Consider the following 54030-nt stretch of genomic DNA (forward strand, 5'->3'; position numbering starts at 1 on the left):
GACGGCGTCTGGCTTCCGGCGACGGCCTGGCCGGTGCCGCAGGCGGCCGTCAGCAGCATTGCGGAGCCGGCCGCGAAGGCGGCGGTGGCTAGGAGCGTCCGGCGAGCGATGCTCCGAGAGGATAGCGCGTTCATGAAAGCCCCGTTCTGAGGAAGAGGAGGAAGGGGTCGCCGGCCGGGCGTCGTGCATGTCCTGTGCGCCCTCCAAGACGCGGCCCCGGCACCAGCCGGACGACAGGCCGTTCGGCTCTTCTTCGCTCATCCGAACGGTGGAAGCCGAGGCTGCGACGGTTGGCCAGGACGCGTGACGCGACGGCTGCGGCTGTGACCACACACCCCGCCGCGCCATGAGCAGCCGCAGGGCTGGCCGGCCCGGCCCCGGCCCGGGGTGTACGACCGGCGGGTCGAACGGGTCACCGGCGAGCGCGACGAGTTGCGAGACCACTTCGGGTTGAGGCCGAGTTCGTCGGCGACGCGGGTGGCGGCGGCGACGCTGCCAGCGTCGTTTGAGGCAGCCGTGGAGGATGCCGACGAGGCGGTTGCCGAGTTGGCGTAGGGCGATGTGTTGATCGGTGCCGGGGCGAGCACGCAGCCGGCAGCAGAGAGGGGGCTTGAGATCCGTTGCTGACATCAACGCTGGCGGCCGTGGCCGGACAAGTTCGTACGGATCTCGCCTCCGGTCCGGACCCAGTGGACGTCAACGAACGGTCAGCGGACATCTCGATCAAGTACGTGATGGTGTGTCTGTTTCGGGGTGATCGTCGCGCCAGGATGGAGTCGTTTCGTGGGTGAGGCGCCGGCTCATGTTGTCGATCATGGCCCGTGTCAGGGGCCGGCCCGTTGCCGGCGTTGTGGGGCAAACAGGGGGCACAAGAAGTCGTCAAACGCCGTCAACCAGCGACCAACCATGACAACCCAAGACGCCGTGCGAGCAGGGATCGAGCGGCGTTCTTGCTGGTGGCGGGGTCGCAGCCCTTAGTTCCGCTTCAACGTCTGACCGCTGTGCCGCCGGGATGTTGCCCGCGTCGAGCGAGTACGAAGTCCATACCCACAGCGGCACCGACGGCAGTGACTAGTCAGCGACGTGGATGATGATCTTACCGCGGCGTTTGGCCGTCTCGAGCGCCTCGTAACCTGAGCGCGTCTCAGTGAGGGGCAGCACTCGGTCCAGCACTGGCCTCAACCGGCCGTTATCGACGAGCTCGGCGATGGAACGCAACGCGTTCTGGTTGGGCTCGACGATGAAGTACACCCCACGGACGCCGTGCCGGGCTGCTTCCTGCTGGTCGGGTGGGGTGACGAGGGTGACGAGGACACCGCCCGGTTTCAGGACCGACCAGGACCGCGACTGCGTGGCTCCTCCGACAAGATCAACGACCACGTCCACGTCGCGAACATGATCCTCGAAGCGGTCGTGCGCATAGTCGATGACCTGCTCGGCACCCAGACCCTTGACGAATTCCAGGTCGGCCGCCGCCGCCGTGGCGCTCACACGGGCACCGAGACCGGCCGCGAGCTGCACCACGAAGATCCCCACGCCGCCGGCGCCGCCCTGCACCAGCACGTGCTGGCCGGCCTGCAGGTCGGCGTGGTCCACCAGTGCCTGCCAGGCACTCAACGCAGCCAGTGGGAGCGCTGCGGCGTGGTCGTGGTCAACGGTGACAGGTTTGGCCGCCAGGACGGCCGCGGGCAGGGCGACGTACTCGGCGGCCGCGCCATCGCGGGTGAAAGGGATCAAGCCGTAGACGGCCTCCCCCTCGGCGGGGCTCTCCACCCCCGTCCCGGACGCCGCGACGACTCCGGAGAACTCATGCGACGGGATGATCGGAGTGCGCTCAGGTCCTGACCCGTCTGAGCTGTACGTCCAAGTCTGCGGCCAGGTGAGCTCAGTGGGTGTCATGGAAGCGGCCTTCACGGCCACCAACACCTCACCAGGCCCCGGCTCAGGCCGCGGCGCCTCCTCGTACACAAGTTGCTCCGGCCCGCCCCTGGTGTGAGCTCTCACGGCGTGCATCGTGCTCATCCGAGGCTGCTCCTTCCGACCGCATTCGATCAGCCCACCGGCCCGCCCCGGGGATAAACCAAAGGCCAACTCCCGCATTATCTGACGGTTCGGCAGCCGCCTGCCGGACTTCCGTAACCCTTGCCCCTTCGGCGCAGAAGCGCGCTGGACCAGGGGCGCTCCCGGGCAGCAGCACGCGGCGGACGTTTGGCGGCGACCGGCGAAGCCAAGGCGTGAGGGTTGGCGCATCAGAACAACAGCAGGATCCCGTCGAGCAGCCAAACCAGCGAGCATGGGCGGACGACGGCGGACCGGGACGCCATGTCCGGCATGAGGACCAGGCCGTGGACCAGCGCTCGGGGGCTGACTCGTAATGCGCAGGTCGAATCAGCTGGCCTCCGGAGCCAGGCGGTAGCTGGTACAGACGTCGAGCAACAGAGCGGCCCTGATCTCGAGCGACTCGTCGGTGCCGTCAGCTTCAGCTGCCGTTCTTCGTCAGCGCTCCGAGGAGGATGCCGCCCACCCATCACCACCGCCGCGTACACGGCGAACCAGTCCATCATCCGTGCGCACCCGCAGGGGCCGGGTCGTCACCTTGGTCGAGGCCGCCGCCCACCTGATCGAGCATCCTCGAAACCGAGTCCACGCTGTGCACAACACGATAATTTCGCGATATGGGCATCACCGGGGGGATAGCGTGCTTCTTTCTGATCGTCGTCATTGGGGCGCTTATCGTGTTCTGGCTGGTGCGTTACGCGTTCGGCCCGAAGCAGCCGGCGCGGGCGGACGAGGTGTTAAAAGAGTTACCAACGCCACCACCGGACGATCCAACGCCGCCGCGGCACCCGCGCGGCCGTCGCTGATACGGCGGACGGGTATCGGCCACTTCCGGGCAGCCGGGGTGGCGCGCCAGCGGGATGTTCCTCTTGTAAGCGAGGCGTCAGGCAGCGAGCTAGCAAGAAGGCAGCGCCACCCTCGATGCGGGTCGGCCTCAAACTCAACCGACCACGCCGGACCCCCTGCTCGTCGATGCAGGGGGCCATCAGCTGGCACCGGCGACTGCTTGAGACCGCATCCCCCCTGCGGGGTTCGTTCCGGATCCGAGCCGGGTCGTCGGGACGCGGTGCGGCAGCGGCTCGGGGTCGCTGGTCGGATACTGGCCGGGTGACGGAGGAACAGGTTAGCGGGTCGACACGGTGGACGATTCATGGTGAGCGGGTTGTAGACGGCAGCCGGCGGTCGCGGTTGAGCATCGCGGATGTGGAGTTGCCGGATGGGGTCCGTTTCGAGCAATACGTGATCCGGGCGCCCCGGTCGGCCATGGTCGCCGTGCTGGACGGCCAGGAGCGCCTGTTGCTGATGCGGAGGCACCGGTTCGTGTTCGACCGATGGGTGTGGGAGCTGCCGGGCGGCTACGTCGATGAGGGCGAGGATCCGGCGAAGTGTGCGGTCCGAGAGGTCGAGGAGGAGACCGGGTGGCGTCCGGGCGCGGTCGAGCCGTTGCTGTCGTTTCAGCCGTGGGTGGCGACCGCGGACGCGGAGAACCTGCTGTTCCTTGCGCGGAACGCGGAGCACACCGGCGTTCCGGTGGACGTCAACGAGACCGAGCGGGTGGCCTGGATTCCGCTGGAGGAGGCGCGGCATCTCGTCTCCCAGGGTGAGATCGTGGGTGCCGGAACGGTGATCGCGGTGTTGGAGCTGGTGGCGCGCAGGGCACTGGGTGAGCTGTAGTCAGCGACGTTGGCTGAGCGCGGCGTCAACCCGGGTGATGAAGTGCCGTACTGCTGGCCGACGGCGGTGGGGCGTCAGATGGGCTTGCAGATCGCGCAGGTAACGGACGGCACGAGCCGACCGTAGTTGCGTGGTCAGGGTGAGGGCTTGCCCGCCGATGGCGCTGGCGCGTTCCAGCTCGCCATGGCGGGCGTGGACGGTGGCCAGGAGGGCGAGGTTGAAGGCTTTGCCGCGTACGTAGCGTTCGTCCATCTGTAGGGAGCGAGCGGCGAAGCGTTCGGCTCGGCAGTGTTGACCGACTGCGTTGAAACAGTGGCCAAACTTGGCTGACAGGTACGCCTCGTCGAAGTAGCCGAGCCACTGGGGGTCACTGCTGCGGTCGGCTCGATCGAGGGCTTGCTCTGCTTGGTGCAGCGCGGTGGCGCAGTCGCGTTCGTGGAGGGCGACAGCGTGGGCGTGAGCTTCCATCACCAGTGCTTCGGCAGTCAGCACGGTGAGGCCGGCGCGGTGTGCCGTCTGCCGGGCGGCGCGGGCGAGGTCGACGCCAGTGGCGGTGTGCCCGAGGTAGGTGGCTTGGTGGCTCATCGCGGCGAGGATCTCGGCACCCAGGCCCGCGTCGTCGGCCGTTCGAGCGAGGTCGAGGGCGTGGGTGAGGTAGTGCTGGGCGAGGCCGTGTTCGGCCATGTCGTACGCCTGCCACCCGGCGAGCTGGGTCAGCTCGGCAACGGCGGCGAGCAGTTTGCGGCCAGTCGCCGGGTCGTAGCGGCCCTCGGTCACCAAGGGCGCGACCTCGTGGTGAAGAAAGCGGGTGACGTTGTTGCGGGCATGCCCGCCGCCGTATTGGTTGTCCAGTCGCCGATAGGTGGCGGTCATTTGGCGAATGGTGTCGATATCGGGTTGACCGACTGTTCGGCGGCCCTCCTGCTCGACGGGTTGCGACATGGTGGCGGTGAACCAGCGCAGGGCGGGCAGGGTGTATGCGGTGGAGCTGAACACAGTCTGTCGAAGCATGTCTCGACGGTTCACATCGCCTTCCCATAGCTGCGCGGCGGCCCGGACGTCATCGCGCCAGGACTGGTTGGCCGGCACATCACTGTGCCGACTGCGGGGGTGATCCGCCTTGTCCGGGCGATATGCCCGCTGGCGAGGCGCTAGGCCCAGCGTCATCCGGGCTTCGTCGGGCATGCCGCAGCCGTTGGCGATCCGCTCCAGCACGTCGATTGAGGTCACCCATCGGCCGGCGATGATCCGGCTGACGTAGCCCTGCTCCAGGCCGACAGCCGCTCCGATGCGAGTTTGGCTCGCGCCGGTATGCCGAGCGAGCAGCCGGAACAGTGCACCGATATCGCGGGTGGCCAAAACCTCGTGCATGTCCTCGCGCGACCAGAGGTCGTCGGGTACCCGAAGAGGATTGAGCAGCACAACGACTCCCAGCGTTGTCAGGCGACTACCCATGGCGCTCAGCCTGGAGCCTACGGTCGGTGTACTGGCAGGTCGAGCTCCCTCATGTCACCGTGACATGACCAGTCGACATGGCCGCCGCATCCCAGTCCGCGGACCGTCTCGGGCATGGACTTCGATTCCGATGACCCGCAGGGCGTGATGGGGCTGGACGCCGTCTACGGCTCTGACGCCCCGGTCGGGCTCGCCTTCCCGACTCTCCATCAGGGGGCCGGCTCGTGACGATCCGATGCCACCTGTAGCTGTTGGTGCGGTGGCTGCTCCGGCAACACGAGCCACCACCACCGCCGGGGACAGGGCAGCGGCATCAGGACGCCGAGCACGCGGCGGCGCAACAGCGGTTACTCGACCACGCAGCACAGCTACGGCGATCCCAAGGCAACCGCGAGCCGGCGCAGGACGTGCCGGCAGAGCAGCGGTGAGCCGAATGGCGGCCGGCGAGTTCGGCCGGACGACTCCGAGCAGACGGCATGTCTCGTACGAGGAGTACCTGCTCGCGACCGCCCTCACCCTTGCCCGCCGGCACCGGCCGGTCTGGTGCTGGCAAAAGCGGCGGCGGATATGCCGCTGCGGAGCCGAGCTGCCGTGTCGCGCCCGGCACCGTATTCCGATCAATCGTGGCCACTGGCCAGGAGAGGAGGCGCAGTGAAAGACGACCAGGAGCACGCGATCCTGGCCGTACACGTTCGCGGGCTCGATGGCATGTGCGTCGGCTGCCGCGCCTGGTGGTCGCGGCTGACTCCGTACCCGTGCTGGCAGGTGGATTGGGCGACCAGCCGGCAGGCCCGGACGATCACCACCTGGTTCCTGGAGGGTGTGCGGTGACCACCCACGGCCCGGTCATGCCGATCTGGAACTGCGGAGGCTGCGACCTGCCCTGGCCCTGCCCGACCCGTAAGCGGGAGCTACGGGCGGAGTACGCGGATGCTCCGGTGTCGCTGGCCCTCTACCTCGGCTCCTACCTCGTCCAAGCCACCGAGGACATGCCGTGGACGCCGGCCGGCGTGCTGCACCGCCGCTTTCTCGGTTGGACCAGGGAGACCGCTCGGCTGACACCAGCAGTGTGAGGTCGACCCAAGGCGCGGTACTGGTGTTTCGACCGGCCCGTTTCCTTGGGTCGCCTCCCGAACCCGGCGTGCCGGTCGTCCCGGCACCGGGCTCTCCACAAGTCCCGTTATGGGTTGTCGTGGTGGTTCATCCCGTGGCCGCCCACGGCGTGGGGATGGCTGTTCCCCGGTAGCGGTAGCGCGTGGTGCGCATCTGTTCCGGGTTGAACAGGCCGATCTCCGGTGTGGCCGGCCACCATCCGCCGTTGCAGTAGCGACGGCGGATGGTTTTCACTGTGATCCGGCGGTGTTTGCGCCGTGCCCATCGCAGGAACCGGTCCAGGGTGTAGCTGGCCAGGTCGGCGAAGGTGGCGGCGGACACGCCGGGTTTGAAGTAGGCGCACCAGCCTCGTAGTGCCGGGTTGAGTTGGCGGATGAGGGTCTGGAGCGGCTGGTTGACGTTGCGCCGGCAGATGGTCTTCACCTTGACCGTTACCGCTTTGATCGATTTGCGGGACGGGTAGGTGTAGACGTAGTACCGGTTGGTGCCTCGCTTGCGGTGGCGTTGGATGCGCCAGCCGAGGAAGCTGAGGCCCTCGTCGATGTGGGTGATCTTCGTCTTATCCGCCGACAGGCGTAGGCCCATCGGGGCCAGTACCGCCGCCGCGTCCTCGCGCATCTGTTCGGCGTGGTCGCGGGTGCCGGAGACCATGAGCAGCCAGTCGTCCGCGTAGCGCACGAGACGGTAGTTGCCCAGGCCTTTGCGCCGGCGGGTGGCCCGCTGGCTTGGAGTGCTGCCCGGTCCGCCGGGGATCTGGGCGATGTGCTCGTCCAGCACCGACAGGGCCAGGTTGGCCAGCACGGGGGAGAGAATCCCACCTTGCGGCACCCCGGTGTTGCTGTCGCGCAGCGTCCCGTCCTGGCCGAGGACGCCGGCCTTGAGGAACGCCTTGACCAGGGCCAGGACGCGTTTGTCTCCGACGCGTTTGCGTAGCCGGTCCATCAGAGCCGGATGCGCTATCTCGTCGAAGCACGCCGTGATGTCACCCTCGACGACCCACTCATACGAGCGGGCCGCCAAATACCGGGCCTCGGCGATCGCGTCATGAGCCCGCCGCCCGGGGCGGAAGCCGTAGCTGCACGGCAGGAAATCCGCCTCCAGGATCGGCTCCAACACCAGGGTCAGGGACGCCTGGACCACCCGGTCCGTCACGGTCGCGATCCCGAGACGGCGCTGCTTACCGCCCGCCTTCGGGATCATCCGCTCCCGCACCGGCACCGGCCGGAAACTACGTTCCTTCAGTGCGGTTCGCAGCCGGGCGAGGAACTCCTCGACCCCCACCACGGCCTGCACGTAGTAGGCGCTCAGCCCATCCACGCCGGCCGTCTTGGCGCCCTTGTTATGCCGCACCCGATCCCACGCCACGAGCAGAAACGCGGGATCGACGACAAGATTGAACACATCGTCAAACCGGCGATGAGGATCATCACGGGCCCAACGGTGCAGCTTCGTCTGGATCTCCAGTACCCGACGGCGCGCCTCATACGTGGCGGCCTCCAGCTCGTCGGTATTCACCAACGCTCTCCCGGCATTCCAGCACCTCCACTACGGACTTGCTGGCCCCCTTCGCCATGCGCACCGGCTTTCCCGGGCTCGGACTACTACGAGGCCTCCGCCCCACCCCACGGCCGACAGTCGGCGACGGACCTGCCCTCCCAACCAGACCGGCTGCCCGGCGGGTAGGGCGACCGCGGATGGTTCCCACGTTCACCAGATCATCGATCGGCCAGATCGGCGCTCAGCTATACCCCGACAGCATCGCCACGCCTACGCCGTAGACCTTCAACGTGGCCTCCCCACCGTCTGCTGCACACGGCTTCGGAGTTGACCCACCACGTTTCGGTAGGTCACGCACTGCACCCCGGCCCCTATCCACCAGATTTGAGCCGGCACACTTTACGAGGCTTCAACCACTGATTCACTCGCGTTACGCACCCTGGCCTCGCTAGCCGAACCCGCACCGTCTGGCAGTACCGCCACGTCCCGGCATCGTCGGGGCTGCTTCCCACCCTCACCGGCGTCCCCCGGATCAGGCTGCCCCCAGCTTCGATCAGACCGCTACGACGGCCCAACGGAGAGGACTCCCACCCCTCTCGACAATCCAGCGCCTCGTGGCGCACACAGCAGCGATGTACAGCAACCGTGCCAGCCGAACCGAGCCGAGAGGTGGGGCACCAGGCCGGTTGACCTCGCACCGCACCCCGTCCACCCGACTCGCCGGCAATCCACGCCGAATGATCAGCGGCAGCAAGCCCACCCCTGCGAGGATGGCGATCATGTCTGAGCTCTTCGGTGAGGTGGCCAGCGACTACGACGAGGCCCGCCCAGGCTACCCACCCGACATCGCCGAGGCGATCCGCGCGTACCACGGCGGGACACCCGGCGCCGTGGTCGAGATCGGCGCCGGGACCGGCCTTGCCACCCGGACGCTGCTCACCCTGGGCGCGCCGATGACCTGCGTGGAGCCGGATCGCCGGATGGCCCAGGTGCTGGCGGCCCACTTCCCCGACGTCGAGGTGGTGACCGCTTCTTTCGAGGGGTGGACCGCGCCGCCCGGCGGGGTGCCGGCGCTGGCCTGCGCGCTGGCCTGGCACTGGCTGGACCCGGCCACCCGTAACCGGCGGGCCCACGACGCACTCACCCCCGGCGGCACTCTGGCCGTCTTCGCGCACCGCTACGACTACGTCGACCCCGACCACGCCGCCGGTCTGCGGGCAGCGTTCGAGTCGGCGGACCCGGAGCCGCACCACGACCGTCCGGAGGACTGGTTCCGCGCCGACATCGCGGACAGCGGGCTCTTCACCGACATCCGGTCGGTGCGCTTCCAACGCGCGGTGCCGCTCGACACGGCGGCGTACCAGCGATTGGTCAGCACCTTCTCGCCCCAACTGCGGCGGCCTCCGGAGCTGCGCGAGCGGGTGCTCGCCGCGGTCGGCGCGGCCGTCGACGGGTTCGGCGGCACGGTGGTGCTGGACCTGCGTACCACCCTGGTCCTCGCCCGCCGCCCGGCCTGACCGCGCCCCGCCCCCGGCCGCTTCGTCCCGCCCGGCTCGCGTCAGCCCAAATCGCCTTACCGGGCCCTGCGCGGTTCGTCCAGCCTTGCGTGGCTCGCGTCACGCCGCGTCGGCGGCGCCGGTCACGTCGGCGTGCCGCAGCCGCACCGCGGTGCCCCGGCGCAGCGAGTTGGGGATCTCGGCGATCGCGTCGACCCGGGCCACCAGCTCGCGCAGCTGCGCCTCGCTTGCGTCGCCGTCGACCCGTACGTCGTAGCTGACGTCGGTGGAGACGGCCGGGTCGCCGGCGAAGTCGCCGTGCACGGTGACCTCGACCCGGTGCAGGGCGATCCCGGCCGCGCGGGCCTCCCGGAACAGGTCGTTGGAGACGCAGCCGGCGACGGCCAGATAGAGCAGTTGCCCGCCGTTGAAGCCGAGCCCGTCCCCACCGCCGTCCGCCGGGCGGTCCACCACCAGCGTGAATGGCCCCGCCGAGCCGATCGCCGCCGGCCGGCCCGGCAGGCTGCGGGTGCGTACCTCGAAGGTCATGCCGACCACCTCCGCTTCTGATCAGGCCGAGTCAACCATCCCGGCGCACCCCACGCCTCGGCGCTTCAGTCCGGACCGGCGTAGCTCTCTCGGATTTGGTGGGCGGGAACGGTCACCGGCAGATGCTCGCCGAGTCCCCGCCCGCGCGGCCACCGGGTTTCTGCCGCCGGGGCTGGGTGGCCGGTGCGCCCGGGGGATAAGCTGCCCGCCGTGGCAGGTCTGTTGAGGAGTGTGGCGTCCCGGTTCGGCCGGATCACCGGTGGCCGGTCCGTGCCGGCCCCGACCGCCGGGCCGATCCCGGCCCAGGTCGCCCGGCGCCGCCAGGTCGCCGCGCTGCAGCGGCGCGAACTGTCGTACGCCCCGGAGCTGGACGGGCAGGCCGACCCGGGGGAGATCGTCTGGACCTGGGTCCCGTACGAGGACGACCCGCGGCAGGGCAAGGACCGTCCGGTGCTGGTGGTCGGCCGGCAGAGCCGCACGCTGTTCGGGCTGATGCTGTCCAGCCAGAGCGACCGGGACGGCCAGCGGCACTGGCTGGCCCTGGGCCCGGGGGAGTGGGACCGGGACCAGCGCCCGAGCTGGGTCCGCCTCGACCGGGTGCTCACCATGCGCGAGGACAGCATCCGCCGCGAGGGCGCGGTGCTGGACCAGCGGCGGTTCGACCGGGTGGGCCAGGCCCTGCGTGCCGGTTACGGCTGGCGATAACGGCTCGTCCACTGGTCCGCGGAATGGCATCTTGGCCCGGTGACGAGCGACGTGACGACGAGTGTGGATGAGCGGCTCGCCCGGTGGGTGGCGGAGGACTTCGGCCTGGCCCTGGTCTCCGCCGTGCCCGTCGGGTACGGCGCGGACCCCACGGCCGAGCTGTGGCGGGCTACCACCGCCGACGGTGGCGACTACGCGGTCAAGCTGAGCGGCGGCGGCACTCCGGCCGGGCTGTTGGTGACAGCGCAGTTGGCCCGCCAGGGCGTACCGGGCATCGTCGCACCGCTCACCACCGCGTCCGGCGAGGTGTGCACCGTCCACGAGGGGCGGCGGTTGTCGGTCGTGCCGTGGGCGTCGGACGAACGGGCCCTCGGCGGCGGCGTGCACCCCGCCCACTGGCGTGCGTACGGTGAGGTGCTGGCCGCGACGCACGCGGCCACCGCGACCGACGAGTTGGCCGGGTTGCCCCGGGAGGACCACACGCACGCGGCGATCGGCGCGGCGGTTCGGGAGATGGACCGCCGGCTGCGGGGAGTGGACGACCGGTCGGCCGATGCGTGGACCCGTGCCGTGGCGGCCCACTGGCGGGAGTGGGCCGATGACCTGGCGATCCTGCTCGACCGGGTGGACCGGCTCGGCGTGGAGCTGCGGTCCCGTCCGGCGGACCTGGTGGTCTGCCACGGCGACCCGCACCTGGGGAATCTCCTGCTCGGCCCCGACGGGCGGGTTTGGCTGATCGACTGGGACGACGCGGTGCTCGCTCCGCGCGAACGGGACCTGATGTTCGTCGTCGGCGGTGTGCTCGCGTTCGCGCCGGTGACTCCCGCGCAGCAGGCGGCCTTCTTCGACGGGTACGGCCCGGTGGAGCTGGATCCGGTCCGGCTGGCCTACCACCTCGGGGTCCGCGCGTTGGACGACATCTGGAGCTGGGCCGGCGACGTGGCGGACGCCGGGCGGTCCGAGGCCGACCGGGTCCGCGCGCTGAAGATCGTGGCGGGCCTGCTGTCGCCGGTGGGCCTGGTCGGCCTGGCCCGTCAGGCGCTGCGGGACCTGGGCCGCTGGGACGGCTGACCCGGCCCCGGCTGGCGGCCGGGCCGCCGGTCAGCACTCGGCGAGGTGAGGTGCCTCAACGAGTTGGCGGGTCGCGCGGCCGCCGCTGATGCTCTTCGCCTGGTACATCGCCGCGTCGGCCCGGCAGAGCGCGTCGGTGAGCTGGGCGGGACCGTGCACCGGGGCGAGCCCAACCGAGGCGGTCACCCGCACGGTGCGGGTGCCCAGCGGGATCGGCGCGGCGAGCGCCTCGCAGAGCCTGCGGGTGGCGTGCTCGATCCACCGCCGGTCCACCGTCGGGCTGGCGAGCAGGCCGGCGAACTCGTCCCCGCCGAGGCGGGCGACCAGGTTGTCCCCGGCGAACGCGGACAGCCGCTGCGCCGTGCTGATCAGCACCTGGTCGCCGGCGGCGTGCCCGTAGCGGTCGTTGACCTGCTTGAAGTCGTCGAGGTCCAGCACGATCGCCACCAGCGGCTGGCCGGCGGTGTCGGTCAGCAGGGCCGCTGCCAGCCGGAAGAAGGCGCGGCGGTTGGGCAGCCCGGTGAGCGGGTCGTGGCTGGCCGCGTGCCGCTCGGCTTCCAGTTCGGCCTGGAGCAGCTCGAGTTGCGTCTCCGCCCGCAGTGCCCGGCGGCGCAGTTGCCAGGCGGAGACGATGGCGCCGGCGGCGGAGAGACCGGAGGCGATGGTCATCGGATCCGGCACACGCCCTCCTTTACCGCAGCCCTCGGCCTCGCCGGGCGGCACTGGGGCCGACCGCGCCAGGCCCGTGTCTTTCCCGGTCGCAACCGGGGTCTGGGTAACCCGGAGTGAACCTGTGGGTACACCGCACGTGTGGTTATCATGCTTGCTGTCCAATGCAGATGCAATAGCAGATGCACGTGCATCTCACTCCTCAGTCGACAGAACCCGCGTCGCCACCCACCGCTCCTCCCCGCGGCATCGGCTGGCTCTTGCACAGAAGGACGCCCCATGCAGCAGCCTGAGAATGGCGTACCGTCCAGTCAGCTGCCGCCGTTGCGCTGGCAGAAGAGTCGCCGGAGCAACCCGAGTGGCAACTGCGTCGAGCTGGCCGAGTTGCCCGGCGGCGCCGGGATCGCCGTCCGCAACTCCCGGCACCCCGATGGACCCGCGCTGATCTACACAGTGGACGAGATCGCGGCCTTCGTGCTCGGCGCCCGCGACGGCGACTTCGACGACCTGATCACCCGCCGCGCCGCCGGCTGACCGGTCGGGTCGGCCGTTCGGAGGGGTTCACCTCACTGATGGGTCATGGCATGCTTACACGTCGGCCGGGCCGGGGCGTCCGGTCGGCGACAGTCGGCATGCGAAGGACGGGCAGGTGACGACGGTACCCGCGGGTGATCCGGCCAGCGGGCCGACGGTGCTGCGCATGCTGCTGGGGGCGCAGCTGCGGCGCCTGCGCGAGGGCGTCGGAGTGAGCCGGGAGAGCGCCGGCTGGGAGATCCGCTCCTCCGAGTCGAAGATCAGCCGGATGGAGCTGGGTCGGGTCGGCTTCAAGGAGCGCGACGTCGCCGATCTGCTCACCCTCTACGGCGTCACCGCCGCCGAGGAGCGGGAGGCGTTGCTCAGGCTGGCCCGGGACGCGAACAGCCCCGGCTGGTGGCACCGCTACGGCGACGTGCTGCCGAGCTGGTTCCAGTCCTACCTGGGGCTGGAGGCGGCCGCCGCGCTGATCCGCACGTACGAGGTGCAGTTCGTGCCGGGTCTGCTCCAGACCCCCGAGTACGCCCGGGCGGTGATCCTGCTGGGTCACCGCGGCGCTCCCGAGGAGGAGATCGACCGGCGGGTGAGCCTGCGGACGAAGCGCCAGGAGGTGCTGCGCCGGGACAAGCCGCCCCAGCTCTGGGCGGTGCTCGACGAGGCTGCCCTGCGCCGGCCGATCGGTGGCCCCGAGGTGATGCGCGCGCAGCTCGACGCGCTGATCGCGGCGACCGCCCAACCGCATGTCCAGCTCCAGATCGTGCCCTTTGCCGCAGGTGGGCACGCCGCCGCCAGCGGCGCGTTCAGCATCCTGCGCTTCGGCGACCAGGACCTGCCGGACGTCGTCTACATCGAACAGTTGACCAGCGCGATCTACCTCGACAAGCGCGACGATCTCGACTACTACGCGCTGGCCATGGAGCGGCTCTGCGTGGAGGCCGCGCCGCCGGAGCGTACCCGGGAACTGCTCGCCGAGATCCGGGACGAGTTCTCGGCCTGATCCGGCTGCCGGCCGGGGCCGGGGTCCGGTACTTCGCCGATGTGCGTTGACGCGCGCCGACCCGCGCGGGTAATCTCTGGATCGATACAGTTCTGAATCGATCCAGAAGGGGTGGCGGTCCGGTGAAACCGACCCTGCAGGACGTCGCGGACGCCGTCGGGGTGTCCCGCAGCACCGTGTCCAACGCCTACAGCCGCCCCGACCAGCTCTCCACCGCACTGCGGGCGAAGATCCTCGACGCCGCGCAGCGCCTCGGGTACCCCGGCCCCAACCCGACCGCCCGATCGCTGCGCCGCGGGTTCGTCGGCGCGATCGGCGTCCTCTTCACCTCCCAGCTGTCATACGCCTTCACCGACCCGTTCGCCGTGCGCTTCCTCGCCGGAGTCAGCGAGGCGGTCGAACAGCATGGCATCAGCCTGCTGCTCGTCCCGCTGCCGGCCGAGCACACCCGGGTCCGGGCCGCCGTCGAGAACGCCGCCGTCGACGGCTTCTGCGTCTACTGCGTCGGGGACGAGGACTGGGTGCTGGGCGCCATCCGCGACCGGGCACTGCCCTACGTCACCACCGCATCCCGCGCCGACGCCAGCCCGACCGACCGCTACGTCGGCATCGACGAGCGCGCGGCGGCCCGGTCCGTCGCCGAGCACGTCGCCGCCCTCGGCCACCGCCGGGTGGCCCTCCTCGGCGACGCCGTGCTGCCCGACGCCCCGCCCGGGCCGCTCCGCCTGGCCGACCCGTCCGACGCGCCGCACCCGACGACCCGTGGCCGCCTCACCGGCTTCGCCGACGCGTTCGCCGCCACCGGCGTGCCCTGGCCCGCGATCACCGTGCTCAACGCCAGCAGCAACAGCCGCGCCGCCGGGGCCGCCGCCGTCGCTACCGCCCTGGCCGGCGACGACCCACCCACCGCCGTCCTGGCCTGCTCCGACGTGCTCGCCCTCGGGGTACTCGACGCGCTCGCCGAGATCGGCCCGCGGCTGGCCCACCCCGTCTCGGTCACCGGCTTCGACGACATCGCCGAGGCCGCCACCGCCGGGCTCACCACCGTGCGCCAACCGGCCGAGGAGAAGGGGCGACTCGCCGCCGCGCTGCTGCTGGCCCCGCCGGCCGACCCGGCCGCGGGACACGTACTGCTCCCCACCGAACCCGTCATCCGAACCTCCACCCGTCCCGTCACCAGGAGCTGACCATGGAACAGTCCACCGGTTTCGTCCTCGCCGTCGACGCGGTGACCCGGCACGTCAACTCGGCCCGGCCCGACGCGCCGGTCCGCCCCGACCGGCCGCACGCGCCCCGCCTGGCCCCCACCCGGCTGGCCGTCGCCGGCGCCCTGCGCCGGCTCGCCGACCGGATGGAACCCCACCCGGCCTCCATGCCGTCCTGCACGCCCTGACCTCGACGGCTCGTCCGGGTGCCGACGCCACCCGGGCGACCCCCGTTTCCGCCCACCCGTGCCTGCTCAGGGCGGAACCGGGCACCGGGTTGGTGGGGCGCGCGGATCGCCAGGCAGACTGGACCATCATGTCGCCGTTCACACCCACGCTGCGGCTCCACGATCGGTACGTCCTGCGCGAGCGCATCGGGCTCGGCGGGATGTCCGAGGTGTGGCACGCCGACGACGAGGTGCTGCACCGCCCCGTCGCGGTCAAAGCCCTCGCCACGGAACTCGCCGCCGACCCGCAGCTGCGGGCCACCATCCAGCGCGAGGCGCGCGCCGCGGCCCGCCTCACCCACCCGCACGTCACCCAGGTCTACGACTACGGCGAGGCGACCCTGCCGGACGGTTCGGTGGTGCCGTACCTGGTCATGGAGCTGGTGGAGGGACGGACCCTCGCCGACCGGCTGGCCGGCGGGCCGCTCGCCTGGCCGGAGGCGGTCCGGCTGGCCGGTCAGGTGGCCGCCGCCCTGGCCGCCGCGCACCGGATCGGCGTGGTGCACCGCGACATCAAGCCCGGCAACGTGATGCTCACCGAGACCGGCGCGAAGGTGCTCGACTTCGGCATCGCCACGCTCGCCGGTCCGCGCCACCCCCTCGCCGGCCAGACCGGCGAGCTGATGATGGGCACCCCCGCGTACTTCGCCCCGGAGCGGATGACGCCCGGCCCGGCGAACCCCGCCAGCGACGTGTACGCCCTCGGCGCGCTGCTCTACCGCACCCTCACCGGGCGGGCCCCGCTGCCCGTGCAGACCTGGGACGACGTGCTCGACGTGCAGGCCCGGCGACCCCCGGTGCCGCCGCCGCACGTACCGGGGCTGCCGGCCGACGTCGCCGACCTCACCCTGGCCTGCCTCTCCGTCGACCCGGCCCACCGGCCCACCGCCGCCCAGCTCGCCACCCGCTTCGGCGCCGGCCAGCCGGCCGACCCGCCGACCGCGATCCTGCCCACCGTCGTCCGGGCCGAGCACCCGCCGACCCTCATCGACCGCGCGGCCGCGCCGGCCCGCCCGGCCCCGCCGCCGCCGTCGCGCCCGCCCGGCCGGTCGAACCGGCCCATCGGGATGCTGCTCGCGGCCGGGCTGGTGCTCCTGCTCGGCCTGGTCGGCGCGTTGCTGCTCGACCGCAACTCCGGCAACCAGCCCGCCGCCGGGCCGAGCATCACCACGCCCACCGAGGAACCGACGCCGGAGTCGTCCAGCCCGCCGGAACCGGCCGCCACCGAGCCGGCCACCACCCAGCCGGCGCCGGCCACCCTCCGTGAGCTCGCCGCGCGGTTCGGCGAGCTGGTCGCCCAGGCGGTGGCCAGCCGCGACATCGATCGGAAGACGGCCGAAGACCTGCTCAAGAAGGCCCGGGAGCTGGACCGGGGCAAGCCGAAGGACCGCGCCGACCGCCTCGATGACCTGCGCGAACGCATCGACAAGGCGGTCGAAGACGACAAGCTCGATAAGCGGACCGCCGCCGACCTCCAGGACCTGCTCGACACGTACGCGCAGGTGCGCGGCGGCAGCCAGGACGACGGCTGAGCCGGCCGACCGCGCCGGGTCACCCCGTCGCCGGCCTCGGGCTGGCGGCCGGCGATGCTGTTCCTCCTGGGCCAGGCCGTCTGCGTTACCGCCCCGCGTCGGCTGTCACCTGTCCGCTCTGCGTGCGCCGCGCCGACCCGGCCAGGTCGGCGCGGCCGGCGAAGAAGTCCGCCAACACGGGTGCCAGGTCGGCGTCGGGCACCTGGTGCCAGTCCCCGCGCATGCTGCGCCGGTGGCCGTGCGGCAGCGCCGCCACGACGCCGGCGGCCCACTCGCGCAGCCGCGCGTCGCTCTGCTCGCTGTCGACCACCAGGGTCGGCACGGTGACCCGGGCCAGCTCGTCCGCCGGTAGCGCGTCGACGATCGCCAGGTCGTAGACCAGGGTGTGGGCCAGCCGCTCCAGCGCCGGCCACCAAGGGCTCTCCCGCATGCCCTCGGTCATCTCGGCCGGCACGCCGATGCTCGCGTGGAAGTGCGCCACGGCGTCGCCCCGGCGGCCCGCCGCCACCAGCTCGGCGATCTCCGCGGCCAGCCCCGGCTCGCCGGTCGGGGCGCTGGTGAGATCCAGCGGGGGCTCGAGCAGCGCCAGCCGGTCCACCGGCAGCCCTCGCGCGGCCGCGACCAGCGCCAGCACCGCCCCGGACGAGAAGCCGAACAGGCACGCCGGAGCGCCGATCTCCTCGACCAGCGCCCGCAGGTCGTCGACCTCGCGGTTCACGTGGTAGGGCGTGGTGTCGGAGCTGCCGCCCCGGCCCCGCGGGTCATAGCAGACCACGGTGAACCGTCGGCCAGCCGGGCCGCCAGGGGACGCATCGGCCCCATCTCACGGAATCCGCCGGCGGCGTCCACCATGACCACGGTCGGCCCGGAGCCGCTGCGTTCGTACGCGATGGTGGTGCCGTCGGCGGACCGGATGGTGCCCTCGACGGGTGCGCGCGTCATCGGCCCTCTCCTCTCCGAGGCCGGCGGCCCCACCGGCTCACCGTAGGTCACCGGTCCGACACGATCGCCCGTGCTCAGTGGAGTGTCGCCTGGTCCGCGCCTGCGGGTGGCCGGCCTCGCGGGTGACGCTCTGGCCCTCCGCAGCCGGCCGGCGACGGTTTCGTGGTCGCCGGCCGCGGCGGACCGTAACGTAGTCGGATGATCGGAAACGCACAGCTCCTGCTCGGCCCCCGTGTCAACGCCCCGAGGGCCGCGGAGCCGGCCGGTGACGGGCCCGTCGGCTGGGTCACCGGCCTGGTCGAACGGCTCGGCGGCCCCGGCGCCGGTCTCGCCGTGGCACTGGAGAACCTCTTCCCGCCCATCCCCAGCGAGGTGATCCTCCCGCTCGCCGGGTTCACCGCCAGCCAGGGCCGGATGAGCCTGCCCGGGGCGATCCTCTGGACCACCCTCGGCTCGGTGCTGGGTGCGCTCGCCCTCTACCGGATCGGCGCCGCCCTCGGCCGGGACCGGATGCGCGCCATCGTGGCCCGGCTGCCGCTGGTCAAGCTGGAGGACGTCGACCGTACCGAGGCGTGGTTCCTCCGGCACGGCGTCAAGGCGGTCTTCTTCGGCCGGATGATTCCGATCTTCCGCAGCCTCATCTCCATCCCGGCCGGCGTCGAACGGATGCCCGTGCCGATCTTCCTGCTCTACACCACGCTGGGCAGCCTGATCTGGAACAGCGTCTTCGTACTGGCCGGCTACCTGCTCGGCGAGAACTGGCACGTGGTCGAGACGTACGTCGGGACGCTGCAGAACGTCGTCATCGTGGTCTGCGTGGGCGCGGTCGGCTGGTTCGTGTTCAGCCGGGTACGCCGGGCGCGACGGTCCCGGTCGGTCCCGGTCGAGCCGCCTCGCGGGACCCTGTACCGGGGCGGCTGGTACGTGCCCGAGGAGAGCGACGACCGGTAGCTCGCGGGTCCCGTCTCGCCTGTCGCCGCTGCTGGGCATGGCCCGCCGCTTGTTCGGTCGCGGATGGGGGTGCGGCCCGGCGCCGTCTCCGGTCGCTGCTGGGTGTGGCCCGCCGTGCCCGGCTCCGGGCGGTCAGGCTTGATCCCTGCGCCTGTCACGGCGGGCCACACCCGCGTCGTGCTTGCGCGCCGCCCGGCTGTGCGGGCCTGCGTGGTCCGCGCATCGGGTACGGGGTGTGCGCTGGCCCCGGAGGCACGCCTCGCTGCGGGTGCCTCTGCTCGGGGCTGTACTTTCGAGGAAAGTGTGGTCTTTCGGCGGTCGGAGGGCCACTTTCCCGGAAAGTGGTGGCTCGACGGCCGGCTAGACGTTGATCGACTCGGTGTGCGGTATGCGGCGGCATTGGTGGTTGCCGGATGGCGGCGCCGTTTACGCGACATGGAGTGGATCACCCGAGGTTTGCTGCCGCCGATCGGGGTGGTGGCAGGACATACCGCTGACCGAGGCTGCGCAGACGGTGCAGGTGTCGGCGTACCCGGACGCGTACGCCCAGTGGGAGCAGCAGGCCGCTGACCTAGTCGCCCAGCACTGGAACAGCTGACAACCACGCGGCAATCCGAATGGGCCCTCCCTCTTGAGAGGGATCCTTTCGTGTTCGTCCCTCCTAGCGGACCGGAGCTGAGAAGACTTCCGGAGTTGACATCTCCCGGCCTTGAAGGGGCCGGGGTTCTCACGGTTGCCCGTGAGGTTTCCTGTTTCATTGCCGACTGCCTTTCCGGGAGGTTTCCCTTGAGGTCTTACATCAGCTCCGCAGGCGTTTTACCTCTCCGCCAGCCCGGCGGCGAGGATGTTGCGTGCAGCGTTGATGTCCCGGTCGTGCTCAGCTGTGCAGCCTGGGCATGTCCAAGTGCGGATATTGAGTGCGAGGGTGGTGTTGACCTGTCCGCACTCCGAGCAGGTCTTGGACGACGGGTACCACCGGTCGACGGGGATGACCTTACGCCCGTACCACTGGGCTTTGTACTCCAGCATGCTGCGGAACTGGCCCCAGGCCGCGTCGGAGATGACGCGGGCCAGGCGGCGGTTGCGGAGCATGTTACGCACGCTGAGGTCTTCGATCGCGACCGTTTGGGTCTCACGGACGAGTCGAGTGGTCAGCTTGTGCAGGTGGTCGCGCCGCCGGTCGGCGATACGGGCATGAATCCGGGCCACTCTGAGCCGGGCCTTCGCCCGGTTCGCGGAGCCTTTCTCCTTGCGGGACAGGTCGCGCTGCGCCTTGGTCAGCTTGCGCCGGTCGGCCTGCCCGTAACGCGGGTTGGCCACCTTGCCCTGCTCGTCGCTCACCCCGGGCATCGGGTGGGACAGGGTGAGCAGGCTGGTGATGCCCGCGTCCACACCCACCTCGACCGCGACGGGCGGCAGCGGCTTCACCGTCGGGTCCTCCACCAGCAGGGACACGAACCAGCGGCCAGCGGCGTCCCGGGACACCGTGACCGTGGAGGGCTCCGCCCCCTCGGGCAGCGGCCGCGACCACACGATATTCAGCGGGGTGTTCATCTTCGCCAGAGTGAGCTGACCGTCGCGCCACCGGAATGCCGAGCGCGTGTATTCGGCCGACGCCCGCGACTTGCGCTTGGACTTGAACCGCGGGTACCGGGCCCGCTTGTCCCAGAACGCCACGAACCCCGCCTGAAGATGCCGCAACGTCTGCTGCAACGGCACCGAACTGACCTCGTTCAGAAACGCCAGGTCATCGGTGCGCTTCCACCCGGTCAGCCACCTCGACGACTGCACATACGTGGTGCGCTGGCGGTCCACCGCCCACGCCCGAGTGCGGGCTTCCAACGCCCGGTTGTACACCAGACGTACGCACCCGAACGTCCGGTTTATCTGTTCGGCCTGCTCAGGAGACGGATAAAAGCGGTACTTGTAAGCCCGCTTCACCACCTCACCCACGCCCCCACCCTACCAACCGTCCATGTAAGACGGTCACCGAAGGGGAGGGGGCGGCGTTTCCTCCCGGCCGTAAACGGCCGGGTTTCCACGCCGCAATTCCGATGAGGGTGAAGCTGGGCCTTGCGGCCATGCTGGCGTTGCTGGTGGGGGCCTGTACCGAATCGGCGCGAGTGAGTCCGGGACCGTCCACCGCCCCACGCGCCGTGGCACCGGCCCCGGCGCCGAAGAACCAGCTCACCGTGGTGGCCGCCGGTGATCTGCTGGTGCACCCGCCGCTCACCGAGCAGGCCGCCACCGACGCGCAGGCGGCGGGCCGTACCGGGCACGACTTCACCCGGGTGCTCGGCGCGATTCGTCCCCGGGTGAGCGCTGCCGACCTCGCCATCTGTCACATGGAGACGCCGCTGGCGGATCCGCAGGGCCCGTTCACCGGATGGCCGGCCTTCAGCGTCCCGCCGGAGTTGGCCGACGCGGCGGCCTGGGCCGGATTCGACACCTGCTCCACGGCATCCAACCACTCGCTGGACACGGGCATGGAAGGCATCACCCGGACCCTGAACAACCTTGACCGGGTCGGGCTGCGGCACGCCGGCACAGCCCGCAGCGCCGAGGAAGCGGCCCGGACAAACATCCTCGACGTGGCGGGCGTGAAGGTCGCCCAGCTGTCGTACGCGCTGAGCTTCAACGACATCCCACTGCCGGCGGGCAGGCCGTGGGCGGCGAACCTCATCGACCGGGACGCCATCCTCGCGGCGGCGCACCGGGCGCGGGCGGCGGGCGCGGAGATCGTCATCCTCTCCATGCACTGGGGGACCGAGTACCAGAACGCGCCGAACGACGACCAGCTGGACCTCGCCCAGGAGTTGCTCGCCTCGCCCGACGTCGATTTGATCATCGGACACCACGCCCACGTGGTACAGCCGTTCGAGAAGATCGGCCGGAAGTGGGTCGCCTACGGGATGGGCAACCTGACCGCCCGGTTCGATGACGGCTCCCCGGAGAACACCCAGGACGCCGTGGTGCCCGAGTTCACCTTCACCCGCACCAATTCCGGCGGCTGGGAGGTCACCAATGTGAGCGTGCTGCCGACCTGGATGGAGTACCACCCGGCGGCTCGGGTAGTCGACCTGGTCGGCGCGGCCAAGGACCCGGCGGTGTCCGCCGGGCAGCGGGCGCACTATGCCGAGACCGAGAAGCGGATCAACGGGTACGTGGGCATGCGCGGCGCCTTCGAGGCGGGGCTGCGCCCCCTCTCCTGACTCGCCGGTGGGTGCCGGGCGACCGTGACGGATGCGCCTCCACCACGGTCGCCCGGCCGCCCGCAGTGGTCGCTCACACCAGGCCGTGCGCGAGCATCGCCTCCGCCACCCGCCGGAAACCGTTGATGTTCGCGCCGGCCACGTAGTCACCCGGCAGGCCGTACTCCTGCGCGGTGGCCCAGCAGCGGGCGTGGATGTCCCGCATGGTCTCCCGCAGCCGCTGCTCCGACTGGACGAACGTCCACGAGTCGCGGCTGGCGTTCTGTTGCATCTCCAGTGCGCTCACCGCCACGCCGCCCGCGTTGGCCGCCTTGCCCGGGGCGAACTTCACCCCCGCCCGGCCCAGGATCCGCACGGCCTCCGGTGTGGTGGGCATGTTCGCCCCCTCCACCACCGCGATGCAGCCGCCGGCCACCAGCGCGGCGGCCTCCGCGCCGCCGATCTCGTTCTGCGTCGCGCACGGCAGCGCCAGGTCGCAGGGCACCTCCCAGACGGTACGACCGGTGACCGCCACCGCGTCCGGCACGTGCTTGACGTAGTTGTCGAGTCGGACCCGGCGCTCCTCCTTCAGCTCCCGCAGCAACTCCAGGTCGATGCCCTGCTCGTCCAGCACGTACCCGTGCGAGTCGGAGCAGGCCACCACCCGGCCGCCGAGCTGGTGCACCTTCTCGATGGCGTAGATCGCCACGTTGCCCGAGCCGGAGACCACCACCCGCTTGCCTTCCAGGCTGTCCCCGGCCTGCTTCAGCATCTCCTCGGCGAAGAAGACCGCCCCGTACCCGGTCGCCTCCCGGCGCACCTGCGCGCCCCCGTACGACAGGCCCTTGCCGGTGAGGACCCCCGACTCGTATCGGTTGGTGATCCGCTTGTACTGGCCGAACAGGTAGCCGATCTCCCGGCCGCCGACGCCGATGTCGCCGGCCGGCACGTCGGTCTGCGCGCCGATGTGCCGGTACAGCTCGGTCATGAAGCTCTGGCAGAAGCGCATCACCTCCCGGTCCGAGCAGCCCTTCGGGTCGAAGTCCGCGCCGCCCTTGCCACCTCCGATCGGCAGGCCGGTCAGCGCGTTCTTGAAGATCTGCTCGAAGCCGAGGAACTTGACGATGCCCAGGTAGACCGACGGGTGGAAGCGCAGCCCGCCCTTGAACGGGCCCAGTGCGCTGTTGAACTCCACCCGGAAGCCGCGGTTCACCCGGATCCGGCCGCGGTCGTCCTCCCATGGCACCCGGAAGATGACCTGCCGTTCCGGCTCACAGATCCGCTCGATGATCCGTGCGTGCGCGTACTCGGGGTGGCGGGCCAGGGCCGGGCCGATGCTCTCCAGCACCTCCCGTACCGCCTGGTGGAACTCGGGTTCACCCGGGTTGCGGTTGACCACGTCCGCGAACACCGTCTCGATGGTTTCCGGCATCACCCGACACGTCCCTTCCGGTCCCGGGCTGCCCCCGTCGCCCCCACCGGATCGGCCTCGCGCCGACCGCCCCCGGATACGATAATCACCATCGTCCGGTTCACTGGTCCCGTGGACGAGTTGATCTGGGACGCCGCGCGAGCCTCCCGTGACTGGCTGGACGGCGCCAACGGCACCGGGGACACCGAGCTGACCTGCCGGTGGCACCCTCATTCTCACCGCGGGTTGGTGAATCGGCCGGCTGGTGCGGGCGGCTCGGCCGGCTGACCTCGTGGCCGGCGCGCGTCGGTGACGGCTTCGGCGGCGCGAGCGAGGCGGTGGACGGCCTCGTCCATGAGATCGGGCGGGGCCGCGGCGTAGGTCAGGCGCAGGTGCGGCGCCGGGGGTTCGGCCGCGTACCACGGGCGGCCGGGGAAGACGATGACGCCTTCGGTGGCAGCCGCGGCGGCCAGCGCGACGTCGTCGGTGCCGTCGGGCAGGCGGACCCACAGGTGCAGGCCGCCACGGGGGATCATCGCTGGGGCGAGCTGCGGCAGGTGCCGGCGTAGCGCCGTCAGCAGCGCCTCGCGCCGCGCCCGCAGCGCGGTGCGCAGGGTGCGGCGGTGCCGGGGCCAGGACGGGGCGGTGACGAACTCCAGCGTGGCCTGCTGCAGCGGACCGGCCACGAAGAAGTCGTCGAGCAACCGGGCTGAGCGCAGCCGGGCACCGGCCGGGCCGCGGGCACCGATCGCGGCGACCCGCAGCCCGGGAGCGGCGGACTTGGTCAGTGAGCGCAGGTAGACAACATGCCCGTCGGGGTCGTCGGCGGCCAGCGGTGGTGGGCCCTCTCCGTCGATGCTGAGGTCGCGGGCGTAGTCGTCCTCGATCAGGAACGCGCCGGCGTCTCGGACGGCGTCGGCGACCCCGGCTCGGCGGTGAGCTGCCAGGCTCGCACCGGTCGGGTTGGCGTGTAGCGGTTGGCAGTAGAACAGTCGCGCGCCGGTGCGGGCGAACGCGGCGGCGAGCTGGTCCGGGCGTACGCCGTCGGCGTCGGCGGGCACCGGCACCACCCGCAGCCCGGCGGCCCGGGCCGTGGCCAGCGCCCCCAGGTACGTCGGAGACTCGACGAGCAGGGTGTCGCCGGGCGCGGCGAGCGCGCGCAACGCCGACGACAGCGCCGCCTGCCCGCCCGGGCAGATCACCATGTCGTCGGCGTGCAGCCCGGTCCCGGCCTCGCGGGCGAACCAGGCGCGCAGGTCCGCGCGTCCCTCGGCCGGTCCGCGCTGCCAGGCCGCGGGCTGCCGGGCGGCGCGGGCGAGCGCGGCGCCGAGCGCCGCGGCCGGCTGCAGATCGGCGTCCAGGTAGCCGCCGGACAGCGGAATCGCTCCCGGCCGCGGTAACGCCAGTAACGCCTGCATCTCCTCCTCGCCCGGTCTGCGCGCGCCGAGCGCCACCGTCTGCCAGGACAGGTCAGGTGCGCGGCGCTCGTCCGGCCGGGCGGCCACGAAGGTGCCCTTCCCCGGTCGCGTCTCGATCAGCCCTTGCGCCACCAGTTGTCGGACCGCCTCGGCGACGGTGACCGGCGAGGCCTGGTGCCGGGCGGTCAACTCGCGCACCGAGGGCAGCCGTGTGCCGGCGGCCGCGGCGGCCGTGAGCGCGCGCAGATCTTGGATAACGCGATCCGCTGCGTTACCGTTGTCCATGAAGCGGAAGAGTAGCGCTACTGTGGCCGCCACGGTAACGGCGGAACGGTTCATCGGCCTGACCCTCGGCGCGCTGGGCGTGCTCGCCTTCAGCATGTCGCTGCCCGCCACCCGCGTCGCCGTGGGGCACCTCGACCCGTGGTTCGTGGCCTTCGGTCGGGCCGTCGGGGCGGCGCTACTGGCCTGGGCGTATCTGCATTTCACCGGCGCGCCGCGGCCCACCCGCCGCCAGTGGCGGCGGCTGTCGATCGTGGCCGTCGGCGTCGTCGTCGGCTTCCCGCTGTTCACCTCGCTGGCACTGACCACCCAGACCGCCGCGCACGGTGCGGTCGTCATCACCGTGCTGCCCGCCATGACCGCCGTGTTCGCGGTACTGCGGGCCGGCGAGCGCCCACCGCTGCTGTTCTGGGTCGCCAGCGGCGGCGGGCTGGTCGCGGTGCTCGCCTTCCTGATGACCAGCGGGGCGGTGCACGGCGCGCTGTCGACCGCCGACCTGTTCCTGCTCGCGGCGGTCGTCCTGTGCGGGCTGGGCTACGCCGAGGGCGGCTCGCTCGCCCGGGAACTCGGCGGTGCCCGGACGATCTGCTGGGCGCTGCTGCTCTCGCTGCCCGTCACCCTGGTCATCACGCTCGTCGCCGCCGTGGCGAATCCCCCGCACGCCGACGCCGCCGCCTGGTCGGCGTTCGGCTATCTCACCGCGATCTCCATGTTCCTGGGCTTCTTCGCCTGGTACGCGGGCCTGGCCCGAGGTGGCATCGCCCAGGTCGGCCAGCTCCAGCTCGCCCAGCCGGTACTCACCCTGCTCTGGTCCGCGCTGCTGCTGGCCGAGACCGTCACCCCGGCCTCGATCGGCGCGGCGCTGGTCGTGCTGGCCTGCGTCGTACTGATCCAGCGCACCCGCGACAGCACACCGGCGTCCGCCGAAAGCACGTCCGCCCCCCGCCGACCGGCGGCGGGGCAGGCGGCGCCCACGCCGACGCGGACCGGGCCGGCGGGTCGCCGGGCGCGCTGATCGCCAGCCCGTGCACCCGCTCCGCGTCGGCCCGGCGGAGGGTGTGAACACGGTGACCGCCGCGGCGAGCTGCGCGTAGAGTCGGGCGGTGGACCGTACCGAATCGCTGCCGGCGCAGACCGTCCCACCTGGCGCGGCGCCCACCGACCCGGGCAGCGTGCTGCTGCCCGGGCACGACGTGCCGCTGGGCCGCTACACCACGGTGCGGCGGCTGCTGCCGCAGCGGCAGCGGCGGATGGTGGGCGCCTGGTGCTTCGTCGACCACTTCGGACCGGATGACGTCGCCGAGCGGCCGGGCATGGAGGTGCCGCCGCATCCGCACACCGGGTTGCAGACCGTCACCTGGCTGGTCGACGGAGAAATCCTGCACCGGGACAGTCTGGGCAACGTCCAGCCGATCCGTCCGGGGCAGCTCAATGTGATGACCTCCGGTCACGGCATCGCCCACTCGGAGCGGTCACCGGCGGCGCACCCCCCGGTCATGCACGGCGTCCAGCTCTGGGTGGCGCTGCCGGATCCGGCGCGGGCCGGCGCGGCGGACTTCGCCCACCATGCGGAGCTGCCCCGCTGGCGCGACGGCGACCTCGACGTGACCCTGCTGGTCGGCGAGGTGGGCGGCGAGCGTTCGCCGGCCGTGGTGCACACCCCGCTGGTGGGCGCGCAGTTCGAGGTCCGCGGGCCGGCGCCGGCGACCTTGCCGCTGCGCCGTGACTTCGAGTACGGCCTGCTGGCGATGTCCGGCTCCGCGGAGGTGGACGGGGTGCCGTTCGCGCCGGGGGCGCTGCTCTACCTGGGCTCCGGTCGGGCCGTGCTGACCCTGCGCGCCGCCCCGGGCAGCCGGCTGCTGCTGCTCGGCGGTACGCCGTTCGAGGAGCCGCTGGTCATGTGGTGGAACTTTGTGGGCCGCTCACACGAGGAGGTCGCCGCTGCCCGGGAGGACTGGATGGCGGGCCGCCGGTTCGGCGCCGTCGCCGACGATCCGGCGCCCCCGCTGCCGGCTCCGGCGCTGCCCACCACGCGACTGAAGGCGCGGGACCGCAGCGGCAGTGTGTTCGGCTGAATGCCTGGCTCCGGCGCGGGTAGACCCGGGTATGCCGACCAGTGTGATTTCCAGCATCGAGGACAAGAAGCGGCTCGTCCGCCGGCTCGCCGGGGACGGCCGGGGGTTCGCCGAGCGGTACGGGTTCCGGGTCATCAACAACCCGTCCTCCCTGTTCCAGGTGCTCTACCTGTCCGTTCTGCTGGCCCGCCGCGGCGACTACCGCAAGGCTGTCGACAGTGCGGTGGCGCTCCGGGACAGCGGATGGGACAGCGCCGCCCGGCTGGCCCGGTCGTTGCACGCCGACCGGGTACGGGTGCTGCGCGAGGCGGGCCAGCGCGGCGATGTGGATCAGTTGGCCACCGTGCTCGGTGACCTGGCCCGTGCCGTGGTGGACCGTTACCGGGGCGACCTGCGCCGGTTGCGGACCGCGGCGCATCAGGATCCGGCCCGGGAACGGCGGTTGCTCCGCGACCTGCCCGGTGTGGACGACGACGTGATCGAGTTGTTCCTGCGCGAGGCCCAGGCGGTGTGGCGCGAGGTGGCGCCGGTGGCCGACAAGCGGGCCCTGGTCGCGGCCCGCCGGCTGGGGCTCGGCCGCTCCGCCGACGACCTGGCCGGGCTGGCCGGCAGCGGTGAGTCGGAGCGACTGGCCTGGCTGGTGGGTGCACTGGCCCGAGTGGACCTGGAGAAGCGGTACGCGGAGCTGACGAGCTGATCGGGACGTGCGGCGCGACACAGTTTCGCGATAGTCACCCGTTCGGCTGATGTTGCATTGTATGATGATCGTGGCAGCGATGCCCGCCCGGTTCGGGCGAAGATCCACCGCTTGATGGTCGCGACCCGGTTCGGGGCGCGGACCACCAAGGACAGGTGCTGCGTGGCGCCCCAGGTCGCGGTTCGTGACCCGGGGCGCCCGCCTGTCCGGGCTTATCGCGCCAGGCTCGCCACCAGGTTGACGGTGGCCGCGATGATGACGGATCCGAAGAGGTACGCAAGCAGCGTGTGGGCGAGCACGGTCCGCCGCATCTCGGTGCCGGACAGGTCGGTGTCCGAGACCTGGAACGTGGCCCCCACCGTGAACGCCAGGTAGGCGAAGTCCGCGTAGCAGGGCGGTTCGGGTTGGTGGAAGTTCACCCCGCCCGGCGTGCCGCTGTAGTACAGCCGGGCGTACCGGGCGGCGAACAAGGTGTGCACCACGAACCAGGAGACCACCACGCTGAGTACGCCCAACCCGGCGTTGGCGTCCAGCGGAAGGCCGGGCTGGGCGGCGTGCGTCTTGGTCAGCACCACCCCGACCCCGACCAGGCTGGCCATGCAGGCGACCAGCAGGAGCACGTCCCGGACCGCCCGATTCGGATCCTCGCTCACGGCCAGCCGCGCCGTCCGGGCGGCGTCCAGTCGCCACAGCCGGCCCCAGACCAGGGCCAGCCAGGCCAGCGCGGCGGCGTCCCAGCCCACCAGCGGGCCGAGTGCCGGTGAGGCCAGCACCCCGAACAGTCCACCGCAGACGACCCCGACCAGCCCCATCACGGCGAGCTGGACCCGGGCCGGGGTGTGCCCGTCCGGGACGCCGCGGCCCGGGCTCCGCACCGGCGGTGTCAGATGCCGCGTACGTGCTGCGAGACCCGGTTGTGCTTGTCCCGGGCCTGCGCCGCGCGCTGCGACCGGTCGACCTCGGGGGCGGCGTCGATGCCCGCCGAGCGGGCCACCTCATTGCCGTTGGCGTAGTCCACCGGCGGCAGCGCCCGCAGCGCCTGCAACACGTCCGGCGGCGCGCCCTCCCGTTCGGCCTCCCGGATGACGTCGTCCTTGCCGGCCGGATAGTCCAGCGCCGACAGGTAGTCCAGGACGTCGGTGTAACTCGCCATGAGTCGGGCTCCTCGCGCCTCGGTTGCGGTCACGACCGGCGGCGGTTACCCGCCGGGCCGCCGGTCACGCACGGGACGGGCGGAAAATCCCGTCGTTTCCGCGCCCCGGTGGCGGGTAGGCGGCCGATCCGCAGACCGAAGGGGGCACCACCGATGCAATACCTCACCTTCGTCGACCAGGTCGCCCGGCGTACCGGGACGTCCGAGGAGCGGGCGGCGGAGCTGGCCCGGGCCACGTTGGAGACCCTGGCCGAACGGTTGACCGGCGGCGAATTGCTGGATCTCGCCGCGCAGCTGCCGAAGGGGCTCCAGCGGATGCTCAAGCCCCACCCGAGTGCCGAGGCGGCCGAACGGTTCGGGGCGGCCGAGTTCGTCGCCCGGGTCGCCCGACGGGCCGACATCGACGAGAACGCCGCGCGGGACACCATTCGGGCCGTGTTCACCACCCTGCGCGAGGCGATCACCGGCGGGGAGTTCAACGACGTGGTGGTGCAGTTGCCCCGCGATTTCCGGGACATCGTGGAACCGGCACTCGCGCCGGCCAGCGCGCGCCGCAGGTGAGCCACGCCGCTCGGCCGCCCTGAGCGGCCGTGCCGGCGCGCCGGAGGGCTGACGAGGCCGCCCGCTGCGGCGCCGCCCCCGGTTGCGGTCAGGCGACCCGGCCGGCGGCGCGCAGGGCGGCGATCCGGTCGGGGTCGAAGCCGGCCTCGGCGAGCAGTTCGTCGGTGTGCTCGCCGGGCCGCGGGGGCGGCCGGCGTACGGCCGTGGGCGTCGCCGAGAAGCGTGGCGCGGGCGCCGGTTGGGTGATCCCGTCGTGGTCGACGAAGACGCCCCGGGCCGCCAGGTGCGGGTGCTCCGGCGCCTCCGTCCAGTCCAGCACCGGCGCGACGCAGGCGTCGGATCCGGCGAGCAGCTCCGTCCACTCGTCCCGGGTCCGGGTGCGGAACAGGCGTGCCCACGCCGTACGCAGCGCGGGCCAGTTGGCCGGGTCGGTCCGGTCCAGGGCCTCGTCGCCGGCCAGCGGGAAACCGGTGCGCCGGACCAGCTCGTCGTAGAACCGCGGTTCCAGCGGGCCCACCGCGAGGTACCGCCCGTCGGCGCACTCGTACGTGTCGTAGAAGGGGGCGCCGCCGTCGAGCAGGTTCACCCCGCGCCGGTCCTGCCACCTGCCGGCCGCGCGCAGCGCGTGGATCTGGGTGGCCAGCACCGACACGCCGTCCACGATGGCCGCGTCGACGACCTGGCCGGGTGCGCCGGCCCGGACCGCGTACAGGGCGGCGACGACGCCGAGGGCCAGCATCATCCCGCCGCCGCCGAAGTCGCCGAGCAGGTTCATCGGCGGCACCGGGCGCTCGCCGGCACGGCCGATGCCGTGCAGCGCGCCGGTCAGCGCCAGGTAGTCGATGTCGTGGCCGGCGGTGTGGGCGAGCGGTCCGTCCTGGCCCCAGCCGGTCATCCGCCCGTACACCAGCCGGGGGTTGACGGCGAGGCAGTCGTCGGGGCCGAGGCCGAGCCGCTCGGTGACCCCGGGCCGGAAACCCTCGAGCAGCGCGTCCGCCCCGGCCACCAGCGCCAGCACCACCTCCCGCCCCTCGGCGGACTTGAGGTCGACGGCGAGCGAGCGGCGGTTGCGGGTGAGCAGGTCGCCGGACATGCCACCGAACCCGTCCGGGGCGGTGCGGTCGACGCGGACCACGTCCGCGCCGAGGTCGGCCAGCATCATCGCGGCGAACGGGCCGGGCCCGATGCCGGCCAGCTCGATCACCCGTACGCCGGCGAGCGGCCCGACCGGGGCGTCGTCAGTCATCGCGTCACCATAGGGCTCGGCTGCGCCGCACACCATGGTCGCCGCCGCGTACAGCGGTTGACCAGGGCAATCATCTGGCCAGCGGGTGCGGCCGGGGACTTGGCGCGCGAGTTGAGGTTGCCCTAACCTGGAGCGCGCGAGGGGAGTACTTCCCACGAACCATTCCGGTCAGTACGGCGTGCCCGGCACGCCTCGGGTGGTTGCCCACGAAGGGTGGGTGAAGGAGACCTCGAACATGACACGGTGTTCGAGGAGATTCCATGACCGAATTGTCGTACCTGTCCGCGGCTGAGCTGTCGACGGTCGGCACCCCCACCCTGTGGGCGGTGACCATCGCCGGCGTGCTCGCCCTGCTGGTGCTCGACTTCCTGGTCACCCGCCGCCCGCACGAGGTGTCGCTCAAGGAGGCCCTCGGCTGGTCGGCCTTCTACGTCGCCCTGCCGCTGGCCTTCGGCGCCTGGGTCTGGTCCCGGTACGGCTCGGAGCTGGGCGTCCAGTACCTGACCGGCTACCTGGTGGAGAAGTCGCTCTCGGTCGACAACCTCTTCGTCTTCATGCTGCTGCTGGCGGCGTTCGCGGTGCCCACGGTGCTGGCCCAGCGGGTCCTGCTCTACGGCATCGCGGGTGCCTTGGTGCTGCGCGCGGTCTTCATCGCCCTCGGCGCCGCCGCCCTGCAGAACCTCGACTTCGCCTTCCTGCTCTTCGCGATCATCCTGATCGCCACCGCGGTCAAGCTGCTCCGCGACGCGCTCTCCGGGCACGAGCAGGAAGTCGACATCAACAAGATGCGGTCGGTGAAGCTCCTCCGCAAGGTCATGCCGGTGGTCGAGGAATACCAGGGCACCAGGATGACCGTGCGGCAGAACGGCCGCCGCGCGCTCACCCCGCTCGCCCTCGTGGTGGTCGCGGTGCTCGCCACCGACGTGGTCTTCGCCGTCGACTCGGTGCCCGCCGTCTATGGCATCACCGAGGACCCCTACCTGGTCTTCGCCACCAACGCGTTCGCCCTGCTCGGCCTGCGCGCGCTCTACTTCGTGCTGCACGCGGCGCTGAGCCGTCTGGTGCACCTCAGCTACGGCCTGGCCGTCATCCTCGCCTTCATCGGCGTCAAGCTCGGCCTGCACTGGGCGCACGGCGTCTGGCCGGGGGTGCCGCAGATCCCCACGCTCGCCTCGCTCGGCGTGATCATCGGCGTCCTCGCGGTGGTCACCCTGACCAGCCTGCGCGCCACCCGGAACCGGGAAGCGGGCGACGCGGAGGTCGTCGCCGAGCGGCACTGAACCCGCCGGACGGGGCCGCCGCGGTGGACACCCACCGCGGCCGGTCCGGCCGAACCCCACGCCCGGCCCACCCCTCGGGTGGTACGACTGACGGGTGGGAATCGTGTCGCCGGGCTTCCAGGGCCGGCCCCGCACGGCCGAGCCGGCCCTGCCGCCGGGGCAGTACCTCACCGAGGACTGGCCGGTGCTCTCCGCCGGCCCGACGCCGAAGGTGCCGCTGGACACCTGGGAGTTCGTCGTCAGCACCGAGACCGGGGCCGAGTTCCGCTGGTCCTGGTCCGAGCTGATGGGCCTGCCGCAGGAGACGCCGACGGTGGACATCCACTGCGTCACCCGCTGGTCCAAGCTCGGCACCAACTGGCAGGCCGTCTCGCTGGACACCCTGCTCGAGGGCATCGACACCGAAGCGCGGTACGCGCTGGCCCACTCGTACGGCGGGTACACCACGAACCTGCCGCTGGACGACCTGCGCGGCGGGCGGGCCTGGGTGGCGCACACGTACGAGGGTGGCCGGCTCCCGGCCGAGCACGGCGGCCCGGCCCGGCTGCTCGTGCCGCACCTCTACTTCTGGAAGTCGGCGAAGTGGGTGCGGGGCATCCGGCTGCTCGTCGACGACCAGCCCGGTTTCTGGGAGACCGCGGGCTACCACGACTACGGCGACCCGTGGCGCGAGCAGCGCTACCAGGGCGACTGAGGTGTCCGCGCCCCCGGCCGGCAACCGGGTCGCCGCGCCGCTGACCTGGCGGGTGGCCCGCCTGGCCGAGCGCCGGATCGAGACGCCGACCGCGCAGACCCTGGTCCTGGACGTGCCCGGCTGGCCGGGGCACCTGCCGGGGCAGCACGTCGACGTCCGGCTCACCGCCGCCGACGGCTACCAGGCGGCCCGGTCGTACTCGCTCGCGGAGCCGGCCGACGCCGGCCGGATCGCGTTGACCGTGCAGCGGGTGCCCGACGGGGAGGTGTCGCCGTACCTGATCGACGTGTGGGCCGCGGGCGACCCGGTGGAGGTACGCGGGCCGGTCGGCGGCTGGTTCGTCTGGCGTACCGAGGAGACCGCACCGGTGCTGCTGGTGGCCGGCGGCTCCGGCGTGGTGCCGCTGATGGCCATGCTCCGGGCCCGCCGCGCCGCCGGCAGCCGGGCGCCGTTCCGGCTGATCTACTCGGTCCGCAGCCCCACCGACGTCTTCTACGCCGACGAACTGCGCCGCCGCGTCCGCGAGGACCAGGGCCTGGACGTCGCGTACGTGTACACCCGCCAGGCGCCGGAGGACTGGCGGGGCGAACCGCACCGGATCAACCTGGCCGACGTCAACACCCACGGCTGGCCGCCCGACCTGGACCCGCTCTGCTACGTCTGCGGTCCCACCGGCTTCGTGGAGACCGTGGCGGACCTGCTGGTGGGCCTGGGCCACCCGACCCGGCGGGTGAAGACCGAACGCTTCGGACCGACCGGGTGATCGAGGAGGGCGCATGACCGACATGTCCTACCTGGACGGCAACATGCTGGACGGGCCGCTGCGGGAGATCTTCGCGGTGGACCTCAGCACCGCCACCGGCCGGTGCGCGCACTGCGGCACGGCCGGCCCGATGGCCGGGCTGCACGTCTTCTCCCACGCCCCCGGCCTGGTCGGCCGCTGCCCGGTCTGCGAGCAGGTGATGCTGCGGCTGGTCCGCGCGCCCGACCGCGCCTGGCTGGACCTGCGCGGGGCCACCGTCCTCGAGCTGCCGATGCCGCTCGACCAGCCCCACCCCGGCCCGCTGTAGGCCCGCGACAGCGCTCACTGACCCGGTCGCCGGTGGGGAGGCCGGCCGGCCTCCCCACCGGCGGTTCAGCCGGCCGTGTCCGCGAGTCGTCGCCAGGCCAGCGCGGTGAGCACCGCGAGCGCGCCGGCGGCGAGCCAGAACGGCGCCAGGAGACTTCCCGTCACCTGGGCGACGAGCCCGCCGGTCACCGTGCCGACGGCGGCCCCGCCGAGATCGGCGAGCGAGTAGACGCTGTTCACCCGGCCGCGCAGCCGGTCCGGCACGAGCCGCTGCCGCAGCGACACCACGAGCACGCCCCACACCATCGCGTGCACGCCCCAGACGGCGAGGGCCGCCCCGGCCACCCAGGGCTGCCGGGTGGTCGCCAGCACGACCTGGAGCCCGATCTCCATCAGCAGCCCGGTGCGCAGCAGCGTGGGGGTGCCGAACCGGGCCCGCAGCCGGGTCGCCAGGGTGCTCCCGGCGAGCCCGCCGAGCGCGGAGGCGGTCAGCAGCAGGCCGTAGCCGACCTCGGTGAGGCCGAGCCGCTGCCGGGCATACAGCACGAACGCGGCGAACGCCGCGCAGAACGCCACGTTCATCACCGCGATGCAGCCGGCGAGGGTCCGCAGCACCGGTACGGCCCACAGGGCGCGTAGTCCGGCGGCGATGTCCGCCCGCAGCGAGCGCTTCGGGCCGGCGTCCGCGGTCGCCGCGGGTGGGACCGGCCGCCAGCGCAGCAGGGCCAGCAGCAGCGCGGCCAGCCCGAAGGTGGCCGCGTCGAAGCCGAACGGCAGCGCCGCCGCGACCACGAAGAGGTACGCCCCGAGCGGCTTCGCGGCGAACTGGTTACCGATCACGAAGGTGGCGAAGAGGCGGCTGTTGGCCTGCTCCAGCCGCTCGGGCGGGACCACCGACGGCAGCAGCGCCCCGGCGGCGGTGTCGGCCAGGGTCTCCCCGACGCCGGCGAGGAAGAAGGCCAGGCAGATCAGTGGCACGGTGGCCACCCCGGCGAGCACCGCCCCGGCCAGGGCAGCGAGGACCAGGCCCCGGCCGACGTTGACCCCGATGATCAGCCGGCGCCGGTCCAGCCGGTCCACGAGCGCCCCGCTGACCAGGGCGAACAGCAGCCAGGGCAGTTGCGGGGCGAGGGCCGCGGCGGCCACCGCGGCCGGGTCCGGGGTGAGCGAGGCGACCAAGAGCGGGCCGGCGACCAGGGTGACGCCATCGCCCAGGTTGGAGACGGCGGTGGCGGTCCAGAGGCGGCGGAAGTCGCGGCCGAGCCGGCCGGTGGGAACGGCGAGCGTCATGCCGGCCACCGGAGAGGGGTATTCGGTCCGGGCACGACGGGGTGCCCGGACGGATTGTCCGGAAACACGAGGATCTCCCTCGGAAGCGATGTGGTGGCGTACGCACGCCAGGACGGGGGACCCGCGAGGGCGGGTCGCCTGATCGCTTCGCGGCGAGGGGTGGTGTCGAGGGATCGACCCGGGAACCCGGGGGAGGGCGTGGTGGGGTCGACGGTCCGGCGGGGTGCGCCGGGTGGGCCGGGCGGCGGGCGCCGTCGGCGGCTCGGGTCAGGACACCATGGTCCCCAGCGGCGAAGCGGAAACCAGCACCGTGTCGAACAGAACCTTCGCCATCCGAGACCTCCCGTCGTCCGGCCCCACGCTAGGCGATCACGATCCGGCGGGCGACCCCGATTGGACAGCGGACCGGCCGGTGGCCGAGAGTGAGGCCCCGTGAGATACCTGCGTACCGACGGTCGGGTGGGCATCCGGCGACCGCGGCCCGCCGACGAGGCCGAGTTCATCGCCGCCGCCCGGCGCAGCCAGGAGCTACACCACCCGTGGCTGTCCGCCCCCGACGACGCCGAGCGGTACGCCGCGTACCTGCGCAAGATCCGGGGGCGGGACAGCTCCGGCTACCTGTTCTGCGACCAGGCCACCCGGGAGATCGCCGGATACGCCACCATCAGCGGCATCGTCATGGGCGCGCTGCGCGGCGGCTACCTGGGTTACGCCGCCTTCCTGCCGTACGCCGGCACCGGGCACGCCTCGGCCGGGATCCGCCTGGTCATCGCGCACGCCTTCACCGCGCTCGGACTGCACCGGCTGGAGGCGAACATCCAGCCCGGCAACGAGCCGTCGAAGCGGCTGGCCCGCCGCCTCGGCTTCCGGCTGGAGGGCTTGTCGCCCGACTACCTCTTCATCGATGGCGCCTGGCGGGACCACGAACGGTGGGCGATCACCGCACCGGAGCCCGAGCGGCCCTGACACGGCGGTGGCAGCCGCCGTTCCGGGCGACCGCCACCGTGTGCCGTCGGCTCAGCGGCCGGGCCCGCGCGCCTGCGGGCGCTGCCCGGTCAGCCGCTGCAACTTCGCCTCCTTGTGCTCCACCCGCCGGCGCTGCCGGGGCGTGAGCCGCGGACGGCCACTCTGCTGCTGGTAGTTGGACACGCGCCGGTCGGTCGGCAGGATGCTCACAGCGGGCCCCCTTCGATGGTCTGGACGGCGAGCGGGACGTCCCGCAGCGCCGGCACCTCCTGGCGCTGCGGCTCCCGGGTCAGCGTCGCGGTGCCACGGTCCGCCCGGACATCCAGGAAGGGCGGGCTGTCGCCCGCGGCCTGGTCGGCCATCGCCACGGCGACCGGGGCGCGGCTCTGCCGGTCCGGCCGGACCTGGATGGTCTGCCCCGGGCGGACCAGGTACGAGGCCCGGTTGACCTTGCCGCCGTCGACCGTGAACGTGTTGTGCGCGACCAGGTCGCGAGCCTCGTTGATGGAGCGGGCGAACCCGGCGCGGTGCACCAGCGCGTCCATCCGCTGCTCCAGCTGGCCGATCAGGTTCTCCGTCGAGTCACCGGGTTGGCTGACGGCGGCCACCAGGGCCCGGGCCAGTTGCCGGTCCCGCAGCTCGTAGCGGGCGCGTACCTGATGCCGTGCGGTGTCGTCCAACCAGGGGCCCCCAGGCGCGCGTCGCGGCCCGCCGCGTACGCCCACCGGATGCCGCTGCCGCCGCATGCGGTAGCCGTATGCGGGGTGGATCGGGAACACGTCCTCCGGCGCGGGACGTACCGTGGTCCGGACCGCCATGTCGTTCTCCTCCCTCGGCTCTCGCGGTCCCTCCACCCTCCCTCGCCGCCGGGTGAGGTCACCCCACCCGGTCCGGGTGACGCTCAGCTGCCGGGCCTCGGGAAGGCCACCGGGCTGCGGTGCCCGTCCCGGTCCACTGCCCGGACGCCGAAGAAGACGTTGTCCTTGGACAGGTCGATGGTCACCTCGGTGACGTCACCGACCGGGAGCACCTTCTGCCACTCGGCCGCGGTGGTCTCCCGCCACACCACCTCGTAGCCGGCGAGGTCGGGTTCGGTGCCGCGCTGCCAGCGCAGGGTGGTGTCGTTGGTCAGGTTGGTGGTGACGATGGTGACCCTCTTCGGGGTGCCCGGCGCCTGGGCCAGGGACCAGAGCGTGGCGCCGTTCACCCGGGCGACCCGGGTGATGTAGTCGAAGTCGCAGAACTCCGGCAGGTCCCCGTACTGGACGCCGTCGACCGTCCGGACGTCCTGGTGCTGGTGGGCGAAGTCCTCGTTCGGCTCGGTGAACCGCCCGGCCGGCCAGCCCTGGCGCAGGAACGAGATGTGGTCGCTGCCGCGCAGGTAGCGGTCCCGCCGGTAGACGACCCGGACCCGCATCCCGGTCGCCCCGTTCTCCGCGACGTCGCTGACGAACCGGGCGAGCTGGCGGGACGGGGAGTCGTTCTCGCCGCCGACGGACTGCCGCGTGTTCGCCTCGGCCGGGGTCTCGGCGGTCGGCACCCCCTCGGCGAAGAGTCGGACGCTACGCGGGTCGCGGGTGCCGTCGTCGGCGGTGCTGCTGCCGACGATGTCGTTGCTGAACATGCCCTGCACGTCCACGCCCGCCGCCTTCAATTGCCCGGCCAGGTACGTCGAGCCGTACAGGTTCTGCTCCTCGCCGGCCACGGCGGCGAACACGATGGTGGCCTCGGTGCGTCGGGTGGCCATCACCCGGGCCAGCTCCATGACCACCGCCACGCCGGAGGCGTCGTCGTCGGCGCCCGGGGCGTCGCTCACCGCGTCCATCACGTCGGTGGCCCGGGAGTCGTAGTGGCCGGTGATCACGTAGACCCGGTCCGGGCTGGCGTCGCCGCGCAGGGTGGCCACCACGTTGGTGATCCGGGTGGCGGTGGGGATCCGGGAGGCGGGCTGCTGGACGTACGACTGGAGCTCCACCGTCATCCGGCCGCCGGAGGCGGCGGCGTATTCGGAGAGCTGCTGGTGGATCCAGTCCCGGGCGGCGCCGATGCCCCGGACCGGGTCGTCCTGGCTGGAGAGGGTGTGCCGGGTGCCGAAGGCGGCGAGCCGCCGTACGGTGGCCTCGATGCGGTCCCGGTCGACCTCGCGCAGCAGCGCGGACAGCTCCCGGCCGGGCGGCTGGGGCACGATCGGGTGGCCGGGCCCGGGCGGCGCGACCGCCTCCTCGGCGGTGGCAGGCGTGGCGGCGAACGGTGCGGCGACGGTGGCGGCGGTGGCTGCGGCGGAGGCGGTCAGGAAGGTGCGCCGGGTCGACCTCGTGGGCCGGTCGCCGGCGGTCTCGTGCGATCTCATCCGCGCATCCTCGCCCCTGGCCACGAGGTTTGTCTATATCGTCTGCCCTGGATGCGACGGCCGTGAGGTCACCCTGTACGGGTGAGTGGCCCGTTCCGCGGCACGGGATTCGGCCGTCGCGGACGGGATGCCCACGTTTGTCGGGCGTGTCGACGGGAACGGCAGTGGACATGACGAAACCTCGTGTGGTGATCGTGGGTGCCGGGTTCGCCGGATACCACGCGGCGAAGACGTTGAGCCGGCTGGCCAGCAGGCGGGCGGAGACCGTCCTGCTGAACACGACCGACTACTTCCTCTACCTGCCGCTGCTGCCCGAGGTCGCCGCCGGGGTGGTCGAACCGACCCGGATCTCCGTGCCGCTCGCCGGCACCCTCGACGGCGTCCGGGTGGTGATCGGCGAGGCGAACCGGGTCGACCTGCACAACCGGTGGGTCGGCTACCGGTCGCCGGAGGGCGACGAGGGGCAGCTCGCCTACGACCGGCTGGTGCTCTCCGTGGGCAGCGTCAACAAGCTGCTGCCGATCCCCGGGGTCACCGAGTACGCGCACGGCTTCCGTGGCCTGCCCGAGGCGCTCTACCTGCACGACCATGTGGTCCGGCAGATCGAGTTGGCCGAGGTGACCGACGACCCGGCCGAGCAGCGGGCCCGGACCACCTTCGTGGTGGTGGGCGCCGGCTACACCGGCACCGAGGTGGCGGCGCACGGGCAGCTCTTCACCGACCGGCTCATCGCCCAGCGGCCGCACCTGAAGGTACGTCCGCGCTGGATGCTGCTCGACGTGGCGCCCCGGGTGCTGCCCGAGCTGGACCAGCGGATGTCGATCACCGCCGACCGGGTGCTGCGCCGGCGGGGCGTCGACGTCCGGATGGGGACCTCGGTCTCCGAGGCCACGCCGGACGGGGTCATGCTCACCGACGGCGAGTACGTCCCGACGTGCAGCCTGGTCTGGTGCGTGGGGGTACGTCCCGACCCGTTCGTCGCCGAGCTGGGGCTGCGTACCGAGCGGGGGCGCCTGGTGGTCGACGAGTACCTCAACGTCCCCGGCTACCCCGAGGTGTTCGCCTGCGGCGACGCGTCCGCCGTGCCCGATCCCAGCCGGCCCGGGCAGATCTGCGCCATGACCGCCCAGCACGCGCAGCGGCAGGGCAAGCTCGCGGCGCACAACATCGCCGCCTCCTACGGTCAGGGGGCCCGCAAGCCGTACAAGCACCACGAGTTGGGCTGGGTGGTGGACCTGGGCGGCAAGGACGCGGCGGCGAACCCGCTGAACGTGTCGCTGGCCGGCCTGCCGGCGAAGGCCGTCACCCGCGGCTACCACCTGTTCGCGATGCCGGGCAACCGGGCCCGGGTCGGCGCGGACTGGGTGCTCGACGCCACCCTGCCCCGGCCCGCCGTGCAGCTCGGGTTGGTGCCGGCGAACGCCGTACCGCTGGAGAGCGAGTCGCCCGAGGTGGTTCGCCGCCGCTGAGGCTGGCCGGCGCGGGGTGGCCGCCGGCGCGGAGGATCGTTCACTCCGGTTGTTCTTCTTCTTTCATGCGCTGCCCGCCGGCCGGACGCCCGGATGTGTCGTCCCTTCGGGCGCTCCGGCGGCCCCACCACGACCGGCCCGAGTCGGTGCCGTTGGCCGGCGCGGGCAGCGTACGCAGCCCGGCGGGGGTGAACTCACGCAGCAGGATCTGTGCGATCCCGGCCGCCGGGATGGCCAGCAGGGCACCCAACAGGCCGCCCAGCGCGGCGGCGAGCAGCACGCTGACCAGCACGGTCAGCGGGTTGAGCCGGACTGCGCGGGACATGATGACCGGTGCCAGCAGGTGGTTCTCAGCCTGCTGGTAGAGGATGAAGAAGACCAGCACCACCACGCCGGTGGTGGGGGACTTCAGGAAACCGGCACCGGCTGCGAGGATCGCGCCGATCGTCGCGCCGACCAGCGGGATCAGGTCCGCGATGGCGACCAGCAGGGCGATCACCGCGGCGAACGGCACCCCGGTGACGAGGAGCAGCACGAAGGTCATCCCGCCCAGCAGCACGCTGATCAGCAGGTTGCCGCTGAGGTAGCCGGTGACGGTGCGGGAGGACTCCCGGCCGATCCGGCGCAGCCGCTCCGCGTGGCGGTCGCCGGCCAGGGCCAAGGTCGCGGCGATGACTTTCGGCGCCTCCAGCACCATGAGGTACGAGAGCACCACGACAGCGGCGATCCCGGCGCCGGTCTGGGCCGCCCCCCGGAGCACCCCGATGGCCGGTTGGCCGAGCCGGGACGCGTACTGCTCGATCTGACCGGAGTGGGCGGTGGCGTACTGGCGGAGGTGGAGCCGGTCCAGCAGGTGGCCGATCGGCCCCTGCCCGGCCCTCGCCTCGCGGAGCAACTCCGGCGCCCGCTCGGCGAACCGGGCCACCTCGTGCACCAGCGGCAGCACAATCGCCGCCGTCAGCCCGGCGAGCAGCACAAAGGCGGCCACGAAGACCATCAGGGTGGCCAGCGCCCGGCGCCGGACGAGCCGGCGCTGCAGCCAGTCGACCACCGGCTTGAGGGCGACCGCGAAGAACGCCGCGACGAGCATCCAGGTAAGCACCACCCTGGTCGCCCAGACGAACCCCAGCGCGATCAGGGTGGCGAGCAGCAGACCGATGACGATCAGCGTGCGCCGGACGGTGGACCGGTCGTCGGCGTTGCTCATCCGGCGCGCCTACCCCTGCACGCGGCGCGGAAACCCGGCGGGTCAGTGGTCGGCGAGGTCGGCGTCGGTGGCCGGGCGGGTGCCGGCGAGGAACGCGTCCAGCGTCGCCCCGTGCAGCACGCCGCCGGGCACCGGGTCTCCCGCGGCGCGGGCCACGAGCTTGTCTACCGGCAGCCGGTCGGGGCGGTGGGCGGCGGCGAGCACCAGATTGCCGTACCGCCGGCCGCGGAGCATCCGCCGGTCGGCGACCAGGCAGACGTCGGCGAACACGGCGCACAGGTTGGCCACCTGCGTCCGGGCGAAGACCAGCGGCGGCAGGTCGGTGACGTTGACCAGGTAGATGCCCTCCGGGCGGAGCACCCGGGCCACCTCGGCGACGAACTCGACGCTGGCCACGTGCCGGGGCATCCGGGCCGCCCGGTAGACGTCGGCGAGGACCAGGTCGTACGCCTCGGCCGGCGCGGCGCCCACCGACTCCCGGGCGTCCCCGATCTCCACGGCGATCTCGGGCGGCACCGGGGGCAGCTCCCGGCGGACCAGCTCGACCACGGCCGGCTCCCGCTCGACGACCCGCTGCGCGGAGCCGGGGCGGGTGGCGGCGAGCCAGCGCGGCAGGGTGAGCGCGCCGCCGCCCAGGTGCAGGGCGGTCAACGGACGCCTGGCCGGGGCGGCCAGGTCGACCACCGCGGCCATCCGCCGGACGTACTCGAAATGCAGGTGGCGGGGGTCGGCGACGTCGACGTAGGACTGTTCGACCCCGGCCGCGAGCAGGGTACGCCCGCTCGGCCGGGCCCGGTCCACGACGATCTCCAGACCCTCCGCACCGCTGCCCACGGCGGGCAACGCTACCCGTGCGGCGTGGGCCGGCGGACGGAGTGCCCGCCGGCCCGGGGGCGGCTCAGCCGGCGTTCATGCCGGCGCCCACCTCGTCGATGGCGGCGTCGACCCGCTGGGCCAGGTCCACGTCCAGCGCGCTCACCCCGTCAACCTGCTGGGTCCGTACGGTGATCAGGGCGCTGTCCGATTCGGGCCGGCCGATCTGCGGGCCCCGCCCGGTCTCGGCCTTCAGCTGGTCGAGGCGGTCGAGCACCCGGTCCAGGTTGTCGGCCGGCAGCTCGATGGTGCGCACCAGCGACTGCCGGTCGCTGGACCAGTACGGCAGGCTGGCGAGCGCGTCGCGCAGCTCCTGCTCGTTGAGCGGCGCGGTGGCGGAGGTCGGGCCCACCAGGCCACCGCCGGCCTCCGGCGGCGCGAGCAGGTCCCGCAACCCGTCCGGTACGCGCAGCGACTCGACCAGGTCGCCGTCGGCGTCGGCCAACGCGGCCAGGGTCGCCTCGGCCTGGTAGCGCGCCTGCTCCGGGCTGAGCCGGCTGCGCCGGCCCACCTCGGCCAGGAAGCCCGGCAGGTCCCGGTGTCGATCGATGCCGTCCACCGGCACCACGTCGTGCAGTTTCACCGGCACCGCCGCGAGCAGCCGTTCCCGCTCGGCCTCGTCCAACGCCCAGGCCAGCGCGAGCACGGTCGCCTCCGCCGCGACCTTGGCGGTGGAGAAGTCCACCCCCGCGCGCCGGCTGACATCCTCGACCAGATCTCGGTAGCCCACCCTGGTGACCCCCGCAGCCTGCGGGGTCCGGTTCGGCAGCGCCCGGGGTCGCTCCGGCACGCCGGCCGGCGGCGGGGCGGGACCGCCGCGCGTGGTGTCCGGCTTGCGCCGCCCGGCGGGCGCCGGCCCGGACCGTTCGCGCTGGTCCAGCGAGGTGATCTGCTTGGACGCGCTCAGGCTGGCGCCGGTCTGGCTCGGCCGCCGACCGCGTTCCCGGGCCTCCCGGGCCAGGGTCCGGCGGCGCTGGTTGTCGCCCTCCATCTGCTTGCGCATCGTCGCACCTCGTTCCTCTTCGGGTTGCGCCTTCCGCCGCTGGCCTTCCCGGCGCTGCCGGGAAGGAAACGGGTGCGCCCGGCGACCGGGCCAAGCGGCCGGCGAGCTTCATTCGCTGCGGGTGAGGGTCGCTCACCCGGTGCGGCTGCACGATCGCAATGGACCGGAAGAACTTCCGACGCACGCGGAAGGGAAGGTCGCCATGAAGAGGATCGCCGAGATCGTTCCCGCCCGACCCGGCTGGTACGCACGGTGGCAGGTCAGCCCGGAAACCACCCGCTGCTACCCGGTCACCCTGTGGGCGCTCCTGGAGGAGGCCGACGGCAGCGGCCGCGAGGTCGTCGGCGTCGACTGTGTGGGGCAGTGGCCCGGTGCGGACGACAACGATCCAGGTGGCACGTTCGTCCGCTATCTCTTCCAGACGCCCGACACCGGCGCACCGGAGGACGCCGAGCCCCCCACGCTCGGAGAGCTCCGGGAGTCCGGTCCGCGGCGGCAGCCGGTCACCGCCTGAGCCACCCTCCCCGGCCCCCGGCCCCTGGTCCCAGGGTCGGGGGCCACCCCTGCCCCGGGTGGCGGCTCAACCGACCGGGCCCCGCGTATACTTGCTGCCCTGCAAGCGTCCGTCGCTGGTTGACCGAGAGGGGCCCCGGTGGCGTTCACCGTCACGTACGCCCAGCGGGACGGGGGCGGAGCCTGCCTCCGGCTCGCCGGCGAGCTCGACCTGAGCACCGCTCCACAGCTCGACGCCGCCGTTGACCGGCTGGCCGCCGACGGGCACCACGAGCTGCTCGTGGACCTCACCGAGCTGACCTTCTGCGACTCGGTCGGCATCGCGGCCCTCGTCCGTGGCGACAACCACGCCTCCGCCGAGGGCGGCTGGCTGCGCATCACCGGGGCGACCGGCCGGGTGGCCCGGGTGCTGCAGGTGACCGGGCTGGCCGAGCTGCTGCGATACGAGGCGGACCTGCCGGCCTCGCCGTCGGCCCCGTGACCGACTAGATTTCCCCGCCATAGGTGACCGCCCGGTCCCGTTCCGCCTTCGACCAGAAGCAGGTAAGCCATGGGCCCAGGCACCTCGAACCCGGTACGCATTCTCGTCGTGGACGACGACCCGGGTGACGTCCTGATGATCGAGGAGGCCCTGTCGGACTCGGACGTCGACAAGGTCATCGACGTGGTCAACGACGGGCAGGAGGCGATGGAGTTTCTCCGGCGGGAGGGCCGGCACACCGAGGCCCGGCGACCGGACGTGATCCTGCTCGACCTCAACATGCCCCGGATGGACGGGCGGCAGGTGCTCGGCGCGGTCAAGCGGGACGACGACCTGCGGACCATCCCGATCGTCGTGTTGACCACCTCCAACGCCGACACCGACATTCTCGGCAGCTACACCCTGCAGGCCAACGCGTACGTGACGAAGCCGATCGACCTGGACGACTTCAACGACGTGGTGCACCGCATCGACGAGTTCTTCGGCCGGGTGGCCGTCCTCCCCAAGCAGCGCTGAGTCGACGACGGCGCCGGGTCGCGGGGCGATGCTCGGATACTGAACATTTTTTGGGAACCGCCGCGGCGGCAGCCGCGACCCCTCAGGATCGGCAGGTGGGGGAAGTGACACCAGCTGCCTGGGGGGCGACAGTATGAGGTTCTCCGTCGTTGAGACCGGCTACGACCAGCGGCAGGTGGATGCCTGCCTGGACGAGCTGGGGATCCGGTTGGTCCGGCTCGCGGCGCGCGCGGAGAGTGCGGGCGGCGCCGGCCGCGAGTGGGACCAGGTCCGGCAGGAGGCGGGCCAGCTCTGCGACTTCCTGCACCGGCGTACCGCACCGGTCGACGTCGAGGTGGCCGCCTGGCGGGCCGGGGCCTCGACCCTGGAGCGGGAGGCGGCGGAGCTGCTGGCCCAGGCCCGCAGCGAGCTGGAGGCCGCCCGGGAGGAGGCCCGCCAGGTCCGCGAGCAGGCGTACGCCGAGGCGGTGCGGGCGCGCCGGGACTTCGAGGCGGCGCTGCTGGCCCGCCGCCGGCGCGCGGCCCAGACGGAGGAGATCCTGGCCGGGGTGCCGGGCGACGTGGTGCCGGCGGACACCCCGACCGCCGCCGCCGGGGTGCCGGCCACCCGGGTCGGTGCGGGCGGTCCCGGGCCGGCCGAGCGGAGCGCCGCCTGAGCCCTGCTCAGACCAGCGCCGCGACCACCGTGGTGGCCCGCTCCTCGTGCTGGGCGTACGCGTCGGGGAAGGCGGAGACCTGCACGGCCTGGGCGGCCTGGGTGACGCTCAGGTCCACCCAGCCGGGCACCTCGTTCAGCGCCGTGAAGAAGGCGCGGGCCGCGTACGCCGGCCGCATCAGGTCGGCGACCGTGCCCCAGCCGCTGCTCGGCCGCTGCTGGAACAGCCCGACCGAGTCGTGGTCGGATCCGCTGCCCTGGTGCGGGTAGTCGTAGGACTCGGGCAGCACGTCGCTGGCCAGGTTGTAGAGGTTGCTCTCCTGCATGGCCGTGGCGATGGCCACGACGAGCGCCCGGCGCGGCATCTGCATGGCCCGCCCGACGTCGACGATCACCTTGGCGTTGTCCATCTGGAGCTGGTCCAGACCGGCGACCGGGCGGGGGCGCTTGGGCTTGGCCGGCTTTTTCTTCGGCGCCTTCTTCTTCGTCGGAGTCGGGCTCGGTGTCGCGACCGGGATCGGGGTGACCGGCACGGCGACCGGGGGAGCGGTGCGGGTGAAATCCCGGGAGGCTGGCTGCTCTGCGGCGGCGCGGTCGGCGAGTACCTCGCGGACGGGCTCGTGCCGCTGGCCGGTGTCCTCGGCGCCGACGAACCCGAGCAGGCCGAGACAGCAGGTCACGCCGGCCGCCAGCGCGACCCGGGCGGGCGTTGACCGGAGCGGGCCGCGGCGCGGTGGTGCGGCCCGGTGTCGTCCGCTCCTCCGTTCGGCCGAGGCCCGGTCGGTCGTCAGGCCACACACGCACGTCTCGGTCTGGTTCTGCTGCGAGGGGTCGTCGGGGTGCACCCGGAGAGGCTAGAAAGCTTCGCGGCGGTTGCCACCAGGGTAGTTAGTGGCATGCGCCACAATTTGCCATGATCCGCCCCGGCAATACGCTCGGTGGATCACGAAAGCCGCCCTTCCTTCCTTTCGCATTTGTCGGTAATAACGGGAAGGGCATGATGAAGCGCGCGGATGATCATCTTTGCCGTGCTTCGCCCGCACCTCCCCCGTTCGGCCCATGCGCACCCCCGCCACCTGCGGTTTCGGGTCGGCCGGTGGGCCCAACCACACGGCGGTCGGGGTGTGCCGGCATCGCGGCCACCGGGGGCGGGCCGGCTCGATACGATGCGGACGGTGACGGAGCAGATGGTGGATGAGCGGGCCGCCGGTGACCCCAGCGGTCGCCCGGACCGGCGGGGACTGCTCGTCGGCCTCCTCGCCGTGCTGCTCGCCGTGCTGCTGGCCGGCCATCGGGTGGTGCCCAACGTGCACGGCCTGGGCAGCCTGGTCGACAGCGTCACCCCGCTGCTCGGTCTGGGCGTACCCCCGCTCGCGCTCGCGGCCCTGCTGCGCCGGTCCCGGCGGGCGCTGCTGGCCGTGCTCCTGCCGGCCGTCGTCTGGGCCGCGCTCTTCGGTGGCGCCTGGCTGCCGCCGGCGGCCGGCACCGGGCCGTCCTCGATCCGGGTGGCCAGCCAGAACCTGCGTTCCGGCAACCCCGACCCGGCGGCCACGGTCGACGCGCTCGCCGGTGCGGGCGCGGACCTGATCGGGCTGCAGGAGGTCGACGACGGCGACCGGGTCGACGTGGCGTTGGGCCAGCGGTACCCGCACCGGGCCGCGGTGTCGACGGTCGCGCTGTGGAGCCGGTGGCCGATCCGCGACTCGGTGGGCGTGGACACCGGCCTGGGCTGGGACCGGGCGTTACGGGCCGTGGTCGCCGCCCCCCAGGGCGACCTCGTGGTGTACGTGGTCCATCTGGGCTCCGCCCGGGCCGGGCACACCGTCACCCGGGACGAGACCCTCGCCGCGCTGGCCGCCAAGGTCCGGGACGACCACGCCTCCCGCCTGGTGGTGCTCGGCGACCTCAACACCGCCACCACCGACCGGGTCTTCGCGCCGCTCACCCGGCTGCTGAACGACGCGCAGGCCGACGCCGGTCAGGGCTTCGGGTTCACCTGGCCGGCGGAGCTGCCGGTGACCCGCCCGGACCACGTGCTCTACCGGGGGCTCACCCCCACCGCGGCGGGCGTGCTGCACACCCCGGACAGCGACCACCGCGCGGTGACCGCCAGCTTCCGCTGGTAGCGGTCAGTGCCGGCCGCCGTCCGCCGGCGTGACGGTCAGCCGGTGGCGGCTGTTGTCGCCGCTGGAGAACGGCCACAACCGATCGGCGTGCACGACCAGGTCGGCCAACTGGTCCCGGGTCAGCCCGGCGGAGGAGATCTCCGCGTGCACATCGGCCCGGTACCGGCCGTCGTCGTCGCGGCCGAGCCTCGCCTCCGCGGTCACCTCGACGGTGTGCGCCTCGTCGGTGATCTCGGCGGCCGCCTCCACCGCCGCATGGTGCAGGCAGGACGCGAACGCGGCGGCCAGCAGCTGCTCCGGCGTCAGCCCGGTGCAGTGCGGCGCCAGCGGGGACGCCAGGGCCGTGGAGAGCCCGCCGTCGCCGGTGCGTACGTGACCGCCCGCGGCGGTCGCCGTGGCTTTCTCGTGCAGCCAGGAACTCGGATCCGACATCGCGTTCCTCCCGTCGCTCACCCGCCCGGCTACCCGACCGCCGCCCCGCGAAACCGTGCCGGGAGCACCGCGGACGGTCCGCCGAGCGGCGGCGTGACCAGCGCCTGCGGCGGCCGGATCAGCGCGGGCGCGTCAAGGTCGGCGCGTCCAGGTCGGCTCGTCCAGGCCCATCGCCTCGGTCGACGCGGCGGCGGCCTGCTCGGTCCACGGGGACACCGGGGCCGGACGCTGCCGGGGCGCGGCCGGCGGCATCATCGGCACGTACACCCGGGCATCGACCGCCTCCGCCAGCAGCAGCGCGGCCATCAGGCTGGTCGGGCGCCGGGCCGGATCCTCGGACAGGCACCGGCGGCAGAGGTCGGCGACCTCCGGCGGCAGGCCGTCGATCTCCGGCAGCGGCTCCGGCGCCTGCCGCCGGCGGCTGCCCAGATACTGGGTGGTGCTGCTGGCGGCGTACGGCAGCCGACCGGTCAGGCAGTAGTAGAGGAGCACGCCGAGGGCGTACATGTCAGCCGCGGGGGTGGCCGGCTGCCGGTCCAGCTGCTCGGGCGCCAGATACGCGGGAGTGCCGATCACCACGCCGTCCGGGGTCTGGTCGGGGGTACCGGCCGGGGTGGCGATGCCGAAGTCGAGCACCTTCACCCCGGCCGGGGTGAGGATCACGTTCGCCGGCTTCACGTCCCGGTGCACGATGCCCTGCGCGTGCGCCGCGGCCAGCGCCGCGCTCACCTCGGCGCACACCCGGACCCCGATCCGCCAGTCCAACGGGCCGCCCCGCAGGTGCACGGCGAGCGTCTCGCCCTCGGCCAGCTCCATCACGATGTACGGCAGCTCGCGTCCGTCCGGGGCGGTGGCGGTGCCGAAGTCGTGCACGCTGGCCACGTTCGGGTGCACGAGGCGGGCCGCGGAGCGGGCCTCGCCCCGGATCCGCTCGACCGACGTGGCCTCACCGTCCAGCCCGGGAGAGATCAGCTTCACCGCCACGGTCCGGTCCAGCACCAGGTCGTGGGCCCGCCAAACCTCCGACATGCCCCCGACGCCGACGCGCTGTTCGAGCTCGTACCGCCCGCCCAGCGTCCTCATCGACCTCTCCTCGCCGTCGCGTCCGGTCCGGGAAACGCCCCGGTACTGCGGGTCGCGGTACCCGAGCCCCGAGCAGGGCAAACCGCCGGGGGTTTCGCCCGCCGGGCCGACGGCGCGGGTAGGTTCCCCGGAAGGGGTCGTGCCGGCGGGAACGGAGGGTGCGCGATGGCTCTGGTGCGCGTACGGTTCGTCGGCGGACCCGCCCACGACCTGGTCCGGGAGTTGCCGGCCGAGCCGGACGGGGAGCCGCCGCGGCGGTGGATCATGCGGCACCCGGGCGAGGCGGCCGCTGCGCCCGGTGACGAGACCGACCACCTCTACGAGCGCGACCGGCGGGACGGCTGGGGCACCTGGACGATGCGGTACGTGCGCACCGAGCCGTTCGGCGCCACCGAGTGAGCGGGCTCAGGCCGGCCGATCGCCGTCCACGCACCTGCCGACAGGTGAGCACCCGGTAGCCCTGCCGGCAGATCACCATCGGGTGGCCGGCTGGGGCAGGGCCGCTGGCCGGGCCTGCGGCCAGGCGGGGTACGCCCTGGTCGGCCAGCCATGCCCGCCCAGGTCCAGCCGGAGCGACGGCGGCACGGCCAGCAGGTCCCCCCGCAGCGACACCGCCCGTCAGCCGGCGAGCCACCAGGCGGCGGGCCGAGCGGCCGGCCGCGCCGCCCGGGGCCGCCGGATCGGTGCGGACCGCCCGCGCGGGACCGCCGTGGGGGGCCGCACAGCTGGTACACAGGATCGGGACAGGCGCGGCACAGCGGGGCGGCCCACGATAGGGGACATGGTGATGGACGGGCAGGCCATGCGGGGTCGGATCGAGCTGCGCCGACCGGACGGCGAACCGGTGCGCGTACTGGTGGTCGACGACGAGCCGACGCTGACCGACCTGCTCGCGATGGCCCTGCGCTACGAGGGCTGGGAGGTGTCCACGGCCGGCAACGGGACGGCCGCGATCACCACCGCCCGGCACGTCAAGCCCGACGTGGTGGTGCTCGACGTCATGCTCCCCGACCTGGACGGCTTCCAGGTGCTGCGCCGGCTGCGCGAGGAGACCCCGAGCGTGCCGGTGCTCTTCCTCACCGCCAGGGACGCGGTGGAGGAACGGATCGCCGGGCTCACCGTCGGCGGGGACGACTACGTCACCAAGCCGTTCAGCCTGGAGGAGGTGATCGCCCGGCTGCGTGCCCTGCTGCGCCGCTCCGGGTTCGCGGTCGCCACCCGCGAGGAGGCCGTGCTCACCGTCGGCGACCTCAGCCTGGACGAGGACAGCCACGAGGTACGCCGCGGCGCCGACCTGATCACCCTCACCGCCACCGAGTTCGAGCTGCTGCGCTACCTGATGCGCAACCCGCGCCGGGTGCTCAGCAAGGCGCAGATCCTCGACCGGGTCTGGAACTACGACTTCGGCGGCCAGGCCAACGTGGTCGAGCTGTACATCTCGTACCTCCGCAAGAAGATCGACGCGGGCCGCGAGCCGATGATCCACACGCTGCGGGGCGCCGGGTATGTCCTCAAGCCGGCGGAGTGACCTGGCCGGGCGGCTGCGTCGCCGGCTGGCCGGCTGGTCGCTGCGCCGCCGCCTGGTGCTCTCCGTGGTGGCGCTGCTCGCGCTGGTCAGCGTCGGCATCGGCGGACTGACCACGGTCGCCCTGCAGCACTTCCTCGTCAACCAGGTCGACAACCAGCTGACCATGAACGACCGGCGGGCCGGGGGCGCCGGGGACGTGCCGCCCTGGGTGCGTCCGCCTGGGGATCCGCGGCGGCCGGTGGACCCCTGCACCCAGCAGCTGGAGCCGCCGCGCGGATTCCCGCCGGGCTCGCTCGCGGTGCGGGTCGCCTGTGGAGCCACCACGGCGGTGGCCCGGGACGAGTCCGGGGGTGTGGACGAGGTTCCCACCCGCGACGTCACCGCGATCGCCGCGCTCCCACTCGACGGGCGGCCCCGTACCGTCGATGTCGGCGATCGGGGTGACTATCGCGCGGCGGCTCACAGAACGGCCGATGGCAACATGCAGGCCGTCGCCATCCCGCTCTCCGGGGTGCAGGAGACGGTGATGTGGATGGTCGTCGCCCAGGCCAGCGTGATCGGCGCGGGACTGATCATCGCGGGGGGCCTCGGCGCGCTGATCGTCCGGGCCACGCTGCGCCCGCTGAACCGGGTCGCCGCCACCGCCAGCCGGGTCACCGAGCTGCCGCTGGATCGCGGCGAGGTGGCGCTGTCGGTCCGGGTGCCGGCGGCCGACACCGACCCGCGGACCGAGGTGGGGCAGGTGGGCGGCGCGCTCAACCGGATGCTCGGCCACGTCGCCGCCGCGCTCGCCGCCCGCCAGGCCAGCGAGACCCGGGTACGCCAGTTCGTCGCCGACGCCAGCCACGAGCTGCGCACCCCCCTGGCGGCGATCCGAGGGTACGCGGAGGTGGCCCGGCGCGGCCGGGACGAGGTGCCGCCGGACGTGGCCCACGCGCTGCGCCGGGTCGAGTCCGAGAGCACCCGGATGACCAGCCTCGTCGACGACCTGCTGCTGCTCGCCCGGCTGGACTCCGGGCGGCCCCTCGCGGCCGAGCCGGTCGACCTCACCGCCCTCGTAGTGAACGCGGTCAGCGACGCCCACGTGGCCGGCCCCGACCACCGCTGGCAGCTGGACCTGCCGGACGAGCCGGTGAGCGTCACCGGCGACGCCCACCGGCTGCACCAGGTGCTGGCCAACCTCCTCGCCAACGCCCGGGTGCACACCCCGCCGGGCACCACCGTGACCACCCGGCTGGCGCCGGTGACCGACGGCGTCGAACTCAGCGTCACCGACGACGGCCCCGGTATCCCCGCCGACCTCCAGCCGGAGGCCTTCGAGCGTTTCGCCCGCGGCGACAGCTCCCGCTCCCGGGCGCACGGCAGCACCGGGCTCGGTCTGGCCATCGTGGCCGCCGTGGTGGAGGCCCACCACGGCCGGGTCGACGTGGCCAGCCGTCCCGGCCGGACCACCTTCACGGTGCGGCTGCCGGGATCCACAGCCGACGCCTAGGTGCGCCGCGAACCTTGCCGCCACCGCCCTGCGCTTCATCCTGCTCCGCCTCGCCATGCACCACCGCCGCCCCTGACCGCCCACGGGTGGCGTGGCAGGGTGGAGGAATGTACCGGGAACGGGCAGCGGCGGGCATTGGTGGGGCGGTGGTGTGGGAGAGCGTCGCGGTGGGCGCGGCGCCGGCCCGGGTGCTGCCCGACGGGTGCCTGGACCTGCTCTGGTCCAGCCGTGCCGGGCTGCTGGTCGCCGGTCCTGATCGGACCGCCCACCTCTCCGTCAGCGTGCCGGGCGAGCGGTGGGTCGGGCTGCGGCTGCCGCCCGGCACCGGTCCGGCCGTCGTCGGTGTCCCCGCAGACGAGCTGCGGGACCGCCGCGCCCCGCTGACCGACCTGTGGGGCCGGGCGGCCGCCGAGCTGGCCGACCGGCTGGCGGTGGCCGCCGAGGCCCGGCCTCCGGGGCCATCCGCCGGCGCCGCGGGTGCCGGGCCGGCCGTCTCCCTAGCCGCGCCGGCCGATGTGGTGGCGCCGGGCCGGGCCGCGCCGGTCGGCGCGGTGCTGGAGGCGGTCGCGGTGGCACGGCTGCGCGCCGCCGGCGGGCCCGACCCGCTCGGCGCGTGGGTCGCCGCCCGGCTGGCGGCCGGCGCCACCGTGGCGGCCACCGCCGCCGAGGTCGGCCTCGGCGCGCGGGCGCTGCACCGGCGCAGCCAGGCCCTCTTCGGGTACGGCCCGAAGACCCTCGCCCGCATCCTGCGGATGCGCCGCGCCCTCGACCTGGCCCGTGCCGGCACCCCGCTGGCCGAGGCCGCCGCCCGGACCGGGTACGCCGACCAGGCCCACCTCACCCGCGAGGTGAAGGATCTCGCCGGGGTGCCCCCGACCCACCTGCTGTCGGCCCGCCGCGGCTGACCGTTCGCCGCCGGACGAGCGCCCGGGGTCAGGCCCGGTCGAGCGGGGCGAACAGGTCCACGCCGTTGCCGTCCGGGTCGTGCAGGACCGCGTACCGCTGGCCCCAGAAGGCGTCCCAGGGCGGCAGGTGGCCGTGGTAGCCGGCGGCGGTCAGCTCCGCGTACCAGCGGTCGACCTCGGCGGGGTCGGCACAGCGGAAGGCCAGGTTCATCCGGGGACTGCCGGTGGCCGGCGTGTAGCCCGGGTTGAAGGTGCGCACCATCTCGACCGCGTCCCAGGCCAGCCGGACGCCGTTGTCCAGGGTGATCTCCACGTGCGGTTCCCGCTCCGCGCCCGGCGGGATCGCCAGCCCCAGCCGGCGGTAGAAGTCGAGGGTGCGGCCCATGTCGGTGACGGCCATGCCGATCAGATCGAAGTGCGGTGTCATGGCCGCCACGGTAGGGGCGGGCGGGCCGGGGCGTCTTGAACGGAACGGACGTGGGTGGAGTGGCGGGTGTGCCCGACACGGACCGCCTCGGCGGCGTACGGTGAAGGACAAGTCCGGCTTAAAGGCCGAAAGCCCCTATATCGGGCCGGCCTCCATCAACAGGGAAGGGGGCAGCCGTGACGCACCTGGCCTACCTGGATGCGGGATCCGGCAGCCTGATCGTGCAGGCGGTGGTCGGAGGGGTGGCCGGCGCGGCGGTGGCCGCCAAGCTCTACTGGCGACGGTTGGTGGCCCGGTTCCGCCGGCAGCCCACCGACCGGAGCTGACCGGCGTGGCCTTCTTCGACACCAGCGTCCGGGCGGAGCCCGGCTCCTTCCGCGACCCTGGCAACCGGGTCTTCCACCGCCACGGCGAGGTGTTGCGCGGGCTCGACGAGCGGTCCGCCCGGGACTGGCAGGCCCTGGCCGCCGCCGACTTCTTCCGCGACCTGCTCGCCGCCGGCAAGGTCTGCGGCACCGAGGAGCTCACCCCGGCCCCGGTTGACCTGCCCTGGGCGGCGGTGCTCCGGCACGAGCGCATCCCGTTCGTCTCCCACCCGTACGAGTGGACGTACGGCATGCTGCGCGACGCCGCCCTGCTGCACCTGGACGTCCTGCGGATGGCGCTGGCCGACGGCTTCACCACCAAGGACGGCTCGGCGTACAACCTTCAGTGGCGGGGCGCCACGCCGGTCTTCATCGACGTCGGCTCGTTCGAGCCGGCCCGCGACGGGGAGCCCTGGGCCGGGTACCGGCAGTTCTGCCAGACCCTGCTCTATCCCATGCTGCTCCAGGCCCACCTCGGGGTCGACTTCCAGCCCTGGCTGCGGGCCGGGATCGACGGCATCGAGCCGGACCAGATGCGGCGGCTCTTCGGCGGCACCCGACGCTGGCGGCCCGGGGTGCTCACCCACGTCCACCTGCA

The 54030-nt window shown here is 72.8% G+C and carries 59 protein-coding genes and 1 pseudogene (1 of these 60 only partly in view); 35 read left to right on the plus strand and 25 right to left on the minus strand.

Going from position 1 to position 54030, the window contains the following annotated elements; translation table 11 throughout:
• Positions 1–1071: 1071 nt before the first annotated feature.
• Complete coding sequence (locus tag ACFYM6_RS27950; protein ID WP_387280244.1) at positions 1072–2022, minus strand: NADP-dependent oxidoreductase; 951 nt, start codon at positions 2020–2022, stop codon at positions 1072–1074.
• Positions 2023–2675: 653 nt separating this feature from the next.
• On the opposite strand from ACFYM6_RS27950, the gene ACFYM6_RS27955 reads away from it, so the two are divergent.
• Both ACFYM6_RS27955 and ACFYM6_RS27960 read left to right on the plus strand, forming a co-directional pair.
• Positions 2676–2864 (plus strand): hypothetical protein, encoded by a 189-nt coding sequence (locus ACFYM6_RS27955; RefSeq protein ID WP_387280246.1) that lies wholly within the window; start codon positions 2676–2678, stop codon positions 2862–2864.
• Positions 2865–3165: 301 nt separating this feature from the next.
• Entirely contained in the window at positions 3166–3732 is a 567-nt protein-coding gene (locus ACFYM6_RS27960) for an NUDIX hydrolase (RefSeq protein ID WP_387280248.1), read from the plus strand.
• Here the strand turns inward: ACFYM6_RS27960 and ACFYM6_RS27965 are convergent, their stop codons facing one another.
• Complete coding sequence (locus tag ACFYM6_RS27965) at positions 3733–5154, minus strand: helix-turn-helix domain-containing protein (protein ID WP_387280456.1); 1422 nt, start codon at positions 5152–5154, stop codon at positions 3733–3735.
• A gap of 504 nt (positions 5155–5658) precedes the next feature.
• Between ACFYM6_RS27965 and ACFYM6_RS27970 the strand changes: the two are divergent.
• Positions 5659–6018, plus strand: a pseudogene (locus ACFYM6_RS27970) (hypothetical protein); the annotation flags it as partial.
• Positions 6015–6260, plus strand: a complete 246-nt coding sequence (locus ACFYM6_RS27975; RefSeq protein ID WP_387280250.1) for a hypothetical protein — start codon at positions 6015–6017, stop codon at positions 6258–6260. The pseudogene ACFYM6_RS27970 and the gene ACFYM6_RS27975, both read left to right, overlap by 4 nt.
• A gap of 127 nt (positions 6261–6387) precedes the next feature.
• On the opposite strand, the gene ltrA is transcribed toward ACFYM6_RS27975, so the two are convergent.
• Entirely contained in the window at positions 6388–7815 is a 1428-nt protein-coding gene (gene ltrA, locus ACFYM6_RS27980) for a group II intron reverse transcriptase/maturase (protein ID WP_387280252.1), read from the minus strand.
• A gap of 761 nt (positions 7816–8576) precedes the next feature.
• Between ltrA and ACFYM6_RS27985 the strand changes: the two genes are divergently transcribed.
• Positions 8577–9314 (plus strand): class I SAM-dependent methyltransferase, encoded by a 738-nt coding sequence (locus ACFYM6_RS27985; protein WP_387280254.1) that lies wholly within the window; start codon positions 8577–8579, stop codon positions 9312–9314.
• A gap of 99 nt (positions 9315–9413) precedes the next feature.
• Here ACFYM6_RS27985 and ACFYM6_RS27990 read toward each other — a convergent pair whose 3' ends face one another.
• On the minus strand, positions 9414–9842 hold the full coding sequence (locus ACFYM6_RS27990) for an OsmC family protein (RefSeq protein ID WP_387280256.1): 429 nt from the start codon (positions 9840–9842) through the stop codon (positions 9414–9416).
• Between the two features lie 210 nt (positions 9843–10052).
• On the opposite strand from ACFYM6_RS27990, the gene ACFYM6_RS27995 reads away from it, so the two are divergent.
• A complete protein-coding gene (locus tag ACFYM6_RS27995) occupies positions 10053–10547 on the plus strand; it encodes a type II toxin-antitoxin system PemK/MazF family toxin (protein WP_387280258.1) in 495 nt (164 codons plus the stop codon).
• 39 nt (positions 10548–10586) lie between these two features.
• Positions 10587–11618, plus strand: coding sequence for a phosphotransferase (locus tag ACFYM6_RS28000; protein ID WP_387280260.1), 1032 nt, complete (start codon positions 10587–10589; stop codon positions 11616–11618).
• 30 nt (positions 11619–11648) lie between these two features.
• On the opposite strand, the gene ACFYM6_RS28005 is transcribed toward ACFYM6_RS28000, so the two are convergent.
• Positions 11649–12299 (minus strand): GGDEF domain-containing protein, encoded by a 651-nt coding sequence (locus ACFYM6_RS28005; protein ID WP_387280262.1) that lies wholly within the window; start codon positions 12297–12299, stop codon positions 11649–11651.
• Positions 12300–12566: 267 nt separating this feature from the next.
• On the opposite strand from ACFYM6_RS28005, the gene ACFYM6_RS28010 reads away from it, so the two are divergent.
• The 5 genes from ACFYM6_RS28010 to ACFYM6_RS28030 all read left to right on the plus strand — a co-directional run bounded on the left by ACFYM6_RS28010 (position 12567) and on the right by ACFYM6_RS28030 (position 16782).
• Positions 12567–12821: a DUF397 domain-containing protein gene (locus ACFYM6_RS28010; protein ID WP_387280263.1), complete on the plus strand. Its 255-nt coding sequence runs from the start codon at positions 12567–12569 to the stop codon at positions 12819–12821.
• Positions 12822–12936: 115 nt separating this feature from the next.
• Positions 12937–13818 carry a helix-turn-helix domain-containing protein gene (locus tag ACFYM6_RS28015; RefSeq protein ID WP_387280265.1) on the plus strand — a complete coding sequence of 294 codons (882 nt, stop codon included), beginning with the start codon at positions 12937–12939 and terminating at the stop codon, positions 13816–13818.
• A gap of 122 nt (positions 13819–13940) precedes the next feature.
• Positions 13941–15005 carry a LacI family DNA-binding transcriptional regulator gene (locus tag ACFYM6_RS28020; RefSeq protein WP_387280267.1) on the plus strand — a complete coding sequence of 355 codons (1065 nt, stop codon included), beginning with the start codon at positions 13941–13943 and terminating at the stop codon, positions 15003–15005.
• 2 nt (positions 15006–15007) lie between these two features.
• The gene (locus ACFYM6_RS28025; RefSeq protein WP_387280269.1) at positions 15008–15211 is read left to right on the plus strand and encodes a hypothetical protein; all 204 of its coding nucleotides are present in this window, start codon (positions 15008–15010) and stop codon (positions 15209–15211) included.
• Positions 15212–15339: 128 nt separating this feature from the next.
• On the plus strand, positions 15340–16782 hold the full coding sequence (locus ACFYM6_RS28030) for a serine/threonine-protein kinase (protein ID WP_387280271.1): 1443 nt from the start codon (positions 15340–15342) through the stop codon (positions 16780–16782).
• Positions 16783–16867: 85 nt separating this feature from the next.
• Here the strand turns inward: ACFYM6_RS28030 and ACFYM6_RS28035 are convergent, their stop codons facing one another.
• The gene (locus tag ACFYM6_RS28035; protein WP_387280273.1) at positions 16868–17557 is read right to left on the minus strand and encodes an alpha/beta fold hydrolase; all 690 of its coding nucleotides are present in this window, start codon (positions 17555–17557) and stop codon (positions 16868–16870) included.
• Positions 17497–17724, minus strand: a complete 228-nt coding sequence (locus tag ACFYM6_RS28040) for a hypothetical protein (RefSeq protein ID WP_387280275.1) — start codon at positions 17722–17724, stop codon at positions 17497–17499. Before ACFYM6_RS28040 ends, ACFYM6_RS28035 begins: the two co-directional genes overlap by 61 nt.
• A gap of 198 nt (positions 17725–17922) precedes the next feature.
• Between ACFYM6_RS28040 and ACFYM6_RS28045 the strand changes: the two genes are divergently transcribed.
• On the plus strand, positions 17923–18675 hold the full coding sequence (locus ACFYM6_RS28045; RefSeq protein WP_387280277.1) for a DedA family protein: 753 nt from the start codon (positions 17923–17925) through the stop codon (positions 18673–18675).
• An 816-nt stretch (positions 18676–19491) separates the two neighbouring features.
• Here the strand turns inward: ACFYM6_RS28045 and ACFYM6_RS28050 are convergent.
• Positions 19492–20628 (minus strand): RNA-guided endonuclease InsQ/TnpB family protein, encoded by a 1137-nt coding sequence (locus tag ACFYM6_RS28050; RefSeq protein WP_387280279.1) that lies wholly within the window; start codon positions 20626–20628, stop codon positions 19492–19494.
• A 170-nt stretch (positions 20629–20798) separates the two neighbouring features.
• Here ACFYM6_RS28050 and ACFYM6_RS28055 point away from each other — a divergent pair, with 170 nt between their 5' ends.
• Positions 20799–21887: a CapA family protein gene (locus ACFYM6_RS28055; RefSeq protein WP_387280281.1), complete on the plus strand. Its 1089-nt coding sequence runs from the start codon at positions 20799–20801 to the stop codon at positions 21885–21887.
• Between the two features lie 73 nt (positions 21888–21960).
• Here ACFYM6_RS28055 and gdhA read toward each other — a convergent pair whose 3' ends face one another.
• Entirely contained in the window at positions 21961–23298 is a 1338-nt protein-coding gene (gene gdhA, locus ACFYM6_RS28060; protein ID WP_387280283.1) for an NADP-specific glutamate dehydrogenase, read from the minus strand.
• A 215-nt stretch (positions 23299–23513) separates the two neighbouring features.
• Positions 23514–24980 (minus strand): PLP-dependent aminotransferase family protein, encoded by a 1467-nt coding sequence (locus ACFYM6_RS28065; protein ID WP_387280285.1) that lies wholly within the window; start codon positions 24978–24980, stop codon positions 23514–23516.
• Here ACFYM6_RS28065 and ACFYM6_RS28070 point away from each other — a divergent pair.
• The 3 genes from ACFYM6_RS28070 (at position 24979) to ACFYM6_RS28080 (ending at position 27749) form a co-directional block, all read left to right on the plus strand.
• Entirely contained in the window at positions 24979–25992 is a 1014-nt protein-coding gene (locus ACFYM6_RS28070) for a DMT family transporter (RefSeq protein ID WP_387280287.1), read from the plus strand. The two genes, ACFYM6_RS28065 and ACFYM6_RS28070, sit on opposite strands and share 2 nt — an antisense overlap.
• 88 nt (positions 25993–26080) lie before the next feature.
• Positions 26081–27052: a pirin family protein gene (locus ACFYM6_RS28075; RefSeq protein ID WP_387280289.1), complete on the plus strand. Its 972-nt coding sequence runs from the start codon at positions 26081–26083 to the stop codon at positions 27050–27052.
• A 31-nt stretch (positions 27053–27083) separates the two neighbouring features.
• Positions 27084–27749 (plus strand): hypothetical protein, encoded by a 666-nt coding sequence (locus ACFYM6_RS28080; protein WP_387280291.1) that lies wholly within the window; start codon positions 27084–27086, stop codon positions 27747–27749.
• 212 nt (positions 27750–27961) lie between these two features.
• On the opposite strand, the gene ACFYM6_RS28085 is transcribed toward ACFYM6_RS28080, so the two are convergent.
• Both ACFYM6_RS28085 and ACFYM6_RS28090 read right to left on the minus strand, forming a co-directional pair.
• Positions 27962–28624 carry a DUF1345 domain-containing protein gene (locus ACFYM6_RS28085; protein WP_387280292.1) on the minus strand — a complete coding sequence of 221 codons (663 nt, stop codon included), beginning with the start codon at positions 28622–28624 and terminating at the stop codon, positions 27962–27964.
• Positions 28625–28632: 8 nt separating this feature from the next.
• The gene (locus ACFYM6_RS28090; RefSeq protein ID WP_357445842.1) at positions 28633–28902 is read right to left on the minus strand and encodes a DUF2795 domain-containing protein; all 270 of its coding nucleotides are present in this window, start codon (positions 28900–28902) and stop codon (positions 28633–28635) included.
• A 153-nt stretch (positions 28903–29055) separates the two neighbouring features.
• Between ACFYM6_RS28090 and ACFYM6_RS28095 the strand changes: the two genes are divergently transcribed.
• Positions 29056–29463, plus strand: coding sequence for a DUF2267 domain-containing protein (locus ACFYM6_RS28095; protein ID WP_387280294.1), 408 nt, complete (start codon positions 29056–29058; stop codon positions 29461–29463).
• An 88-nt stretch (positions 29464–29551) separates the two neighbouring features.
• Here the strand turns inward: ACFYM6_RS28095 and ACFYM6_RS28100 are convergent, their stop codons facing one another.
• A complete protein-coding gene (locus ACFYM6_RS28100; protein WP_387280296.1) occupies positions 29552–30709 on the minus strand; it encodes a CaiB/BaiF CoA transferase family protein in 1158 nt (385 codons plus the stop codon).
• 260 nt (positions 30710–30969) lie between these two features.
• On the opposite strand from ACFYM6_RS28100, the gene ACFYM6_RS28105 reads away from it, so the two are divergent.
• The 4 genes from ACFYM6_RS28105 (at position 30970) to ACFYM6_RS28120 (ending at position 33753) form a co-directional block, all read left to right on the plus strand.
• Entirely contained in the window at positions 30970–31989 is a 1020-nt protein-coding gene (locus ACFYM6_RS28105; RefSeq protein WP_387280297.1) for a TerC family protein, read from the plus strand.
• 94 nt (positions 31990–32083) lie between these two features.
• Positions 32084–32683 carry a sulfite oxidase-like oxidoreductase gene (locus ACFYM6_RS28110; protein WP_387280299.1) on the plus strand — a complete coding sequence of 200 codons (600 nt, stop codon included), beginning with the start codon at positions 32084–32086 and terminating at the stop codon, positions 32681–32683.
• Between the two features lies 1 nt (position 32684).
• On the plus strand, positions 32685–33446 hold the full coding sequence (locus ACFYM6_RS28115) for a ferredoxin reductase (protein WP_387280301.1): 762 nt from the start codon (positions 32685–32687) through the stop codon (positions 33444–33446).
• A 13-nt stretch (positions 33447–33459) separates the two neighbouring features.
• The gene (locus ACFYM6_RS28120) at positions 33460–33753 is read left to right on the plus strand and encodes a DUF6510 family protein (protein WP_357445855.1); all 294 of its coding nucleotides are present in this window, start codon (positions 33460–33462) and stop codon (positions 33751–33753) included.
• Positions 33754–33818: 65 nt separating this feature from the next.
• On the opposite strand, the gene ACFYM6_RS28125 is transcribed toward ACFYM6_RS28120, so the two are convergent.
• Entirely contained in the window at positions 33819–35042 is a 1224-nt protein-coding gene (locus ACFYM6_RS28125) for an MFS transporter (RefSeq protein ID WP_387280303.1), read from the minus strand.
• Positions 35043–35474: 432 nt separating this feature from the next.
• Between ACFYM6_RS28125 and ACFYM6_RS28130 the strand changes: the two genes are divergently transcribed.
• Entirely contained in the window at positions 35475–36008 is a 534-nt protein-coding gene (locus ACFYM6_RS28130) for a GNAT family N-acetyltransferase (RefSeq protein ID WP_387280305.1), read from the plus strand.
• Positions 36009–36059: 51 nt separating this feature from the next.
• On the opposite strand, the gene ACFYM6_RS28135 is transcribed toward ACFYM6_RS28130, so the two are convergent.
• The 3 genes from ACFYM6_RS28135 to ACFYM6_RS28145 all read right to left on the minus strand — a co-directional run bounded on the left by ACFYM6_RS28135 (position 36060) and on the right by ACFYM6_RS28145 (position 38358).
• A complete protein-coding gene (locus ACFYM6_RS28135; protein WP_158074027.1) occupies positions 36060–36218 on the minus strand; it encodes a hypothetical protein in 159 nt (52 codons plus the stop codon).
• Complete coding sequence (rpsD, locus tag ACFYM6_RS28140; RefSeq protein WP_387280307.1) at positions 36215–36826, minus strand: 30S ribosomal protein S4; 612 nt, start codon at positions 36824–36826, stop codon at positions 36215–36217. The genes ACFYM6_RS28135 and rpsD overlap by 4 nt, the downstream gene beginning before the upstream one ends.
• A gap of 83 nt (positions 36827–36909) precedes the next feature.
• Positions 36910–38358, minus strand: a complete 1449-nt coding sequence (locus ACFYM6_RS28145) for a M20/M25/M40 family metallo-hydrolase (RefSeq protein ID WP_387280309.1) — start codon at positions 38356–38358, stop codon at positions 36910–36912.
• 170 nt (positions 38359–38528) lie between these two features.
• On the opposite strand from ACFYM6_RS28145, the gene ACFYM6_RS28150 reads away from it, so the two are divergent.
• Positions 38529–39827 (plus strand): NAD(P)/FAD-dependent oxidoreductase, encoded by a 1299-nt coding sequence (locus ACFYM6_RS28150; protein ID WP_387280311.1) that lies wholly within the window; start codon positions 38529–38531, stop codon positions 39825–39827.
• A gap of 40 nt (positions 39828–39867) precedes the next feature.
• Here ACFYM6_RS28150 and ACFYM6_RS28155 read toward each other — a convergent pair whose 3' ends face one another.
• The 3 genes from ACFYM6_RS28155 to ACFYM6_RS28165 all read right to left on the minus strand — a co-directional run bounded on the left by ACFYM6_RS28155 (position 39868) and on the right by ACFYM6_RS28165 (position 42910).
• Entirely contained in the window at positions 39868–41034 is a 1167-nt protein-coding gene (locus ACFYM6_RS28155) for an AI-2E family transporter (RefSeq protein WP_387280313.1), read from the minus strand.
• Between the two features lie 42 nt (positions 41035–41076).
• Positions 41077–41868, minus strand: coding sequence for a spermidine synthase (locus ACFYM6_RS28160; protein WP_387280315.1), 792 nt, complete (start codon positions 41866–41868; stop codon positions 41077–41079).
• A 64-nt stretch (positions 41869–41932) separates the two neighbouring features.
• The gene (locus tag ACFYM6_RS28165) at positions 41933–42910 is read right to left on the minus strand and encodes a DUF2267 domain-containing protein (protein WP_387280317.1); all 978 of its coding nucleotides are present in this window, start codon (positions 42908–42910) and stop codon (positions 41933–41935) included.
• 202 nt (positions 42911–43112) lie between these two features.
• On the opposite strand from ACFYM6_RS28165, the gene ACFYM6_RS28170 reads away from it, so the two are divergent.
• From ACFYM6_RS28170 to ACFYM6_RS28185, 4 genes are all read left to right on the plus strand, one after another.
• Positions 43113–43424, plus strand: coding sequence for a hypothetical protein (locus ACFYM6_RS28170; protein ID WP_387280319.1), 312 nt, complete (start codon positions 43113–43115; stop codon positions 43422–43424).
• A 138-nt stretch (positions 43425–43562) separates the two neighbouring features.
• The gene (locus ACFYM6_RS28175; protein WP_387280321.1) at positions 43563–43904 is read left to right on the plus strand and encodes an STAS domain-containing protein; all 342 of its coding nucleotides are present in this window, start codon (positions 43563–43565) and stop codon (positions 43902–43904) included.
• A 69-nt stretch (positions 43905–43973) separates the two neighbouring features.
• Positions 43974–44420 carry a response regulator gene (locus ACFYM6_RS28180; RefSeq protein ID WP_387280323.1) on the plus strand — a complete coding sequence of 149 codons (447 nt, stop codon included), beginning with the start codon at positions 43974–43976 and terminating at the stop codon, positions 44418–44420.
• Positions 44421–44553: 133 nt separating this feature from the next.
• Positions 44554–45075: an ATPase gene (locus tag ACFYM6_RS28185; RefSeq protein WP_387280325.1), complete on the plus strand. Its 522-nt coding sequence runs from the start codon at positions 44554–44556 to the stop codon at positions 45073–45075.
• Positions 45076–45082: 7 nt separating this feature from the next.
• Here ACFYM6_RS28185 and ACFYM6_RS28190 read toward each other — a convergent pair whose 3' ends face one another.
• Positions 45083–45919 (minus strand): hypothetical protein, encoded by an 837-nt coding sequence (locus ACFYM6_RS28190; protein ID WP_387280327.1) that lies wholly within the window; start codon positions 45917–45919, stop codon positions 45083–45085.
• A gap of 330 nt (positions 45920–46249) precedes the next feature.
• Here ACFYM6_RS28190 and ACFYM6_RS28195 point away from each other — a divergent pair, with 330 nt between their 5' ends.
• Entirely contained in the window at positions 46250–47200 is a 951-nt protein-coding gene (locus ACFYM6_RS28195; protein WP_387280328.1) for an endonuclease/exonuclease/phosphatase family protein, read from the plus strand.
• A gap of 3 nt (positions 47201–47203) precedes the next feature.
• Here the strand turns inward: ACFYM6_RS28195 and ACFYM6_RS28200 are convergent, their stop codons facing one another.
• On the minus strand, positions 47204–47632 hold the full coding sequence (locus tag ACFYM6_RS28200; RefSeq protein WP_387280330.1) for an OsmC family protein: 429 nt from the start codon (positions 47630–47632) through the stop codon (positions 47204–47206).
• A gap of 132 nt (positions 47633–47764) precedes the next feature.
• Positions 47765–48715, minus strand: coding sequence for a serine/threonine-protein kinase (locus tag ACFYM6_RS28205; protein ID WP_387280332.1), 951 nt, complete (start codon positions 48713–48715; stop codon positions 47765–47767).
• Positions 48716–48880: 165 nt separating this feature from the next.
• Here ACFYM6_RS28205 and ACFYM6_RS28210 point away from each other — a divergent pair, with 165 nt between their 5' ends.
• A complete protein-coding gene (locus ACFYM6_RS28210) occupies positions 48881–49114 on the plus strand; it encodes a hypothetical protein (protein ID WP_387280334.1) in 234 nt (77 codons plus the stop codon).
• Positions 49115–49186: 72 nt separating this feature from the next.
• Here the strand turns inward: ACFYM6_RS28210 and ACFYM6_RS28215 are convergent, their stop codons facing one another.
• Positions 49187–49327, minus strand: coding sequence for a hypothetical protein (locus ACFYM6_RS28215; RefSeq protein WP_387280335.1), 141 nt, complete (start codon positions 49325–49327; stop codon positions 49187–49189).
• A gap of 169 nt (positions 49328–49496) precedes the next feature.
• Here ACFYM6_RS28215 and ACFYM6_RS28220 point away from each other — a divergent pair, with 169 nt between their 5' ends.
• The 3 genes from ACFYM6_RS28220 to ACFYM6_RS28230 all read left to right on the plus strand — a co-directional run bounded on the left by ACFYM6_RS28220 (position 49497) and on the right by ACFYM6_RS28230 (position 52640).
• Positions 49497–50243 carry a response regulator transcription factor gene (locus ACFYM6_RS28220; protein ID WP_387280337.1) on the plus strand — a complete coding sequence of 249 codons (747 nt, stop codon included), beginning with the start codon at positions 49497–49499 and terminating at the stop codon, positions 50241–50243.
• 25 nt (positions 50244–50268) lie between these two features.
• Positions 50269–51735, plus strand: coding sequence for a sensor histidine kinase (locus tag ACFYM6_RS28225; protein WP_387280458.1), 1467 nt, complete (start codon positions 50269–50271; stop codon positions 51733–51735).
• Positions 51736–51842: 107 nt separating this feature from the next.
• On the plus strand, positions 51843–52640 hold the full coding sequence (locus ACFYM6_RS28230; protein ID WP_387280339.1) for a helix-turn-helix domain-containing protein: 798 nt from the start codon (positions 51843–51845) through the stop codon (positions 52638–52640).
• Between the two features lie 28 nt (positions 52641–52668).
• Here ACFYM6_RS28230 and ACFYM6_RS28235 read toward each other — a convergent pair whose 3' ends face one another.
• On the minus strand, positions 52669–53067 hold the full coding sequence (locus tag ACFYM6_RS28235; RefSeq protein ID WP_387280341.1) for a VOC family protein: 399 nt from the start codon (positions 53065–53067) through the stop codon (positions 52669–52671).
• 176 nt (positions 53068–53243) lie between these two features.
• On the opposite strand from ACFYM6_RS28235, the gene ACFYM6_RS28240 reads away from it, so the two are divergent.
• Positions 53244–53393, plus strand: coding sequence for a hypothetical protein (locus ACFYM6_RS28240; RefSeq protein ID WP_167666652.1), 150 nt, complete (start codon positions 53244–53246; stop codon positions 53391–53393).
• A gap of 5 nt (positions 53394–53398) precedes the next feature.
• On the plus strand, positions 53399–54030 hold the beginning of the coding sequence (locus ACFYM6_RS28245) for a class I SAM-dependent methyltransferase (protein ID WP_387280343.1). Its footprint extends 784 nt past the window's final position; only the first 632 of its 1416 coding nucleotides appear in the window; its start codon is at positions 53399–53401; the stop codon falls past the right edge of the window.

The sequence above is a fragment of the Micromonospora sp. NPDC006431 genome (genome assembly GCF_042870725.1).
Lineage (GTDB): Bacteria > Actinomycetota > Actinomycetes > Mycobacteriales > Micromonosporaceae > Micromonospora.

What these genes read in the sequence shown, in the direction of transcription:
- ACFYM6_RS28200 (WP_387280330.1), bottom strand. Translation starts at nt 47,632, where the DNA reads ATGTCGGATCCGAGTTCCTGGCTGCACGAGAAAGCCACGGCGACCGCC.
- ACFYM6_RS28030 (WP_387280271.1), top strand. Translation starts at nt 15,340, where the DNA reads ATGTCGCCGTTCACACCCACGCTGCGGCTCCACGATCGGTACGTCCTG.
- ACFYM6_RS27990 (WP_387280256.1), bottom strand. Translation starts at nt 9,842, where the DNA reads ATGACCTTCGAGGTACGCACCCGCAGCCTGCCGGGCCGGCCGGCGGCG.
- ACFYM6_RS28080 (WP_387280291.1), top strand. Translation starts at nt 27,084, where the DNA reads ATGCCGACCAGTGTGATTTCCAGCATCGAGGACAAGAAGCGGCTCGTC.
- ACFYM6_RS28010 (WP_387280263.1), top strand. Translation starts at nt 12,567, where the DNA reads ATGCAGCAGCCTGAGAATGGCGTACCGTCCAGTCAGCTGCCGCCGTTG.
- rpsD (WP_387280307.1), bottom strand. Translation starts at nt 36,826, where the DNA reads ATGGCGGTCCGGACCACGGTACGTCCCGCGCCGGAGGACGTGTTCCCG.
- ACFYM6_RS27985 (WP_387280254.1), top strand. Translation starts at nt 8,577, where the DNA reads ATGTCTGAGCTCTTCGGTGAGGTGGCCAGCGACTACGACGAGGCCCGC.
- ACFYM6_RS28205 (WP_387280332.1), bottom strand. Translation starts at nt 48,715, where the DNA reads ATGAGGACGCTGGGCGGGCGGTACGAGCTCGAACAGCGCGTCGGCGTC.
- ACFYM6_RS28100 (WP_387280296.1), bottom strand. Translation starts at nt 30,709, where the DNA reads ATGACTGACGACGCCCCGGTCGGGCCGCTCGCCGGCGTACGGGTGATC.
- ACFYM6_RS28095 (WP_387280294.1), top strand. Translation starts at nt 29,056, where the DNA reads ATGCAATACCTCACCTTCGTCGACCAGGTCGCCCGGCGTACCGGGACG.
- ACFYM6_RS28235 (WP_387280341.1), bottom strand. Translation starts at nt 53,067, where the DNA reads ATGACACCGCACTTCGATCTGATCGGCATGGCCGTCACCGACATGGGC.
- ACFYM6_RS27955 (WP_387280246.1), top strand. Translation starts at nt 2,676, where the DNA reads ATGGGCATCACCGGGGGGATAGCGTGCTTCTTTCTGATCGTCGTCATT.
- ACFYM6_RS28070 (WP_387280287.1), top strand. Translation starts at nt 24,979, where the DNA reads ATGAAGCGGAAGAGTAGCGCTACTGTGGCCGCCACGGTAACGGCGGAA.
- ACFYM6_RS28185 (WP_387280325.1), top strand. Translation starts at nt 44,554, where the DNA reads ATGAGGTTCTCCGTCGTTGAGACCGGCTACGACCAGCGGCAGGTGGAT.
- ACFYM6_RS28025 (WP_387280269.1), top strand. Translation starts at nt 15,008, where the DNA reads ATGGAACAGTCCACCGGTTTCGTCCTCGCCGTCGACGCGGTGACCCGG.
- ACFYM6_RS28230 (WP_387280339.1), top strand. Translation starts at nt 51,843, where the DNA reads ATGTACCGGGAACGGGCAGCGGCGGGCATTGGTGGGGCGGTGGTGTGG.
- ACFYM6_RS28120 (WP_357445855.1), top strand. Translation starts at nt 33,460, where the DNA reads ATGACCGACATGTCCTACCTGGACGGCAACATGCTGGACGGGCCGCTG.
- ACFYM6_RS28125 (WP_387280303.1), bottom strand. Translation starts at nt 35,042, where the DNA reads ATGACGCTCGCCGTTCCCACCGGCCGGCTCGGCCGCGACTTCCGCCGC.
- ACFYM6_RS28170 (WP_387280319.1), top strand. Translation starts at nt 43,113, where the DNA reads ATGAAGAGGATCGCCGAGATCGTTCCCGCCCGACCCGGCTGGTACGCA.
- ACFYM6_RS28090 (WP_357445842.1), bottom strand. Translation starts at nt 28,902, where the DNA reads ATGGCGAGTTACACCGACGTCCTGGACTACCTGTCGGCGCTGGACTAT.
- ACFYM6_RS28040 (WP_387280275.1), bottom strand. Translation starts at nt 17,724, where the DNA reads ATGACGCGCGCACCCGTCGAGGGCACCATCCGGTCCGCCGACGGCACC.
- ACFYM6_RS28145 (WP_387280309.1), bottom strand. Translation starts at nt 38,358, where the DNA reads ATGAGATCGCACGAGACCGCCGGCGACCGGCCCACGAGGTCGACCCGG.
- ACFYM6_RS28165 (WP_387280317.1), bottom strand. Translation starts at nt 42,910, where the DNA reads ATGCGCAAGCAGATGGAGGGCGACAACCAGCGCCGCCGGACCCTGGCC.
- ACFYM6_RS27950 (WP_387280244.1), bottom strand. Translation starts at nt 2,022, where the DNA reads ATGAGCACGATGCACGCCGTGAGAGCTCACACCAGGGGCGGGCCGGAG.
- ACFYM6_RS28105 (WP_387280297.1), top strand. Translation starts at nt 30,970, where the DNA reads ATGACCGAATTGTCGTACCTGTCCGCGGCTGAGCTGTCGACGGTCGGC.
- ACFYM6_RS28065 (WP_387280285.1), bottom strand. Translation starts at nt 24,980, where the DNA reads ATGGACAACGGTAACGCAGCGGATCGCGTTATCCAAGATCTGCGCGCG.
- ACFYM6_RS28220 (WP_387280337.1), top strand. Translation starts at nt 49,497, where the DNA reads ATGGTGATGGACGGGCAGGCCATGCGGGGTCGGATCGAGCTGCGCCGA.
- gdhA (WP_387280283.1), bottom strand. Translation starts at nt 23,298, where the DNA reads ATGCCGGAAACCATCGAGACGGTGTTCGCGGACGTGGTCAACCGCAAC.
- ACFYM6_RS28210 (WP_387280334.1), top strand. Translation starts at nt 48,881, where the DNA reads ATGGCTCTGGTGCGCGTACGGTTCGTCGGCGGACCCGCCCACGACCTG.
- ACFYM6_RS28150 (WP_387280311.1), top strand. Translation starts at nt 38,529, where the DNA reads ATGACGAAACCTCGTGTGGTGATCGTGGGTGCCGGGTTCGCCGGATAC.
- ACFYM6_RS28045 (WP_387280277.1), top strand. Translation starts at nt 17,923, where the DNA reads ATGATCGGAAACGCACAGCTCCTGCTCGGCCCCCGTGTCAACGCCCCG.
- ACFYM6_RS28180 (WP_387280323.1), top strand. Translation starts at nt 43,974, where the DNA reads ATGGGCCCAGGCACCTCGAACCCGGTACGCATTCTCGTCGTGGACGAC.
- ACFYM6_RS28155 (WP_387280313.1), bottom strand. Translation starts at nt 41,034, where the DNA reads ATGAGCAACGCCGACGACCGGTCCACCGTCCGGCGCACGCTGATCGTC.